General features: G+C 44.7%; 31 protein-coding genes (1 of these 31 running past the window's edge). 5 read left to right on the top strand and 26 right to left on the bottom strand.

The annotated features are described in order from the left end of the window. On the top strand, positions 1-60 hold the final stretch of the coding sequence (locus tag HGH92_RS29640) for a hypothetical protein (RefSeq protein WP_168874475.1). It extends 90 nt beyond the left edge of the window; only the last 60 of its 150 coding nucleotides appear in the window; its start codon lies beyond the left edge, outside the window; its stop codon occupies positions 58-60. A gap of 429 nt (positions 61-489) precedes the next feature. On the opposite strand, the gene HGH92_RS29635 is transcribed toward HGH92_RS29640, so the two are convergent. Further along, the gene (locus tag HGH92_RS29635; protein WP_168874474.1) at positions 490-1,338 is read right to left on the bottom strand and encodes an RteC domain-containing protein; all 849 of its coding nucleotides are present in this window, start codon (positions 1,336-1,338) and stop codon (positions 490-492) included. A 543-nt stretch (positions 1,339-1,881) separates the two neighbouring features. On the opposite strand from HGH92_RS29635, the gene HGH92_RS29630 reads away from it, so the two are divergent. Both HGH92_RS29630 and HGH92_RS29625 read left to right on the top strand, forming a co-directional pair. Then, positions 1,882-5,667, top strand: coding sequence for a hypothetical protein (locus HGH92_RS29630; protein ID WP_168874473.1), 3,786 nt, complete (start codon positions 1,882-1,884; stop codon positions 5,665-5,667). Between the two features lie 1,787 nt (positions 5,668-7,454). Further along, positions 7,455-7,874, top strand: coding sequence for a helix-turn-helix domain-containing protein (locus tag HGH92_RS29625; protein WP_168874472.1), 420 nt, complete (start codon positions 7,455-7,457; stop codon positions 7,872-7,874). Between the two features lie 197 nt (positions 7,875-8,071). Here HGH92_RS29625 and HGH92_RS29620 read toward each other — a convergent pair whose 3' ends face one another. Beyond that, positions 8,072-9,223, bottom strand: coding sequence for a cytochrome P450 (locus HGH92_RS29620; RefSeq protein ID WP_168874471.1), 1,152 nt, complete (start codon positions 9,221-9,223; stop codon positions 8,072-8,074). 203 nt (positions 9,224-9,426) lie between these two features. Here HGH92_RS29620 and HGH92_RS29615 point away from each other — a divergent pair, with 203 nt between their 5' ends. Continuing rightward, positions 9,427-11,187 (top strand): hybrid sensor histidine kinase/response regulator, encoded by a 1,761-nt coding sequence (locus tag HGH92_RS29615; protein WP_168874470.1) that lies wholly within the window; start codon positions 9,427-9,429, stop codon positions 11,185-11,187. Between the two features lie 525 nt (positions 11,188-11,712). Here HGH92_RS29615 and HGH92_RS29610 read toward each other — a convergent pair. The 18 genes from HGH92_RS29610 to HGH92_RS29525 are packed head-to-tail and all read right to left on the bottom strand — an operon-like array spanning position 11,713 to position 47,228. Then, positions 11,713-12,267, bottom strand: coding sequence for a GNAT family N-acetyltransferase (locus HGH92_RS29610; RefSeq protein ID WP_168874469.1), 555 nt, complete (start codon positions 12,265-12,267; stop codon positions 11,713-11,715). Further along, entirely contained in the window at positions 12,257-13,990 is a 1,734-nt protein-coding gene (locus HGH92_RS29605; RefSeq protein ID WP_168874468.1) for a lanthionine synthetase LanC family protein, read from the bottom strand. The genes HGH92_RS29610 and HGH92_RS29605 overlap by 11 nt, the downstream gene beginning before the upstream one ends. Before the next feature lie 17 nt (positions 13,991-14,007). Beyond that, positions 14,008-14,907, bottom strand: a complete 900-nt coding sequence (locus HGH92_RS29600; protein ID WP_168874467.1) for a DUF6734 family protein — start codon at positions 14,905-14,907, stop codon at positions 14,008-14,010. Next, positions 14,904-19,334, bottom strand: coding sequence for a non-ribosomal peptide synthetase (locus HGH92_RS29595; protein WP_168874466.1), 4,431 nt, complete (start codon positions 19,332-19,334; stop codon positions 14,904-14,906). The genes HGH92_RS29600 and HGH92_RS29595 overlap by 4 nt, the downstream gene beginning before the upstream one ends. Beyond that, entirely contained in the window at positions 19,334-20,983 is a 1,650-nt protein-coding gene (locus tag HGH92_RS29590) for a cyclic peptide export ABC transporter (RefSeq protein ID WP_168874465.1), read from the bottom strand. Before HGH92_RS29590 ends, HGH92_RS29595 begins: the two co-directional genes overlap by 1 nt. 11 nt (positions 20,984-20,994) lie before the next feature. Continuing rightward, the gene (locus HGH92_RS29585; RefSeq protein WP_168874464.1) at positions 20,995-22,320 is read right to left on the bottom strand and encodes a KamA family radical SAM protein; all 1,326 of its coding nucleotides are present in this window, start codon (positions 22,318-22,320) and stop codon (positions 20,995-20,997) included. A gap of 22 nt (positions 22,321-22,342) precedes the next feature. Then, a complete protein-coding gene (locus tag HGH92_RS29580; RefSeq protein ID WP_168874463.1) occupies positions 22,343-22,768 on the bottom strand; it encodes a hypothetical protein in 426 nt (141 codons plus the stop codon). A gap of 20 nt (positions 22,769-22,788) precedes the next feature. Then, on the bottom strand, positions 22,789-24,003 hold the full coding sequence (ccrA, locus tag HGH92_RS29575; protein ID WP_168874462.1) for a crotonyl-CoA carboxylase/reductase: 1,215 nt from the start codon (positions 24,001-24,003) through the stop codon (positions 22,789-22,791). Positions 24,004-24,024: 21 nt separating this feature from the next. Beyond that, a complete protein-coding gene (locus HGH92_RS29570) occupies positions 24,025-25,365 on the bottom strand; it encodes an aspartate aminotransferase family protein (RefSeq protein WP_168874461.1) in 1,341 nt (446 codons plus the stop codon). Then, on the bottom strand, positions 25,346-26,623 hold the full coding sequence (locus tag HGH92_RS29565; protein WP_168874460.1) for an aldehyde dehydrogenase family protein: 1,278 nt from the start codon (positions 26,621-26,623) through the stop codon (positions 25,346-25,348). Before HGH92_RS29565 ends, HGH92_RS29570 begins: the two co-directional genes overlap by 20 nt. Positions 26,624-26,635: 12 nt before the next feature. Next, positions 26,636-28,228 carry an MBL fold metallo-hydrolase gene (locus HGH92_RS29560; protein WP_168874459.1) on the bottom strand — a complete coding sequence of 531 codons (1,593 nt, stop codon included), beginning with the start codon at positions 28,226-28,228 and terminating at the stop codon, positions 26,636-26,638. 2 nt (positions 28,229-28,230) lie between these two features. Next, on the bottom strand, positions 28,231-34,779 hold the full coding sequence (locus tag HGH92_RS29555; protein WP_168874458.1) for an amino acid adenylation domain-containing protein: 6,549 nt from the start codon (positions 34,777-34,779) through the stop codon (positions 28,231-28,233). A gap of 26 nt (positions 34,780-34,805) precedes the next feature. After that, complete coding sequence (locus HGH92_RS29550; protein ID WP_168874457.1) at positions 34,806-36,173, bottom strand: aspartate aminotransferase family protein; 1,368 nt, start codon at positions 36,171-36,173, stop codon at positions 34,806-34,808. 48 nt (positions 36,174-36,221) lie between these two features. Beyond that, positions 36,222-39,467: a condensation domain-containing protein gene (locus HGH92_RS29545; protein WP_168874456.1), complete on the bottom strand. Its 3,246-nt coding sequence runs from the start codon at positions 39,465-39,467 to the stop codon at positions 36,222-36,224. 7 nt (positions 39,468-39,474) lie between these two features. Continuing rightward, complete coding sequence (locus HGH92_RS29540; protein WP_168874455.1) at positions 39,475-41,337, bottom strand: asparagine synthetase B family protein; 1,863 nt, start codon at positions 41,335-41,337, stop codon at positions 39,475-39,477. Positions 41,338-41,350: 13 nt separating this feature from the next. Further along, entirely contained in the window at positions 41,351-42,322 is a 972-nt protein-coding gene (locus HGH92_RS29535) for a TauD/TfdA family dioxygenase (protein ID WP_168874454.1), read from the bottom strand. A 13-nt stretch (positions 42,323-42,335) separates the two neighbouring features. Next, entirely contained in the window at positions 42,336-43,292 is a 957-nt protein-coding gene (locus tag HGH92_RS29530; RefSeq protein ID WP_168874453.1) for a TauD/TfdA family dioxygenase, read from the bottom strand. A 3-nt stretch (positions 43,293-43,295) separates the two neighbouring features. Then, positions 43,296-47,228 carry a non-ribosomal peptide synthetase gene (locus HGH92_RS29525; RefSeq protein ID WP_168874452.1) on the bottom strand — a complete coding sequence of 1,311 codons (3,933 nt, stop codon included), beginning with the start codon at positions 47,226-47,228 and terminating at the stop codon, positions 43,296-43,298. A gap of 413 nt (positions 47,229-47,641) precedes the next feature. On the opposite strand from HGH92_RS29525, the gene HGH92_RS29520 reads away from it, so the two are divergent. Continuing rightward, positions 47,642-50,050, top strand: a complete 2,409-nt coding sequence (locus tag HGH92_RS29520; RefSeq protein WP_168874451.1) for a TonB-dependent receptor domain-containing protein — start codon at positions 47,642-47,644, stop codon at positions 50,048-50,050. A 364-nt stretch (positions 50,051-50,414) separates the two neighbouring features. Here HGH92_RS29520 and HGH92_RS33965 read toward each other — a convergent pair whose 3' ends face one another. The 6 genes from HGH92_RS33965 to HGH92_RS29495 all read right to left on the bottom strand — a co-directional run bounded on the left by HGH92_RS33965 (position 50,415) and on the right by HGH92_RS29495 (position 57,034). Further along, on the bottom strand, positions 50,415-51,761 hold the full coding sequence (locus tag HGH92_RS33965; RefSeq protein ID WP_317166460.1) for a type IV secretory system conjugative DNA transfer family protein: 1,347 nt from the start codon (positions 51,759-51,761) through the stop codon (positions 50,415-50,417). A 25-nt stretch (positions 51,762-51,786) separates the two neighbouring features. Beyond that, positions 51,787-52,431 (bottom strand): YWFCY domain-containing protein, encoded by a 645-nt coding sequence (locus HGH92_RS33960; RefSeq protein ID WP_247655088.1) that lies wholly within the window; start codon positions 52,429-52,431, stop codon positions 51,787-51,789. Between the two features lie 39 nt (positions 52,432-52,470). Beyond that, positions 52,471-53,706, bottom strand: coding sequence for a relaxase/mobilization nuclease domain-containing protein (locus HGH92_RS29510; protein ID WP_168874450.1), 1,236 nt, complete (start codon positions 53,704-53,706; stop codon positions 52,471-52,473). After that, positions 53,700-54,095 (bottom strand): plasmid mobilization relaxosome protein MobC, encoded by a 396-nt coding sequence (locus HGH92_RS29505; RefSeq protein ID WP_168874449.1) that lies wholly within the window; start codon positions 54,093-54,095, stop codon positions 53,700-53,702. The genes HGH92_RS29510 and HGH92_RS29505 overlap by 7 nt, the downstream gene beginning before the upstream one ends. A gap of 278 nt (positions 54,096-54,373) precedes the next feature. Beyond that, positions 54,374-55,960, bottom strand: a complete 1,587-nt coding sequence (locus HGH92_RS29500; RefSeq protein ID WP_168874448.1) for a hypothetical protein — start codon at positions 55,958-55,960, stop codon at positions 54,374-54,376. 300 nt (positions 55,961-56,260) lie between these two features. Further along, positions 56,261-57,034: a DNA cytosine methyltransferase gene (locus HGH92_RS29495; RefSeq protein WP_168874447.1), complete on the bottom strand. Its 774-nt coding sequence runs from the start codon at positions 57,032-57,034 to the stop codon at positions 56,261-56,263. Between the last annotated feature and the right edge of the window lie 637 nt (positions 57,035-57,671).

Genomic DNA, 57,671 nt, shown 5'->3' with positions numbered 1-57,671 from the left:
TATAAACTGAAAAAGAGCAACCCGGAAGGCGGGAAGCCGAAGTCCCGGGTAGGTATCTAACCGTTGCTTCAGCCGGGAGAGGACAGCCCCCTTTTCCGCTCCCCCCGCACTTTCCAGGATGCTTTTTAGATCTGCTACCACTTCTTCTAACCCATGATAGTCCGGCCTTTCAGGTTGTTCCCCTCTATTGTATATTTGGGGTAGCAGCTTTTGTGTCCGCATCAGGGAGATAACAGCCCCGCGGAAGTATAGAAAAATAAGGATGGTATAATATGTGGCCAAGACAAAAACTATTGTCAAAATGTATTGTGACCAGGTAATATCGCTGAACATATTTGGCGTCTTTGTTGGATACTGATTGAATACGTCAATTACGATAGCAAAGGTGTGGGCATTGGAATCTGATTTTACTATAGGTGGTAGTAGGTACTAAAAAAAATGTTGAATTTTCCGTTGTTTATGGTGGTGGGGCTGTTTATGCTGTCGAAATTATTTCCGTTGCTGTGGGAATTCGTCCTGCAGGTCCCAGCGACGTTCCACACTTTTTATCATTGACTTTAATACGGGTGTCCGGTCCTTAGTACGGATACGCATGGCTTGGAAGTAACTCCAATAATTGCCAGGTTTAATTCCTAAGCAAAAACCGAGATACTCCATGGCTGTCTGGATGTTTCCCGTAATCAGGCCATCCTCCACCATCCCTAACACCACCTCATAAAAGCTCGCCTTGCTAGACCTCCAGAATACTTTTGGCAATTTATCGAATTCGGAAGGGGTAATTGCCTTTTCACCCTTTTCCAGTGAGATAACCAGGTTGGCTATATAAGCAGTCAGGTTCTGATAGGCATGAAATTTTGCCAGGCGATAGCTAAATGGATTCGAAAAATGACCATCTCCTTCATCATATTCATTAAACAATGGAATTCGCTCACCGGTATTGCCAAACATCGCTGGATCAAAAACGGTCTTTCCTGTTTGAAAATAGACGTGGAGGAAATTATGTCGGTCAAAATAATAGTTAATTTGGCTAAGTTCCTTTTTATAGAAACTAATCGCCGATTCGGTGTTATTAATGGGGAAATTTGACTCTATTTCAAACAGTCGTTGGTAATACAGTAGCTCCAGCAGGAAAAGTGGTTTATACGTTTTGTGGAATAGGATTCGCTCCTCGGTATCGTTAAATTTATAGTTGGATATGAACTCCTTAAGGATGTTTAAATGATTCTTCGATATGGCAACGGCCGCCTCAGCCTTTTGAATGGCGCTGGCCATTGAGCGTGTATTTTCCTCGAGCTCGGATTGCAACTTTGCATACTGGCTTTTGCAGAATTGTTCCATTGGATTAACGGTTTGGGTTTAATGAATAAACTGCAATTTAGAATACTTTATACCACGTATCAGTGCCGTTGATAAAAACCGTTATGAACTGGCAAAATTCTATTCAAGAGTGCTCAAATGACATAAGTTGCATAATAAAAAATTCGAACTTACCATTTGGGGGACGTTTATCTGTGTTCAGGTAGCGCGGTTGGTCTATTGTTAAGACAGCTCCATAGACTTAACGTTATCAATATAAAGTTGATGGTGAAAGTTTCTCCTGATTGTTGGGTCGAAAGAACGATATTTCCCATTCATCTGGAGAGAAAGTACCTGATTCCCTCTTTGGGTATGATAGTTTTTAAGCCAGATTGGTAAATGACATCTTGAAATGCCGAAATGCCAAACAAAATAGGTGAAACAACTCTGCCTCGCTCAGGCTTTTGGCGATTTTTGCTAAATTACTTATATTTCGATATTAAACTTTCTTTTAACTTAAATTTCAAGAGATTGATATCCATAAAAACTCTACTCCCTATATTCGTCGCTGTTTTACTGATTCTTATGGCATGGTTGCCTAAAGCCCGTTTGGAGAAATTTAAAAATAGAACTTCAGCTTTTTTCCTAAGACTATTGGGGAAATTCACCCTTATGTTGGTACGCAGTTTTATTAAGACATATCAATGGATTCAGAAGAAGGGAAATAAAGAACCAGACTTTATAACGCCCTTAACAGCGGTAATCAACGAAGAGAACTTTGAACTTTATAACAAAGCGCTACAGGATGGGCTAACTCATTCTGCAGTTCGAAACATAGCCCTGACCGGCCCATATGGTTCTGGGAAAAGCAGCATTATTAATACCTTTTTCTATAAAAATCCTCATTATTATCCAATATTCATCTCCCTTGCTACCTTCAAAGATAGCAAAAAGAATGAAGATGAAAGCCAGTACAATACAGTTGAAGAGGAGGAAAACATAAGACCGAAATCGGAGAAGCAAATTCAAACTGCTGCCGACGAGCAGGAGAAAATTAGTAAAAAAATAGAATTCAGTATTCTCCAACAGCTGCTTTATCATGTTCATTCAGGAGAAATGCCATTCTCTCGTTTCAAGCGCATCCACCCAATTTCTATTACTGAGAATGTTGCATTTTTGATATCGGGACCTCTTCTTGCGTTATCTTTTTTGTACTCAAAGTACAAAAATTGGAAAATTTTAGCTGACGCTGCGGAGTTAAAATGGCCGAATATGTTGTCACTAGATTTTGTTTCCATAATGATCTTGCTTTTCGGCTTTATTGCAGTTATTTATTACGTAATCAGAGTATTTAGGATTGGGCTGATAAAACTGAATCTTCAAGGTGCAGAGGTCGAGCTATCGAAAGAAAATAAGCTGTCTATCCTTAATGAGCACATGGATGAAATACTTTATTTCTTTGCCTCTACAAGGTTTGATATTCTTGTAGTCGAAGATCTTGACCGATTTCGTGACCCAGAAATCTTTGTAAAGTTGCGTGAGATAAATACTTTGCTCAATAATTCAAAGCAAATAACTCGAAAAATAACTTTCCTATATGCCCTTCGGGACGATTTATTTGCAGATGAGAGCCGAACTAAATTTTTTGACCTTATCCTGCCTGTAATTCCGGTAACTAATGCATCCAACTCAGCATCAAAACTGATTACAACATTTGCGGAACTGAACCTTAAAAAACCCATCTCTGAATCATTCCTCAGTGACCTGTCTTTATTTCTTACTGATGGAAGACTGATTACCAATATCGTTAACGAGTTTAAAATATATCGAAAGCAATTAAATATCACAGATTTAGACAACGCAAAGTTACTTAGTCTGATTGTTTATAAAAACATTCATCCAGCTGATTTTACCCTATTGCAGGAAAACAAAGGGATGCTGTATGATTTATTTCAGCTTAAAGATTCAATAAAAAAAGAACTTATTGAGGACTTGGAATCCGAAGCTAATGAATTGAAGGCGAATATCGGGTTAATTGAAAGAAATTTCTATTCATCGATGAAAGAACTTCGCCTTGTATATTTAGCCATTCTTTATAAGAATATCTATGAACGTGATGCTTATTTTTCAGGACAGCTCTATGTTAACAATGATTACCGTAATCTGGATGATTTGACCAAGGATAGTTTATTTTCTTTTATTAAATCGAGTCACACTATAACTTTTCACCGGACAAATGGAGGGACTACGAATATCAGGGATGAGTTCAGTAAGGTTGAAAAGCTTGTAGATGACAAAAGATCTTACGATGAACGAGAAGTAGACTTAGTAAAGCTCTTCGACTTTGATAAGAACCAGGCAAAAGATCGATTAAGCGAAGTAGGAAGAGAGATATCTCGTATCAGAGGATACACATTCTACGAATTACTCAAATTGAAATCACTCGATAGGATAACGACAGAAATCAATAAAGATACACGTCTTACATTTTTAGTTAGAAATGGCTATATTAATGAAGATTACAGCTATTATCTTTCCTACTTTAAGCCTGGCCAATTGGGTAAATCCGATGTAGAGTACATTCTTGCGGTAAAGAATGAAAGAGCATTAGAATGGCAGCATAAGTTGGAAAAAACTGCAATCGTAGCCGATAGAGTAACAGAAGCGGAGTGCTCTTCTTGGACAGTGATGAATTTCGAACTGGTATCGTACTTGTTGTCGAGCGGCAACAATTCCGAAAAACTTAAATTAATTTCTAATCAACTGGCAAAATTGGAAAGCGAACATTTTTCTTTCATTCAACAGTATAAACAAAATAAACCAGAAACCTTTGGACTGCTAATCGCAGGCATAATTAAGAGAACGAATAAATTCTGGCGCACTGTATCTCATGACAATTTATTGTCTCAAACTGAGGTTACGGAGTATCTGGTTAGCCTTATCAAGTTTGGTGAAATAGAAGATATAAAGAACCAGGATATTGATCGTGTGCTCTCGAATACTATTGCTCATGAAAAGGACATCTTTCTGCTTGGAGATGGGTGTATTATAGATCGTCTATCTATTTTATTGGACGATTTACGCATCAAAATAGCATTACCACCCGTAACTAGATTACATTCGAAAAATCTCAGAGATATAGTATTAAAGAAGCACCACTTCGAACTAAACCAAGCGATGATTGAATTTATGATTGCGTCTTCAAATGTGACCGACAACTTAATAGGATTTAACAAAGGACAGTTTACAAATATTTTGGAAACTCCCGAATTGGCAGATTTGGCTAGTTATATTCGACAAAATTTGGGCATCTATGTTGATGACGTGTATTTGAAATACGAAAACCATGAGCGAGAAAGCGTTGAAGGAACAATCGAAATTCTTAATAGTAGCGATGTTTTGCAAGAATCGAAAGAGAAAGTTATTGCAAGCACTAGATTCGAATTAACATCTTTAGATGATGTTGCGCACGATCTCTGGAACGCTTTAATTGACTATGACCGTATAAAACCAAGCTGGCGTAATGTATCGTCTTATGAAAGAAATTTTCAGATTTCATCTGTGCTTATTTCCTGGCTTGAGAAGGATAGAGTTAACTGGATGCTCGGGGAGGAGAAGGTTCGGGAAACGTCTACATATCACAATGAAGCCGAAAATTCAGGTCTGAATTTTCAGGATGTAATTATAAAGTTATTAGAAACACCAGGTCTAGCACAAAGCGTTAAACTACGGCTTTCAAAGGCAATTTTGTTCGAGATTGACACATTGGACTTTACCAATATAGGCATGGAGCCTGCAGGAGAGATACTTCCACAGGTTAAGTATTCCAAAAGAGTTGCACTTTCTCTAAAACGAAGCCTTTTTGAACTGTTTGTAAAATACATTCAAAATCACTGGGAGCAGTTGGTCTCGGACGTTGATCATCTTGATTTAGATGGTGACGATTTAATTGGGATATTAAAATCTGACCTTACCAATGAACAGCGGGAATTCTTTTACACCAAGTTAAACCCATCATTGCTTAGCTCGCTATTTAATGAGAGGATACCCTTTCCCGGTAGTGTCTTTTACCTCCCAAATATGAAAATGGATGATACACAAATAGCGAGCTTGAATGGAACCTTAACGGAAGATGACACAGTTGATATTATCATTGGTAATATACAGACAATTTCAGAAGATACTATCGCTGTGCTTCTGCAAAGATTAGGAAGCCCATTTGTGAAGATCGCTCGTAGAGTAGGCAAAGAAGTTACTAAGAGTAAAAATATAGAGAAGTTAGTAGAGGCGTTATCCAATAACAAAAAGATAGTTGCTAGTTTCGATCCAAAGAGTGTAATTATTGAGATTCAATATTTTAAAAATCAGTAAACATCCAATGCAAATTTTACGTATTACATTATGACAAAGCTATTTCTAGGACAAACTTTTTCTTGAATTTTAAGGGCTATGAAGAAATTCCTTGGAAAAAGCTCTCTGGCGATGGGTGCGTGATGGTTGTCGCCGATGTAATTGTTAACGGATTAGCTAAACATAAGCGGCATCAAGTGAGTAAATCGCTTCCAGTGGCTCAAAGCGTCGCCTCTAGGGAAGGATAGTTTGCTTTGGGATATACTTTCAAATTTTTGCCGTCCATTTCGATGAGGTTTGTCATGCAAATGAGCTATCTATTCTCCATTGGGAAGTCAAAAAAAGACAGTGAGGTCCTCCAAGCTTTCGCGCCGACTTTTGATGACGTATGCGTATTTGGGACACCATTTAACATTCAGTGCGTCAAGAGTAGCTATGGCAGAATGCTCGGCTATAGCTTCAAGCATCTTTAATGTCCGTAATAGACTCCTTTTTGTCTTTCTAGACTACATAGCGGCAGCAGTTCCATCTCTATTGTATGACACAAGCCTGAGTGGCAGACTGTGGGAAGGTCGACTTGCTGGTCTCCATAAAGTAATTAAGCTTATCTGTAGACGTTAAATGTTTAAGATGAAATTTATATTTCTATTAGGTGTCAAAATATTTCCTACTATCTTTCGCCTCTCCAGTTTTCCTTTTCTATTTTGAAATGTAAATTCGTCCCTTTTTGCCTTTATTAACATATTTGTTAAACAGTTCTGTGTATATCTCAACTCTTATGCTTGTAATTTTGTCTCTTTCAGCATTGCTTAAGATACGCCCCGGGGATGGGGTTAAAGGAAAGCTGTCATCACGCATTTTTCTATAATAAGTTGGTCTGCTCCAATTACATTCTTTACAGACGCGCTCTCTAAATTTTGCTCGGATGCCCGCTATTTCTGTATATACTAGTTTCAGGACATTTTCAGTAGCCATTGTCTAAAATTTTGAGTAATACAATGAATTTTTAAGGGATTGTGTAATGTAATGCAGAGCGAGCCCATAAAAAAAGCGCAGGACTCAACTTGTCACCAGCGGCCCCTAGGAAGGCATGAAAGCGAACAAGAAGAGCCTGCGCATAACGCAAGCCCTCTCTCTCGTTCCACGCTTCAGTTGAATTTCCTAGGTTCGCTGATTGGAATAAGAAAGCAGCTTAATATTATTGCGAATTTCTTGGCGGCAAAAGTAAGCAAAAAATCACTTTACCGAAATAGTTCTATTTAAAATCCATATATAATTACATATAGTAATAATTTTGCACACAATCGTTACATTGATTTCTGAGTGTATCTGCCAACGTTAGGACTATTTAGCTGCCGGATCCATTCACGAAGTTCATTCGGATAGTATTGATATAGATCCTTGTATAAGTTATCCATTACGGATATCACAGCTTCCCCTGCCTTCACTGTCTCGATATCCTTGATGAATTTCTTTGTTTTGTTGAAGTCCTTTGGCTTTTCTTTACATCTTCTATAGAAAGTTGGGAGTGAATAGGAACAAATCTGGCAAAACTGCGCTCGAAAAGCCTGTGGGAGCTCACCAAGTCTATCATTTATAAATAGCAGCACTGAAATATTTTTTTTAGCCATATCAACCACATTTTCAGTTTTTGAGGAATTATTGCAGAATAAATACCAATGCAAAAAAAATCATTATGATCGAAGTATTCTACTCAATTGGAGTGTAATTTACACGGAATTCTACGTAAATTACACCTAACGCACCTTCACCAATTATTTATATATTTGTAAACAGAAATATTTAACATGCATACTGTAAAAAAACCACATATAGGCAATAACGTTAGAAGACTTATGAATGCCCTAGACATAAAGCAAGACACTTTAGCCACAGGTCTGGAAATAAGTCAACAACAGGTTTCTCGTTTGCTACAGAAGGACACTATTGACGATAAACTGTTAGACCAGATTGCTGAAATTATGGACGTTTCTGCTGATGCAATTAAAAACTATTCAGAAGAGGCAATGGTACAGTTTATTTCAAACGATTTTACAATCACCACTCATGACTCATCAAATCAGGCTACTTACCAATTTCAGCCTACTTTCAACTATGCGGATAAATTACTCGCATATATGGAACGGGAATTGAAACTGAAAGATGAATTAATTGAATCTCTTCGCAAAGAGATTGAAGAGTTGAGACACAAAAGTCCTAAAAAATAGTCACACATTTTCCTAGGCTTACCGCCAAAAGCAAACTGTGTTAAAGGTATTCAGTTGAATCCTTTGACACAGTTTTATGGAGATACCAACTAGCAGAATAATATGGTATATTGACAATACAATGAAAAAGTATATTCTTTTTCGACTGTCTTAGAGTTACACATAGATAGCACATTGAATTTTGGCGATTTATGTTTTTACTGTAAGCGTTTATTATAACGTATCGGTAGTTGTGTGAAAGTACTTGCCAAAACACTATTTTTCAATGTCGGAGATCCGACTACCTTAACATCCTTTAAATTCTGTAAAATTATTTCAAGCGAAATCCTAGCTTCTGTACGCACCAAATGTGCTCCAGAACAAAAATGGATACCATGGCCTAAAGCCAAATGTTGTGATGCAGTTTTTCTTGCCAAATTGAAAGTATGAGGCGAATCAAACACAAGTTCATCCCGATTGGCTGTTGCAATCCAGGCGGTCACAATTTCCCCCTTTTTTAACGTCTGGTCGCCAATCATCGTTTCTTCCTTAACGATGCGATACATCGTAGGAACTGGGGGTCTGAACCGAAGTAGTTCCTCAATGAAGGCAGGGATTAAGTTAGAATTTTGATAAAGTTGGTCTTGAAGTTCTGGTTTTTCAGATAACGTGAATATAGCTAACTCGAGTAGGCCACCAAGCGTACCTGAGCCTCCGAGATATAGATTTATACAAAACAGGACTATTTCCATTTCATTTAAGTACTCGCCTGCTATTTCTGTTTGTTGCCATTGTGAAATCAAGTTATTCTGTTTCTCTCTTTTCTTTCGCACTTCTTTCAGAAGAAATTCCATAATTTCGGTTTGGCATTGGTAGTACGAAGCTAATGTATCTGGAGTCGGCACGGCAGAAACAGCATCGACCCACTTGGCAACCTGCGAAAAATCGGAACTTGTGATTCCCAATACCTGGGAGATAATATTGACAGGTAAATTGGCCGAAAAGCCACTTACAAAGTCTGTTTCGTGATCATCAATATTGTTCAGTAAATCGGATGCGGCGATGTGTATTGATGGTTCCATTGCTTTAACCAAACTGGGTGTAAAAGTTTTCGTCATAAATGCCCTCAATCTGGTATGTTGAGGAGGATCTGCCTGATTTAAATTTTCAGCCAACGGGTTATTTTCTACACGAGGAGTATATTGGTTGCCGAAGATTGTATGATCGGTGAGTACTCGTTTAACGTTCGAATAGTCGTATACCTGCCAAGATCCACGATGGCCAAAATATGTGGTAAAATTCGGATCAAAATGTACCCCCTGCTTTAATTTTGAGGTCGTCCATGTTTCGGGATATAAAAGTGACAGCATATAAAATTAAATTTATTTATTTGATATATAATATATGAAATAGGGTGCTAGGGAAAATTGCGAAACTCGCAAATTAACATTCTGTTAACATTTCCAAGTCGCATATAATCGTAAATTATATTTATATATCTGATAGTTAAGGTCCTAATTTTCTTAGAACTGGAGTCAGTTTATTTGCTAGCCCACCAAAACATTGTCCAAATATGCGTCTCAAGACAATTACCCAAAAAATTATCGATTTTGGAGTTGAAGGTCAACCAATTTCGTTTAGGAAGACCATAATCCGTACCATCAATGTAATGGCACTAATCAATATCGGTGTAGGTTTGGTAGCTAATTTTGTGATTTATGTTGCAACAGATATCAGAGGGGTGTTAATTCCTTCTCTGGGTGAAGATCTCCTATTCGTTGTTGTGTTGTGTTTGAATAAACGACGGGCATACGATCCCGCAGCTTTTTTAATGTACGTGACGCATTGCCTTTCTGTTCTTTATTTTGGCGCCAAGTTTGGCGAAAATTCCCATGCAGGAATTTTAACCCTTTACCTTTTGGTTGCAGCGTATCTTGTGTTTAAAACGAATGCATATCGCATTGTGGCAATGGTAATGTCAGTAATCACAATTGTGCTACTGGAATTGAATTACCAGCATAAGTACATTCCTGAATGGCCAATAACAACCTCCCAGGTGAATTTAGTACGTTGGACAATCTACGCTTCTGTTACCACGCTGGGCGTAACCTTAATGTTCTTTTTTATACAACGGAGCGTACAACAGGCCAGGCTGACTGAAATGGAGATTGCCTCTAAAACGGAAAAGTATCTGAAAGCGGAAAAAGCTACCTCAATGCTTTTGAATGAGGTAACTCATGAAATCAGCAATCCAGCTCACATAATTACTCAAACAGTAAGTAACTATATTCAAAGGGTCGACAACATTGAAGGTATTACCCGCATGGATATCCTATTAGACGACCTATGGCGGTTGACTACTGCAGGCTCGGTGATTGCAGATCAATGCTCAACTATCCTTACATGGGCGAGATATGAGAAAGAAGGAGAAAGAGCAATTAACAATGAGACCATGGATGTTCATTCCTGGGCTACAGACCTGATTAGGCTTTATGGGCATAAGGCCTTACAAAAGAACGCAACCCTGATTCTTAATATTAATGAAAACACTCCACAATATATAATAACTGACAGAATTAAAGTTAACCACATCGTAACGAATTTAATTGTTAATGCAATTAAATTTTCGTTTGAAAAAACGGATATCTATGTGAATGTCCGTAACTCGGATTCAAGACTAATTATTAGCGTTAAAGACAATGGTCCTGGAATACCAGAAGATAAGCAGAATAAAATATTCGAAGCGTTCTTTACGAGCGGCGAATCTTCCGTTGGCATAATGAGTACAGGGGTTGGCCTGGCGCTTGCCAAAAAACTAGTCCAACAACTAAATGGTACAATTACGTTACATAGTAAAGAAGGAAAGGGGGCCAAGTTTACAGTCTCTATTCCCCTGACAATTCCAACTGATGAAGAAATAAAATCTTTTATCAATTTTTCAAATTTCAGATTCAACGGTCAAAAAATACTCGTGATCGAAGATTCGGATTTTCTTAGGGATATAACCATGAGATCGGTAACCAGATTTGGCTGTCAGCCAGTGGGCGCCGCCTCACCAGAGGAGGCTGTTATTGTCGCAGTTAAAGAGCTTCCCGACGTAATTATATTAGATTTTAATCTAAAGAATAACTTTAATACATTGGATCTAATCAATGAATTCAAGACTAACAGCATTCTCAACAAAACTCCAATAATTATTATATCCTCAGCTGAGTTTGAGCAGATACAACGGTGTTTTGAGGCCGGCGTAGATGCATTTTTGCCTAAACCATTCAAGGATTCTCAGTTAAAACGAAAGCTTGCAACTTTCATTCCCCTTGTTCAGGTAGATTAGCTAAGTTACGTTGCCAACAGAGGACCATACTATGATAGATGTGGACTTCAAAGCTGACAGTGAGGCAGCCGTCCGGCTGGCATATGAACTGATAAAATCTACCGGCGCCACCTGCAGGCCCTATTCTTTGTCTGCGATTACAAGGACGCCACTTCCTTTCATAGCCTCAACAAACAGTTACCAATCATGCCTCGGGCACACGATGCTAGGAAACGGCTGCCATCTCGAAAATGGGTAAGCTTCCCCGTTGGGCATGGGTACGGATAAACGCGCTGGGGCGATTTTGACAAGTTAGAAAGAGTGGTCGAAAATACTGGTTTCGATCTGTTGCTGTCAAAGTATAAACAAGCCAACGGTATACAACTGGTCTGCCGGAGCAGTGGCTGCGGTATTTAAGAGAAAGACGGTTGTATCAATAACACAACAGCCGCGGCTTCATTTGCTATTAGCGGATGAAGCCATGGCTGTTACCATTTATAGAACGCCCGGCAAGCTGCCGGGTTCTGTCAGTTTTCCTTGGCCCGGTTATTCCCCTGTCCTGGCAAACTCCGACGCCAAAATGCCATAAATATATGCATCGTGCCATCCATCTTCCAACGGCAGCACCTTCCGCTTAACACCTTCACGTGTCATACCCACCTTCTCCATCACACGGTATGAGCCCGTGTTATGGATACTGCAGCCACATTCTATTCTATGCAATTTCAATGTCCCAAATCCGAAAGCAAGCATACTGCTTACAGCCTCTGTAGCGTAGCCTTTTCCCCAGTATTCCGGTAAAAGCTTATACCAGATTTCTGCTTTTCTATATTTGGCGTCACCCAGATCCAGTGAAATAACTCCCACAAAACCACCCTCCGCCTTTTCTATGACCGCCACGGTATACTCCTCCCGGTGAGCGGCTGCCGGTTGTTCCGACCACTCTGCCACCAGTTTCTCCGTTGCGGATTCACTCTCCGGATAACCACTTGGATTGTATTTTACCGTTTCAGGCATCATATACAACCGATGTAAATCTTCCCAGTCATTTTTTGAAAAATCGCGGATTAACAGTCTGGAAGATTGAATGCTAAGCTTCATTACTAAGTTGAATTGATTTGGGAATAAGGGTATTTTTATCCGAAAATAAGGATTCTTCGCGTTGCAACAATACAAATACTCCTTCTGTCAGATAAAATTTAATCGCTTGAAACACCATTTCATTAATATATTGCTCCAAAAAAGGCTCCTGCGCCCTCAAATACTTACAGATAAGTGCCCTGGCGGGTGCCGGCTGTGAAGCTACGAACTGGCAAATGCCGGCACTGATGTCGTTCCCCGTTCCGCAGTCTCCCAGATAATCGAAAACTATTTTTGATAAATTAAGAGGCTTCACATCGAGGCTTCCCATACTGTCAATCCGGCAGGCAAAAGAGCCGACTCCATAGGTAGCCAAAAAATTCTCCATATCCGGGTTAGCGTCGGCCGCTGGAAGGGTGGTTATGATCACTTCAGATGAAACGGTAATGGGCAGGCTCATAACCGTTTCCCGGTCTTTCCGTACAACTTCGGAGATCGCCAGCACCTCTGCCATTTCAGATTCGGCACTGCCTCCCTTTAATACCGCTGCAGATTTCATCAATGCAAGGTCCACGCGAAGTTTTTCTTCTGTCTCCAAAACATCAAAATTATGCACGTTCAGTATACTACCTGGTTTAAATACCTTTTCCCTGATCCGTTCTTTTTCCTCCTCTGTACAGTTTTTATAGGAATTCCGGAACAGACCGCCCAGTATTATGTGCTGAAATTCATCCTCATCCGGAAAAGGTAAACGAGCGCCAGGTACGTTAACGCTGTATACTTTCATTGGAAGAAAAAAATCCGGCTGGACAGCCCCCGCTGGCGACAAACGTCTCAGCAACAAATACCCCAAGCCACACAGTCCCGTTTCCATCGTAAAATCATCCTGCTCCATTTTTCCGCCGAACTGTTCCAACAACTCTGCTATGATGTTATCTAGGGAATAAAGGTATGCCGGGTCTGACGATAATTCATATGCCTTCAGACATATCATACCTGCCGGCGGGCCTTTTATACCGGCTTCCTCCATTTCTTTGTACAAGGCCGCAGCCAACGATCTACCGTCTGCAAGATCAGCCAAATTGGTTCTTACAAATGCAGAAAGGTGTTCAATAGAAAAAGAATCTGCTATACTGATGAATGTCGTTGCAACAGCATTTCTTGCCGAAATCCATTCCCGGCATTCACCGGTATGTTGCTGATCCCTCCATGTTGGCCAGGCCCCTCTGACATCCATTTTCTGCATAATGCTTCCTATACACTCACGGATAGCATCGTACAACCAATTCTCCCCTGTATAATGATAAAGTTCCAATAGCACCAACAGTACTCCTGAAGTACCTTTATTGATGCCGCACCCATTCTGGAGCGCGAAACATATTCCATGCGACTCTGCAAACTCCCACACTACTTTTGTCGCTTCATCTAACCAACGACGGTCGTCAAGGCGCCGGTATAATTGCAGGTAGAGGTAAACGTTTCCCATCTTTCCGTATCCCAGTGAATAGTTAAGCGTTTTATGTTGCCCGAACTCCTCCCCTGTCCTTCGGGCTTCCTCTAAAATATAATACAATACCGTCGGGGATTGGGCAACATCATACAACTGCAATAAAAAGATAAGGCTACCTGCGCTCCCTTTGACAAGGCTATTCCCCAGAGGCCCGCTACCAAAAGGTTTCACATTCGCGGTACTCAGCCTCTCAAAGATATTTTGACAATACGCTATAGTTTCATGTTTATTCATGGCTCGATTGAATTACATTATAATTCCAGAACAGATAATAAGTCATTAATTCTGCTGAACGACTCCGGATACCCGGTGCTAAGTTCATGCTCCACCATTTTATACACCATTCGCAGCTTTTTATAATCACCCAGGGCGTGGGCATACCCCTGATGACAATCCATCTCGTGCAAATAACCAATGGATGGCGGATTATCATTATGATCCGGGAACAAATAGTCAATATCCACCCCCGCCTCCCTGGACAACGAGTAAAACAAAACCTGCTCGAACACTACATTCACAAAAGCACTGTTGAATTGATCCATATGTCCACTGATAAAGTCATGGTTCCTATTGATGAATTCAAACACTTCTTCAGTGTATTGACGAAAAAAGGCAATATTGCTTCCTCCTAAAATACCGGCGTTCACGCAGGGAACGAAGGGCAACTCTTCAATTTTCTTCAGGTAACCAGGCACATAGGGAAATCTCTTGCATATATCACGAAAGGTGGTAGAATAGTGCGGAGTACTGGCCTGCTTATTTTGGGCCACCAATGCTGCCTCACTAACAACAGAGCCAAAGGGGCGATTAATAAAGATATCATTATCAACATGCAGAAAAGGGCTTTCCTGCATCCGGTACGCATAAATCTTTCCTAATGCCCACAACCCGGGCTCATAATCATCCAAATGGTCCAATTCAACACTTACCTTGTTGTAAGCCAACCGCAGTTTTTCAATAAGCAACTCATATCCAATGCTGTCAGTAACCAGCTCTACTTCGTCATAAAATTTTCGGAGGTGATGATAACTCAATGCTATACTGTAGTAATTGAACCGGCGATGCGGCCACCCACCGTTCAGCCGGGCATCCGTCAGTAAATCCCCTGACCGCAGGAAAGGTTTTGTCCAGAAGCTCTGTATTATTTTCATAACGTTCGTTTGTTATCAGGTACAAAATTTATTTTTCTTCTCGGTCGCTTTGACAATATAAACCGGTGCAACCTCTTCCCAAGCTGATCAATGCTGGTATCAGGGTGTTGGTGGAGAAGGTCAAGTAAAACAGGAAACTTACTCAAAAGGGTCCAGATGGTCTCGTTTTCAAATAACTGGCTGTTAAAATCGGCATTAACCGTCAGCGTATTATCAGTCTCCACGTAATTAAGACTCAGTGCGAACTTAGCAACCTTAACAGGTAGCGGTATAAATTCAGACACTGCTCCGTTCAGCCAGTCTGATGCTATCGTCATATCTGACGAAAGTTCGTGAGACACTACTATATCCGTCACCTGTGGCCTCAATCTAAACGTATTACTGTCCGCGTACCTGATCATCAGGTCCTGTTGTTCGCGCAGCCAGGTGATAAAAGATGTTTCGCGATTGAGATTAAAAGGAATCTCTAACATCTCAATGAAAATACCCACTTCATGCTCGAGCCCCAGTCCACTGCGTCCCCATCCGGGCCCTCCCAGAGAAAACATTGTCTCTCCACTGGTGCTGCTGCATACTATTGCCGATAAGGCTAATACCATTACATAGGGCGTCACTCCCGCCTCCGTTATCAGCTGCCGGTATTTTCCAAAATGATCTGCATCCAGCTTTAAGCTTATTTGCGCCAGCGGGGCTAATGAAGATATTACCGGTTTATCATATTTTAGAATCAGGCCAGGCAACACCGGGCTTTCTGAAATGGGCAGTAAAGCCCGCCAGCTAACATAATCCCTAAACGTGATGGTTGCCTTGTCCGGATAAGACACTGCGCCCTCCATCAGCTGGTTGTATACATCCCCCAGCTCCCTGACGAACAGATTAACCGAATACCCGTCAATGATGATATGATGAAAACATGCAATCACCACATATTCCTCTTCAGCGGCCCTTACAATGGAAACCCTCCAGGGTGGAGACGACTGCAAGTCCAGAGCAGTCTCCGTGGTTGCCTGTACAATTGCCGCCGACTTTTCGGGTTCCGCCACCGCGTCAAAATAATTAAATGACAGGTTATCATTATCAGCAGGCTGAAAATATTGCACCGGCTTATCACCGTCAATGCCAAACTGCGTCCTGAGTGCTATATGTCTTCGTTTCATGATTTTCAGCGCCTCGACAAAACGGGGAATATCCATCTTCCCTTTTACTTTCACCAGGGCTGACATATGATAGGCAAAACTGCCATCTCCTTTTTGGGCCCTTAACCAGATACCCATTTGCATATAGGTAAGCGGATAATATGGCAGCAATGGAGCAACCGGAATCGTTTGCGGCAACGCCACATTGCCGGCAAGCACCTCATCTGTAATCGCCGCAAGGGAACGACACCGGAAAATCGCTGCAAAACTACATGTAAGGCCATATTCCTTCCTGATAGCGGAAACCAGCTGGATAGCACGCAATGAATTTCCTCCCAGCCTGAAAAAGTCGCTGTTTTCTCCGACAGCTTCGGTTTGAAAAAACGCTTTCCACAATCTGATCATTTTCCCATAGCGAGATGATTCTCCTAAATGGGATGAAATATCGGATGTCTTCAGGTCAGGCACAGCACCTTTCAGGGCTTTCCTGTCGATTTTCCCGTTCGGTGTCAGAGGGAAAGCCTGCAGGCAAACGAAACGTTCCGGAACCATATACCCCGGCAGCCTCTCCACCAGGAACCTGATTATATCGTTTGTACCGATGGGACCGGAGAAATCCTGTTTTATAGTGTAGCAGGCCACTAGCTTGACATCGCCGTTATCACCGCTTTCCGGCACTACCACGGCCATCGAAACAAACGGCAGCCGGTTAAGCCAGTATTCTATCTCACCGGTCTCAATGCGAAAACCGCGGATCTTTATCTGCCCGTCTCTGCGTCCGATAATACCGAGTTCGCCATCTGGTGACCATTTCCCTAAATCTCCCGTCGCATACATCAGCTTTGAAGGAACGAACGGATCAGGTACAAACCGATCTACCGTGAGTTCGGGCCGGCTCCTGTACCCTATCGCCAGTCCTTCTCCAGCTATGAATATCTCACCAGTAAATCCCGGCGGTAACAATTGCCGGTTTTCGTTTAAGACATATACCTGCGTGTTGGCAAACGGCCTTCCTATATTGCTGATAATATTCTCATCGTCAATATGACGCAGTGTCGACCAGATAGTTGTTTCTGTCGGACCATACATATTCCACAGACTGCGACATTTTGCCAATAGCTCTTTTCCAAGCGAATGCTCCAGCTTTTCCCCCCCGCACAACAACATCAAGCGGGAATCGCCCTTCCAGCCAGCTTCCAGGATCATTTTCCACATCGTGGGCGTAGCCTGCATAATATCAGGTTTCACAGCTTCCATCAGGGACACTATCAGCTCAGGATCCTTTACTGTATCGGAATCTGCCATAAAAACACAGCCTCCGCATAGCAATGGCCAAAAAAGTTCAAGAATAGAAATATCAAAGGAATAGGTGGTAATAGAGAGCAACATAGAGCCTCCAGACAAACCGGGACACAAAAGCATGCTACGCATAAAATTTACCAACGCTCTGTGCGATATTTCTACGCCCTTAGGCAGCCCGGTAGAACCAGAGGTGTATATTACATAAGCAAGCATTGCCTGATCAACAGTGATATTGGGAGCCCCTCCGTCGTCCGCCTGTTCTGTCAGCTGCTGTATGGAAACCACCGGCATGTGAAAATAACCGGCAACTCGTCCGCCTATATCGTCAGTAATCAGCATTTCAGCACCGCTGTCTCCAAGAATATAGGTATTACGGTCCTCCGGCACTGACGGATCAAGAGGCAGGTATGCGCAACCAGCTTTCCATATTGCCATTATGGTCACAGTGAAGTAGATGGACCTGTTCAAAGACACTGCCACCAGGCTGCCTGGCTTAAGCTGGTATTGGCTTCTCAGCAGATTGGCGACAGCATTGCTTAAACGGTCCACCTCATTGTATTTCAGGCTCAGATTGGTCGACAGGAGAGCTAGAGCCTCTGGCGTGGCATCCACCTGTTTCTGAAACAGATCCGGCAATACCGCATTTCCCAAACCTACTACCTGCCCGCTCCCCCAGTTGTACAACAACCGGTTTTTCACATGCAGGTCCATTATGTCTACTGATTTTACAACAGGATCTTCTGAAAAAATGATATTTTCAAGGCATTTTTCCAGATATCCGGCGATCGTATCATTGTTTCCGAACAATTCAATATTAGAAGCAACATCAAACACCAACTGCTCCCCGTCTACTTTATGCACAAACAACGACAATGCAGCTCTGGCCGACGTCTGTATCAATGGAGATACAGAAGTCTCAAAGTCACCGAAGCTGTAACCAAACGCATGTTTTTCATAGGAAACCAGCACATCAAACAAATATGGTTCATTCAACCCACCGGCCATGTTCGTGAGCATCTTGCTCACCGGATATTTTGCATGTCTAAAATCCTGCCGGAGCCCATCTTTAATCGCCAACACCAGGTCACATATAGTCTGTTCACCAGTGATCTTCATCAACAACGGTGTCACTTTCATGAATAAAGCAGTGGTATTCCTGGATTTGCTCCCGGAACGGTTAAGAACCGGTACGCCGATCACCATCTCATTTCGGTCGGTAATTTTGAACAAAGTGATGTATACTGCAGCCAGTACAATATGAAGTGGCGACACATCATATTTTTTACAAAGGACGGAAAGACCGGAGCCACAACGCTGTGACAGTGTGACCCTGTTCACTGCAGTATCCAAACTCCCACGGACCTGGAACAACGGTTCATCCTCAACATAATCCGAAAACTTTTTGCGCCAGTAGGTGGCATCCGTCTCATACAAATCACTCCCTATGTACGCCTGATCTTCCCGGACATACGAATCCAGGCTGCTACCCTTGTACACAACTGCATTGGTCCCAGCCAGTATGTTTTTGTAGCATACTGTCAGTTGCTTAAATAAAAGACCGGTAGCCCATCCGTCCGCCACAATATGATGACATTTAAAGTAACATTTATATTTATCCTCTGCCAAGCGGAACAATACGAACTTACACAACAGCCGGTCAGTCATCAGATCGAAAGGCTGCGAAAAGTCGTCCTTGATAAAGGTATCCACCTGCTCCGGACTATCAGCATAGTTGTAATAACTAAAAGGTAAAGAGAATTCCTCTGCCAGTTCCATCATGGGGATATCATTCTGTATCACCAACCCACAACGCATGCTTTCATTGGAAGAAATCAGCAGGTGACATGCATCCCGGAAGGCCACAACGTCAATTACGCCGGGCATGTCAATTACACCACCTATGTTATAGACGGGTAAATGCTGGAACATACACTGCTCATAAAAAATATCCTGCTGGGAGGACGTGAGTGGAAAAATTTTGTTTGACATCAGAAGTTATTTTTGAAGGGTATCCCTGCGGTGTTATCAGCAGTACTGGTTTCTATCATTCCATAATTCAGTTTCACGACATGATCTGCCACTGAAAAATAGTGATCATCGTGCGTCACTACAATCTGCGTGATACCGCGTTCTTTCAGCAATGGCAGCAGCGTTGTATAAAAAAAATGCCTGAAAGCCGGATCCTGTTCTGCAGCCCATTCATCTAGTACCAATATCTGCCGCTTCTCCATTAGGGCAAATATGAGCGCCAGGCGCTTTTGTTGTCCTTTGGAAAGACCCGTGTTAATCTTATTATTCTCATAGTCAACCCGAAGCGTTTTATTTATCTTCATTACATGGAGCCATTCCTGAAACGTCGTATCATGAAAATCAAAATCTTCCAGATGCACATGGAACAAATGCGGATCGATGAATACCGTAGAAAACAAGTGCCTGTATGCCATCAGGTCTTCCCTTTCCAATTTCCTCCCATTCACCTTCACGGCCCCCTCATCAGGCATAAATAAGCCGGTAAGCAAATTGATCAGTGTACTCTTCCCGCTTCCGTTGCCGCCGGTTACAAATACGATATCACCCCTGGATATCCGGAGATTAAGCGGTCCCAGCGAAAACCCGCTATCATTACCGCCTGAATAGTGGAATTTTACATTTTCGATTTCCAGTGTTTCGAAGGCTTCCTGTTTATACCGTTGTTGTACGGATAATTCTTCGGGAACAAAGCGTTCTGCGACCGATGCGTCAAAATAATTCAGCCTGCGCTGTGCAACTTTGGCATTGGTAAAATAGGGTATCATCGTTACAACGGAATTAACAGGACCAACCATCATCAGGGCTGTTGAAACAAATACAGCTACTGTTTTTTGATCAAATTCAAACACAACTGGATACCAAAAAATCACCAGTCCGATGACAATATACCAGCTATACCTTCCGATGAGTTCATTGGCCAGATAGCGCAATCCGTTTTTTGATGAAATATCGCGTACGCCTGCCCTGTTGTTGTATAATACATTATATAAATTTTCATTTCTGTTTACATTCATCTTTATCTCTCTGAACCCATACAACAGATCTTTAAGGACCATAAAATATCGCTCGTTCATCTCTCTTGCCATTTCGGTATGCCTGGTGGTGTTTTTGTTTTGCAGAAAGTAAAACAAAAGCAATACGAACATCACCACCAGTATTACAACAGCCCCTCTGGAGGAAAGCAGAAAAAAATAGCCGATGCAGCAGGCGATTGAAATGCCGGCATTCAGTGTATTGGTAAACACGGTTGGAATGAATCCCATCAAACGGGTATCTTCAATGGCGGCATATACCCGCTCAGTACCCGTTTCAAGATATTGTAGATACCCCGCCTTTCTGAACTTATTGAGAATTTCCATTTCATATTCGAAAAGCAGGTTATTCGTAAGTCGGATCACAATGCGTTGCGCCGCTGTACTGATCAGTACAGACAACAGGATCAGTAACATAAAAAGACCCCAGTGGTAGCTATCTTTCTGTGCGCCTGCACCTCTTACAGCATGATCAATGAATACCAACAACCCAACACTCACTGCTCCGTTAGCCATCGCCAGAGAAATGATATAGAAGACAACTTTAACTTTATTTTTTCCGGATAATCTGAACATGGTAATGTTTTTTAACGTTCCACAGCGTACCGGGAGGAGACGCACATCTCATTATATTCCTTCGACCAAAACCACTCATCACGGCCAGGTAAAGGCCGAAGGTCATCTATCCAGATGGCCTCCTCATCATATGCTGCCAGGAAAGGCCTGTTTACCCAATCCGGGTTCCTTCCCTGAAGGAAACTCAGCACGATGGCATTTTGGTCTTCCAGTTCAAGGAAACCATTGACTAATATTTTGCCAGGTCCCGCAGACATGGATGGACCTCGTACCGTCCTCGCAATTCCGCTCACGCGTTGAACGGCCTTTTGATATATGCTCCATGCCGAGGTCAATGGTATGCCAAAATGGTGTTGGGCCCCCGTATCTCTGGCAACAAACATGTAATAAGGAACACAACCTTCATTCACTTGTTTCTTCCATAAGTCTGCCCATATCTTTGGCTCATCGTTAATTGTCCGCATCAAAGGGGCTTGTGTACGGATTACCGCTCCTGTAGACCTTATTCGTTGTATAGCGGTACGCACAACCGCCGTCTTCATTTCTGCCGGGTGGTTAAAATGCGCCATGAAGGAAAGGTGTTTACCGGCACGCTGAATATCATCAAACAAACGAATCAGGTCATCTGCGTCGGGGTCACTAACATATCTGTATGGCCAAAAACTAAGAGACTTGGTACCAATCCTGATGGTGGTGATATGCTCAAGTCCTTCTCCCAGCAAAGGTTCAATATAGGCCCGTAGAATATGGGACCGCATCACCATGGGATCGCCGCCGGTAATTAAAACGTCTGTAACCTGCTTATTATGTTTCAGATACTGTAAGACATCTTGTGTGCCATGGGCAGAGAACTTCATATCTTTGGCCCCTACGAATTGAGGCCACCGGAAGCAAAAGGAACAATAAGCATGACAGCTTTGTCCCTGAGCAGGGAACAACAGAACGGTCTGGTCATACTTATGCTGGGTGCCGTCCAGACAGGCGTCTCCAAAATATGGTACATTCATATCCATCTGGCCGGCCGGATGGGGATTTAGCTGCAACCGGATATCTCTTACCGTATACCGGAGATATGCCTCCAGCCCTGTTCCGATGGCGTGCCTCAGCTGTTGGTAGTGGTAAGGCCGCAGCATTTCCTCCTGCGGGAATACCAACCTGAAGACAGGATCATCAGGAACATTATCCCAGTTAATCAACTCTTCGATTATGTAGTTGTTGACTTTAAAAGGGAATATATTTCCTACCAGTTCTATCCCTCCTACCTGCGCTTTACTGAGATACCTGTTTACTTCCGGTATTTTCCGGAAATTATTAATACTATAAGCCTGGTACTGCATAACAAACAAACAAATAAGATGATTAAATAAAAGCGCCTGCCTGAAGTTTCAGCCGGTAGATTTGCTCTGCCATACTTTCAATACTTCCGCAGAATTCCGGCAGGCCGGGGTTACATTCGATACGCAACATGTACTCCAGGATGGTTTCTATCACCTCCCTTCTCAGGTCATTAAGATAATACCATAGCCATGATCCGGAATAACGTGGATCACCATGTTGTTGTTCCTGAATACGCAGCTGGAGATTATCAAGGGATGCTAGCAGGAAATTAAACCTGCATAACAGAGCCTCCGGAGCGTCGCCAACGGACCTTAATCCTATAAGAGTACCATTTTCACTGACACACAACGAGAACCTGATATCCAAAATGCTTAACCAGGAATCATTCCGCTGAATGATGCTATCTTTCTTCCGCATCAGCTGTTCTATGAATATTTTATTCAGCATGTTCTGCAATTAATTTAACGCTAAGAATTCACCTGTACCTGTATAGCAAGATTCCCCAGGTGATCACCTCCTTTCAACATTTCTTCGTGTGCAGCCGGCAAATCACTCCATTTGTATATCCGGGATACTGCCGGAGTCAGCTTTCCGTCCATAATCAAATGCTGTAACTTCACTATTTCACTTAATGAACAGAAATGCGACCCTTGTAGCCGTTTCTGCCGCATCCATAAATAGGAAGCATCTATATTTAGCATAAATCCGGACGATGCTCCGCAGGTAACCACCATACCGCCTTTTTCCACCACGTAGGCGCTTACAGGGAAGGTTTGCTCTCCTATAAAGTCCACAACAATGTCGGGGTTTACCCCTTCTCCCAGTATCTCCCAGATAGCTTTGCCGAACGCACGCACTTCTTTCAGATAATACTTGTATTCAGGAGTGTTTATTTCAGGTAGCCTGCCCCAACATTTGAACATACGCCTGTTGATATACCCTTTGGCGCCGAGGCTCATGCACCACTTGCCACGACTATCGTCAGATACCACGGCGATACAGTTTCCTCCCGAAAGGCTGGTCAGTTGAATGACAGCAGAACCTGTTCCGCCGGCGCCGCCGTATACAAGCACATTTTTTCCCGGCCCTGCTGTATTAGGGCTGAATCCATATAACATCTGCCAGGCGGTGGCAGTGGTAAGCAAATAGGAACCTGCCACTTCCCAACTCAGGTGCGGGGGCTTATGAAGCAACTGTGTCGGTAATACTTTGGCAAACTGTGCAAAAGAGCCGTACGTCGTCTCATACCCCCATATCCGTTGGTTCTTGCACAACATGGGATTCCCTCCGTTACAATGATTGCATCTCGAACAGTACTGTCCACAGTGGGCGATCACCTCGTCTCCAACTTTAAACTGAAAGTTGGGATTGGCCAGCAATGCATCTCCTATTTTCCAGATGATTCCTGCGGCATCGCTGCCGGCAATATGAGTGTGCTGCCCGTGGAATAACGAGGGCGAAGCCGGCTTGCCCAATGCCGCCCAGATACCGTTAAAATTGACACCCGCAGTCATCACCATTATCAGTATTTCCTCCGGCCCGATTTCAGGCGTAGGCACTACTTCTTGTTTAAATGCCGTACACGGGTTCCCGTGTCCGTCAGCATGAATTACAAAAGCATGCATATAGGCAGGCACATGCCCCAGGGGAGGTACTTCCCCTACATCAAACAGATTTTTCATATGACAATAGGCTTTGTGAAGTTATGAGCAATATTTGTCTGCTATTTCAAGCGCCCTGGAGATTATTCCCAACGCGGTATCTATCTGTTCCCGGGTGATACAAAGCGGCGGGGAGATAAACAAATAATTCCACCTGACGATGGTAAACAGCCCTTCGTCCAGCAATGCCGCTGCCACACGATTCATCGCTTCCATTTCCTTGGGAGAAGAATGAGGCGTAGCCATGGGAGCTCTGGACTGCCTGTTTTTCACCAGTTCTATACAACCTAAAAGCCCGTTGAGCCGGATATCGCCAATGCTCGGATGCTTATCTGCAAGGCTGTCCAGTTCAACACGCATATATTCGCCCATTGCAGCAGCAGCAGCAACTAACTGGTCCTTTTTATAGATATCCAGCACAGCCAATGCTGCCGCGCATCCCAAAGGATGTGCAGAACAGGTAATTCCGCCAGGGCTGGGGGCATAATCAAATGTCGCTGCGATACTGTCACTCACTGCCACTCCTCCTAAGGGAACATACCCAGCCGTCAGCCCTTTAGCCATGGTGAGAATATCCGGGCAGATTCCGTGATGGCCAACAGCAAACATTTTACCGGTGCGTCCGAATCCGCTAAGAACTTCATCTGCGATCAACAGCACATTGTACCGGTTGCACAATTGCCGGACTTGCTTCAGAAAAAAAGGCGGGTATTTAATACAACCGGAAGAACCGGATTCACCTTCGACCAGAATGGCCGCAAACGTGGCCGGATCATTCTCCAACAGGGCGCTCTCCATCGCCGCTATACAGAAATCTGCGCATTCCTGCTCCGTTGTGCTGCCCCAAGGACATCGATAGAAATAGGGATTCTCCACCTGCACATTCAAATCCAGCAACTGGCCGCTGATAATATTTCTTCTGGGATCTCCGCTTACAGACAGAGACAACAGGGTAGCTCCGTGATACGACCTCCGGAAAGTCATGATCCTACTTCGCCCTGTATACTTCCTGGCAATCTGGATAGCGACATCATTGGCATCAGATCCCCCGAGTGTAAACAGGGTTTTATTGAGATCGCCAGGCAGAATGGAGGCCAGCCGATATCCCAGTTCACCACGGATATCAGTTGCGCATGACGGGCTGATATAACTAAAGGACCTCATCTGCCGCTCTATTGCCGCCAGTACCCGCTCGTCGGAATGTCCTATATTTACATTCAGGTATTGCGAAGAAAAATCGAGATACTTTTTACCATTTGTATCTGTCAAAAAAACACCCTTCGAAGACTTGATATGCAATGGCCGCACTGCCTGCTGGGCAGCCCATGGAAAAAACGTATAGTCAGCATTCTGCTTTACAATATCATTTATGTGCGCTATCATAATCAATATTTAAGAGTTCATTTAATAATATCCTGCGTCCCTCCCGTTGCAAAAATTTATCGTTCTTCCACTCCCACACGAAACCGGAGTTTTTAAATCCTCCGTCTACCATCCTGTTGGCAGCGCTGGACGGGCTGCTAATAGTAGCATTAACAAACAGGTTACGATGTGTTGAATAAAAATAATCGTACGTTTTTCTGGAACAAGTCCCATAAATACTGGCGTTAAGACCGTAATCCGACTGGTCTGCCATTGTTATCAATGCATCTTCTTCAACGAACGGAATAACCGGAAAAATCGGTCCGAAGCTCTCCTGCTGAACCGCATCCATCTGATTGTGGCAATTGACCAACAAGGCAGGTACAAGGGCCAGGTTGCCCCCGGCTCCCACTTCTACTGTATTCCCCCCGACAATGAGCTTCGCACCCTGCTCGGTGGCGTTCTGTATCTGGTGCCGCAGTCGCCGGAGAACCGCTGGAGAGAGAATGGGGCTCAGATCTGTAGCAGTTTCCTCTGGCGCCCCGATCACTATGCCTGACAGTTCCTTCACCAGAAGCGCTACAAACTCATCATGAACATCCTGATGTACATAAAACCGCTCCAGCGCAGAGCAGGAATGTCCTCCGTTCACCAGCCCCCCCCTGACCGCGTCCCTTGCAGCCAGCGCAACGTCCGCATCCCTAAACACCACCTGCGGGTCTTTGCCTGGCCCTTCAAAAAACAACTCCTTCCGATAACGCCGGAAATTGTTGCGGTATGACCATATCCATTTATCATCGCCATACACTATTACCGTTCTGATGTCTTCTGAACGAATACACCTGCCCAGGAAATCTTCTGCAGAAAGGTTCTGTGAGATCATCTCTACACCAGGCATACACTCTTTTACAATCTTTTGGTAATATGGCATCGCATGTTGCAACTTCCTGGGCAGTTTCAATACCACCTCCCTACCAGACATGAAAGCAGAAGCCACCGTTTTTACAATTAATATATTAATCCCGTTGGAGGGCAATACAATGGCTATTTTATTTCCGTCCGCTTCCACAGGATCAGCCTGGAACAATAAGGACTCCACCGCTGCCGATTCCCAGTATTTAAGCATATTTAAAGGGATCGTAATCTCCCTGTCCCGGATATTGCGATAGGTATATCCTGTATCTCTCATGTATGCAGCCACCAGTCCCCGTTGCAACGCCTGATCTTCTAGCATTTCCTGCATCCTGAGCAGTGCATTTCTGCGTTTATAAAAATCCATATCAAACATTTATTACTTGTACACAATCTCTTTTTCTCCGAAAAGCCGCTCCGAATTAATGTTTCTCGACAGACATTCCTGGATAAGCCTGTTGGATTCTATTATCGGATATGATTCAGCCGTATGGTTAAGGGACATAATATACTTTAGCCACGGCTCCATGCCCATAGCGTAGATATAGACCTCCTTCGGATGAAACCTGTTTACCAGGTCAATCGCTCGTTCATAATTACTGCCGGTAAGCCTTCTGGAAAAATCTCTATCTCTGGAAAGAGGCTCTGGCAACAACGGTCCATACAGCCAGGAAAGCGGAGCCCCATCACATTCCATACCCAGGAAAATAATGTCTATGTCTCCTAAGAATGCATAGGCATGCTCAAACAGTTTGGGTTCAACATTGCAGCAGTCCGCCGCAAAGAGGAACGTATTGGCTCCTGTCTCCACATGATAGCACAGCTTGGTCCTGATATCCAGATCGCAGTGTTCTCCGATAAAAGGCACGCCTGTAATACGACAGTTATTGATGGTAATCGTTTCGAATTCATCCAGCTCTATTACATTCTCAAAGCCGATCTCTCTGAACATCAGGCTAAGGCTGGGGTCCTGCAATTGTCTGCTTCCATTGCGGGGCACCACAATATACCTGGCCTTATGCCTTAGTTGCAGCATCGTTTCAAACAGGATATGGTCCTGATGGTTATGTGTGATAAACACAATATCTATCTGGTCAGGCAGGTCTGTATAGGTGAAGCGTTTTACATCTGCATCATACCCGTAGCTTATAACCGGATCTGTGAGTATGCTCACCTCCCGGGTTTCCGTCAGAATACAGGCATGCCCAAAATATCTTGTTCTGACGCCGCTTCCGGTATACTTCCTGTATGGCACTGTTGGTTCTTCCGTAAACAGGCTACGGAACAGTATATCCTCTTCCGGGGTCAGCTCAAATTGCTCACGGATAGCTTCATACCGCTCCGGTATCCGCTGCATCTTAAAAAGTTGGTCTATCCGCTTGTCTTTAAATGCCAGCGGCAGATGCAACACTCCCTCACCTTCAATTCTTGGTGTACTAAGCACAAAAGGCCTCTCATCTTTATCTATCAGATACAATGCTATTGATTGACATTCCTCCTTATAGTATTTGCTTTTGTAAAGCACTTGTTCATAAAAGCGAAAAGAAGGATTATTATTGAGGTCAACGGTCAGCTCCACATATCCTTTCAGTATATCAGGTACTTTTTTATACAATGACTCCAATGAATATCCGCACGGATGATCTTTCAAAATAGCGAACAGGTGTTGTACCGCCCCGGCAAAATCGAGCAGATCCTTACGTTCGCTAAGGATAAAGTCACGAAGCCCGCTAATTTCTGCCACTCTGTTTTCGCTGTAATCCATGAACGGCCCACCAAGCATTGCCGGGTTGCGGGCTGCTTCTTCGTGCAGTTCGGGCGCGTCGATATAGGACTCCATTATTTTAAGGTGCCTTTTCTGCAAGTTCATCGCGGCGGTTGCCGGTGATATTAAATGGGCCCAGGCATACCATTTATCAAACAATGGTTCAATAACAACATTCGGCTTGAGATATACTAAATTATCCTTCATTGCTAAACATTTTTGGTGCTGATGAGATTTAATTCGTCGGATATGATTGCGGCGACAACGGCAATGTTTGGAGGCACCATCATGGAATGGTGATTGCCGGGGACCTGATGAGTGCGTACGAGTGCGGTAGTGTACTTTTCCCATCCGAGCGTGGCATCGGCGGCGGCAATATCAGGCATGCCTGGAAGGCTCTCTGAGGCGCGGAAAACTGTGATATCGACAGGAAGGGTTCCCTGGACATGATAGCGGATCTGCTCATTGGTCTTCAACACATTTACCATCCCTTTTATCTGCTGCATGGAACTGTTTTCCGGCAACACTTTTTCTTTTTCCAACGCGGATTTAAACAGCTGGAATTGTTGTTCCTCAGTTTTGCTATCCAGATCGGCATGTGTGAGCCGGATTTCGCGTTGATACATCTGCGAAAGGGACGCTGCGATATTTACTAACCAGACGGTCTGCGAAAATTCCTGTGTTGACACCGGGACTTCTTCTGCGCCGGGCGCCGTCATATCCAGGATAGCGAGGTACCCGACCTCTTCACCACAGGTAATAAGCTGGCGGGCCATCTCAAAAGCAACCTTTCCACCGAACGAGTGCCCTCCCAGCCGGTATGGACCGGCAGGCCGTATTTTTCTGATCTCACGGATATAATTTGCTGCGATTTCCTCTACAGAAGTTGGCGGTAGCTGCTGCCCATCGAGACCTTTCGCCTGCAATCCGTAAAATGGTTGTTCATTCCCGAGCAATCGGGACAAATGGTAGAAATACAACACGTTTCCTCCGATACCGGGGACAAAAAACAGGGGCGGTTCAGATCCTTCTGTCTGAATAGCCACAATGGACTCCCATTGCTCCGACCCGCGCTGCTCCTCCCGCAAAATGGCTGCAATGCCTTTAATAGTGGGGGCCCTGAATAGGTCTGCCAATGGTATCAGCCTGCCAAATTTTTTATATACCAGATTCATCATCTTCGTTGCGAGTAGAGAATGCCCCCCCGCATCAAAAAAGTCCGTATGAATATTGACTGAAGGAATACTTAACAGACTCTCCCATATACCGGCGAGCACTAATTCATAGTAATCCCGCGGAGCGCCTTCTCCATTAACATCCGTTTCCGGCAAAGGCACAGGTAACTGCGTCTTGTCTACCTTACCATTGGGAAGTAGCGGTAAATGCTCAATCAGTATGATCGATCGGGGAATCATGTATCCCGGCAGGAGGTCTTTCAAAAACAATGTTAACTCACTGGCGCTGCTGCTATGGCCTTTGTTGGGTACCACATAGGCACAGAGATACTCCTCGTTGTTATCACCAACCAACGCCTGAACGGAGATCTGTCTCACGCCGGGGTGCTTTAGCAAGGCAGAGGCAATCTCTCCAGGCGAGACCCGTGCCCCTCTTACTTTCACCTGGTCATCGCACCTGCCGAGGTAATGCATAACACCGTCAGGGTCCAGTTTCACCATGTCTCCTGTTTTAAAAGCAGGTCCGTTACAGAACGGTAGCTGCACAAATCTTTCCGCTGTCAACTGTGGATTCTTATAGTAGCCATCTGCCACATTAACGCCTCCCACATACAATTCACCAGGAATGCCAACCGGGACCCGCACCCTTTTCTGGTCCAATACAAATAGCTGCGTGTTATAGACCGGCCTTCCAATTGGTACACTGTCTTCTTCTGTTTCCGTACATTCATGGTAGGTAACATCTGCCGACACTTCCGAAGAACCATACAGATTTAAAAGCAACCTGCCGGGCATTGCACGCCTGAACAAAGAAACAATGTCCTTGCTCAGTGCTTCTCCGCTGCTCATCCAAAAATTCAGGTCTGGTAACCTTTGGTTGAGATCAGGGAATGTCTCTATCAACATTTTTATTACGGAGGGAATTAATACAATACGGGTTACCCTATTTGTCGCTAACGTGCTGACCATCAGATAAGGGTCTTTAACCTCGCTGTCTGACAGAATCAAAACTGGACGGCCTGCAAGCAATGGTGCATAAAGCTCCGAAATAGATTCTCCGAAGCTGACAGGCGCCTTTTGACATCCCACCTCATGTAATTGATAGGGATATTGTTTCCATTGCCAATAAAACCGGTTAATAGCGCCTCGCTGGGTACCCATCACTCCCTTGGGGTTTCCGGTAGAGCCGGATGTATAAATCAGGTAAAACAATGCCGGAGTATTCTCTGGAAACCGGGCATGTGCCGTCTGACTGCAGGAATGGTCGGGATCAAAACTAACAGCTATTACCTCGCATCCATAGCCGGATAGCATGGAAACAAACTGCTCCTCCGCTACCAGTACACGAATACCAGAATCACCGATCATAAAAGCGATCCTCTCCCGCGGATAGCTCATATCCAATGGAAGGAACGCTGCACCAGCTTTCAATACAGCCAACTGGGCAACCACCATTGCGACCGATCTCGCGGCGCCCAACCCCACAAAATCACCTGGCTGAATACCTATATCTATCAGCTGACAAGCCAGGTTATCCACCCTTTTGCTCAATTCGCTGTAAGTGATCCGCTCATTCCCGTAAATCAGCGCAATGCTGTCTGCATGCTCTCCTGCAACCTTATCAAACAGCGAGGGTATGGACCCCACCTCCGGCAGCACAACATCCGTCTCATTAACGTGTTGGAGGCATAGGCGGTCACGTTCTGTCAGGCACTCCAGTTCACCAATCCTGGCTCGGGGATTGCGCAGCAAAGCTTTCATCACCGCAATAAAATAGTCAACAAAACGTTGGATGGTTTCCCGCTTAAATAGGCTAACACTGTATTCCAAATACCCTTCCATGGTATCGGAATGCTCGAAAATACCAAGTTCCATATCAAACTTGGATTTAGGGTCCGGCACGTCAATACGACTTACCGACAGACTATCCACCTTACCAGGGTCGATAAGATTGTGCTGATAACTGAACATAATCTGGAACAGCGGATTGTAACTCTCACTCCTTTGGACCTTCAATCCCTCAATAATTTTTTCAAAGGGTATGTCTGCATTCTCCATAGCAGTTACAGACTGTCGGCTCAAGTCGGCCAGTATATCCTCAAAGGTCATATCCTCCGAGAGCTTCATTCTGAAGATCAGGGTATTGACAAAAAAACCAATGACATTCTCGAGTGATTTGTAATTCCTGTTAGCATAGGGTGTTCCCACTACAAGATCTTCCTGCTGCGACAATTTATTCAGGACGATAAAGAAATTAGCCAACAGGATATTAAATGGCGTTGTAGCACTATTCACCGCCATTTGTCGGATATCAGCTGTTTCTTGCTGCGACAGTTTAAACCGTACAACATCTCCCTTATAGTCACTCACGGGCGGCCGAACGAAGTCGGTAGGAATGTCAGTCAGGGGAGGAGCATCTTTCAGCAGCGTATGCCAGTACTCCACCTGTTGCATTGTTCTTTCCGGAGTCAGATACTCCCGCTGCCAGACCGTATAATCCACATACCCTACCGGTATCTCTGGCAGGCTCGAAGGCACTTTCCTAATACGATCACTATATATCTGCAACAGTTCGCGAATAAAGATAGACATCGACCAGAGGTCGACAATAATATGATGCGCCGCGATGACCAGCATATAATTCAGTTCGTTTGTTTCTACCACAGACACTCTCAAAAGCGGGCCGTTTTTCAAATCGAACCGTTCATAAAACTGGTTTCGCAGAAAATCATCAATGTATTTGTTTCGCTCAACATCAGTGGCGTGCTTAACAGACTGAAACGAAACCGTCACTGGCTGTGATTCCCGGATGATCTGGCATTCTTTTTTGTCAATGCTTCTGAACACGGTCCGCAGCTGTTCATGGCGGTCAACGAGGATAGATAGAGCATCGTTCAACACCGACATATCCAGTGGGCCCTCTATCAAAAAGGCGTCAAGGAGATTATGAACCGGAATATCAGAAGAGAGCTGTTCGAAATACCACATGCGCTGCTGACCAAAAGAAAGCGGAATCAACTGGTCACGCGAAATCTTCCTGATCTCCATTCTCTCTCCCGTATTTCCGGACGGCAACAAACTCAAAAACTGTGTGTATTCCCGGATTGTCTGATGCAGAAAAACTGACCTGATAGTCACCTGCAGGTTAAACCTAGTGGAAATTCTGTCTATCAGCTTGCCTGCCAGCAGGGAATGTCCTCCTGCCTCGAAGAAATTAGCAGTAACAGATCTTACAGGCTGCGGCAACACTTCATTCCAGATTTCCAGCAACGCTGCTTCCAGGGCACTTTCAGCTTCTGTATGCGGTATATTACGGTTAAATTGTTCAGGCTCCGGTAGCCTGCGACGATCAATCTTCCCGTTCTGCGTCACCGGGAATGCGTCGAGGACAATAAACACACCCGGGATCATATAATCGGGCAACACAGTGGCCAGCATCGCTTTTACATCATCAGCTGTCTGTCCGTCCTGAAGTATTACATACGCCGCCAGATACAATCTCGCCTGTTCGTCCTCCCATTCCTTTACCACAGCGGCTTCCACACCAGGCAAGTTACCAAGGCAGACCTCTATTTCATGTAACTCCACCCGGAAACCACTTATTTTAACCTGGAAGTCTTTTCTTCCCAGAAATTCCAGTTCACCATTCGGCAGCCTTCTTCCCAGATCTCCGGTCCTGTAGCACTTTCCGGCAAGCAGGAACGGGTCCCGAATAAACGCATGGGCTGTTTTTTCCGGATCGTTATAGTACCCGGGGCCAACTCCTTCCCCAGCAATCAGGATTTCACCTTTAACACCGATGGGCAAGAGTTTCAGATTGTCATCCACTACATATAACCTGAAATTCGCAATCGGATTTTTCATTACCGTAACGATGCCTGTGACTGGCGGCGCAGTCATAATAATATGCCCCATATCATCAGATACTTCCGTAGCGCCATAGGTATTTACCAATGGAATTTGGGGAAATAACCTGAACCACTCATTCACCAGCGGCAACCGTAGCGTTTCCGCATTAAGAATGAGAATTTTGAGGTCTTCCAGCAGCTGCAGTCCCTTAAAGTCGTTTCGGATAGTCTGCAGCATCTCCGTTAAATAAGTCGGCACCAACTCAAGAATGCTGATTTTCTCTTTTACCAGAAACTCAATGAAAGCTGCCGGGTGATACACCACTTCCTCCGGGCAGATATAGGTAGTAGCGCCACTGATAAGGCCCGCAAATGCCTGCCAGACTGAGATATCAAAACCCTGGGAAGCATTCTGCGCTACCCTGTCCCCCGGCACGATACCCATTTCCGCCACTTTAGCCTGCAGGTGATTCATCATGCCCCAGTGGTCAATCATGACACCCTTCGGCGTACCGGTAGAACCAGATGTGTAGATGATATAAGATAGGTCTGTTTTAAGTGGCTGTCTGCCGTAAAAACAGACCTCTTCATTATCCGGACAGGCATGGAGGTCAAGTATCTTTATATCAGGCCCGCCTGCGGCTACGCCCCTGTCGTATAATTCCATTTCCGTGAGCATCACGGCAGGACCAGACTGTTGCAACAGTAAGGCTATACGATCGTCCGGATAAGCAGGGTCAATCGGGACATAAACATACCCAGCCTTCCAAATACCAATTACAGCAGCCATCCAGTATGGACTACGCCGGGTAAACATTACGATATTCCGGGATAAAGAAGACCCTGTCTGACTTTGCAGCCAAACCGCATATCTTTCCGCCAACCGGTTCAACCCGGAATAAGTATGCGTTGTTCCATTACAAACTACGGCAGGCGCATCTGGGCAGCGGCTTACTATCTCCTCAAACTTTTCGACAAAAAGCATTTCTGTGCGGAACGCACAAACCGGATCATTAAACTCCAGCAACAGTCTGGACCTCTCCTGATGACTAACTATTTCATAGGCCGTCGCCTCCTTGTAAGGATCTTCAACAATCTGACTCAGCAGAAAAATGTAGTTGTGCAAAACTGCAGATAACATGTCTCCATCAGCACCGGCACCGAATGAAAGCCGAACTGCCGGATCTGTATCATGCAAGCGGATATCAAACAATAAACTGCCCTTATCTGCAACCTGCGGGGTATCGGCCGTAATATTGCTGACATTGAGCATAATATCAACAACCGCATCTTCTGCAGGCGAGCCCCATGGAATGTACCCCGAGGCGTTCAGCACCTCCTCCTTCACCACGCCAAAAAGGCTCTTGAAGCTTTTTCCGGGAGCCACAAGAACTGCAAAAATACAAGTGCCTTCTGTCGTCATAAGTGGTTCATCAAAGCCTCCCGGACTCATTGGACTGCTTTTCCAACGTATATTATTTTCACCTGTATATCTGTTAACCAGAATAGCAAGGGCCGTCGCATAAAAAGAGTAAACAAGCAAAGGAGAACTATCACAAAGCTCATCTATCCGCCGTGTCATAGCGGCCGGGAACTTCAATACCACATCCTTCTGCACATCCGTATTAACCGGTACTCCCTTCAACAATGCAGCTAACTTTGCACCATCAGGACCCGAAATCTTTTTTTTCCAATATTCCTCCGAAATTTTGAGAGAGAGACTGATATTATCCATAAATTAAGACGTGTAAATTTTTGAGATTAAAGTCCGGGGGCTACCAGCACTCTTTCCATTTCCTCTTGTACGCTCTCAGCGAGTACAGCCACCAATTCTTCCATATGGGCATGAGAAGATATTAAAGGAGGACAGATCATAATATGATCACCGGTGTTGTTTCCTGCCGAGCCACGACCAGGATAAAGGATTACTCCCTTTTGTATGCAGCGCTGCCCTATTTTTTTGCTGAGTAGTAATTCCGGCGGAAACGGTTGCTTTGTGGTTTTATCTTTCACCAGTTCTATGCCTTGCAACAGCCCTTCTCCCCTTACATCTCCGACAATGTCAAAAGGCAGAAGTTCTTTTTTGAGCAACGTACTGAGGTATCTGCCTGCTTCCGCAGCATTTTCCACCACTCTTTCTTTTTCCATATAGTCAATGACATAACTACCAATGGCAGCGCCTAATGGACTGCAGGCAAAAGTATGCCCGCCCAGAAAAGGTACTTTTTGTTCTTCAAAAGGCCTCGCCACCTTGCGGTTCGCAATGATGGCAGAGAGAGGATAATAACCGGCGCTGATCCCTTTTCCGGCAGCGATGATATCTGGCGCAGTATTCCATTTATCCATACCGAAATTGGCCCCCAGACGACCAAAACCGGTCAGTACTTCATCAGCTATCAGCAGAATGCCGTAGCGGTCACAGAGTGCTCTCACCTCCTTGATGTACCGGCTATCCGGAGGTGGCACAGCGCCCAATGCAGCAGCCACTACGGGTTCCAGTACGAAAGCCGCGATGGTGGCTGGATCGTTTTCCAATATTGTATCTTCCAGTTCCTTGATCAGCATTGATATATACTCATCGTCCGTCATTCCTTCCGGCTTCCTGTACTTATAAGCCGGAGAAAGATGAGGGAAGTTATTCATCCATCTGGCATAAGTATCCCTTCTCAACCTCATTCCGCCCACATCCAGCATGAAAACGGAGTTACCGTGGTAGCTGCTCCACCTGGCCAATACTTTGTACCTGTCAGGCTCACCGTTTAGTACATGATACTGGTAGGCCAGCTTTACAGCATTCTCTACAGCCTCTGTACCACTGGAAACCGTCCATGCTCTTACAAAATCATGCCCTGCGAATGCAACTAACTTCGACAGATATGATTCTAACACCTCCGTGCTGACAGCGTGAGTGGGCAAAACTGCTGCCTTTCTGACCTGTGCATGCATGACGTCGGCTATTGCTCCCGTATCATGTCCCAGATTGGTGACGCCGGCAGATCCACTGGAAGCATCCATATACTTTTTTCCGTGTTCATCGTACAGAAAAACACCTTTTCCATAAGTGATCCTGGGATAACTATAGTCCATATCAGGACATACGATCATAGAATGAATGAGTGAGGAAATCATAATTAGATTTTTTATCAGAATTAATAAACCAAAACGGAGCGTATACCATCAGAACTTTTCAGTAGCCGTCATTTCTCCCTTCCGGGAAGACAGTCCCAAATAGCGCTCAATAGCTATCTGACCGATTGGCATCTGCTCGTCTTCTGTCAGCATTCGCAACAGCAACAAATATTTCTGCATTTTCAGGTTAACATTATCGCGAGAATAGAGATCGGTATTGTATTCAAATTTTAACTGCAAAGAACCTTCCTCCATTTCTTCTACAAATACAGTAATATCAAATCTCGCTATTGTAGTTTCAGTTTCCAACTTCCGGATGTTCTTTACAGAAGTAACAGCCAGGTTGTTGACCTGCGGGATGTTCAACATCACGAATAACAACTGAAACACAGCATTAAAGGCAGGGTCACGTTTAACATTCAGTTCCGTCACAATATTATCAAACGGCACCTGCTGGTGTTTATCAGCTTCCAACAGCGCATTCTTTACCTGTAGGAGCAGCGACTGGAACGATTGACGGCGGATGTCTCTTATCCTCACAGGGACCGTGTTCAGGAAAAAACCCACCATAGGCTCCAACTCCTTACGCCCCCTGCCGGCATTAGGAATGCCCACCACCATATCATCTTCACCGGATTCCAGGTGAACCAGTACAAAAAAGCAGGTTAGCAACAACATATACATGGAGACATTAGACTTTCCGCTCATTTGCTGCAACAATGCCTGCAGCTCCCGGGGCAATACCATCAGCACTTCACCTCCATTGTATGTTTTAACAGCAGGCCTCACAAACTCCTCTCTGAGGGTTACAAACGGGTTACTGCCGGAGAGCTGTTTCTTCCAATAGGCCATTTTTTGTCTGTAAGCTTCAGTGGTTATAAAGTCGTTTAACCATTCTGAATAGTCGATATATTGTAACTCCATAAGAGGCAACGAAGCAGGGCGTTTTAATACAAGGGACTCGTATATGGTAATGAAATCATGCATCACTATTCCCATAGACCAGCCATCCGCTATCAGATGACTGGCCACCAACGAAAGGATATGCTCGACAGGCCCCTTTCTGATAAGTACAACACGAATCAGCGGTAACTGGTCTAGTGTAAACTGATAGTGGGCTTCCGACTTTAATATTGCTTCTACGGATGCCTCGTCAGCAGGCGTAATGACGGGAATGTGCACTTCCGGTCCATCTTCTGGGACTACATACTGAACAGGCTCTCCGGCCACAACCGAAAACGCCGTATGTAATATCTCATGACGTCTGACAAGCAAAATCATAGCTTCCTGCAGCAGATCGAACCGTACTTCACCTTCAAAGGCATAAGCCGCATGAAGATTATAGCTAATGGCTTCATCTTCTATCTGCCTCATCAGCCATATGTTTCTTTGGACAGGGGCAAGACGATGGTGTTGCAGCCGCGGGGAAACCGGTATTTTAACGTAGTCTGTTTTCGCAGTGTTATCTACCAGACTAGCCATCCCGGCAATGGTGCTGTTAAGGAAGATATCGTTCAGCTGCAGCAAGACACTCATCTGCTTGTATACCCGCGCAGTGAGTTGTATAGCAGAAATGGAAGATCCCCCTATTTCAAAAAACGATTGCTGCCGGCCTACTTTACTAATATGAAGTATTTCCTTCCATATGGTAGCCAATGCCAGTTCAGTATCATTAAAGGCTTCTTCTGCGCCCTCATTCGCGGTCTTATGCCGTTCATATTGCTCCTGCAGGGCTTTACGGTCAATTTTTCCGTTCAGATTATGCGGCATTTCTTTGAAGTGAATAAACAACCGGGGAACAAACTCCTGCGCCAAAACAGATTGTAGTTTCGACATCATCACACTCCCCGGCATCACCGTACCACTGTAATAACAAACAAGTTCCGGTTGCAGTTCCGGACCCTCCAGCTTCACAACGCATTCGTACACCTCTTCCAGCTTAAGGATCTCAGATTCTATATAGCTAAGATCTACACGGATCCCGTTCAGCTTCACTTCACTATCCAACCGTCCCAGCACCTCCAAATTGCGGCCAGCCAAATAGCGGCCATAGTCTCCGGTTTTGTACACAATATCTCTTTCCTCACTGACCAGTGGATTCTGCACGAATCGCTCTTCCATTAATGCAGGGTTATTGAGATAACCTTTGGTAAGAAAAGGGGTCTTAATATATATTTCACCGATCTCTCCTATCTTACAGAGGCTGTTCCCGGAGACGACCGCCAAAAATGTGTCCGATATCGGCCTTCCAACGTGAACGATACCTGTACTATCAATCGTTTCGGCAGACAAATCTATCAGGTGGCAGGATTTCAGAACAGTACTCTCGGTAGCACCGTACATATTTGCAATCTTCGCGCCGGCACTGATTTCCTTTTTGATATTTAATACATCTATGTTATACAGCATTTCCCCGGCTAACACTACCAGCTCAACCCCGGATAGGTATGATTCCGCCGGATATGCCCGGCATATGTTCAGCAAATTCCTCATTATCGAAGGCACACACTGAATAACATTCACCCGGTTGCTTTTTATCCACTCCAGTAACAACGCAGCATTTATTTTAGTGGCTGGATCCGGAATACATAATAGTGCGCCGGCACATAGTGAAACAAGTATATCCTTGAGTGATGCGTCAAACGTTATGGCTGCGATTTGAGCGATAATAGACTCCGGCCCCAGATCGAAATGGCTTATCTCCCATTTTACGAAATGAGCGATGCTTTTATGCATGCCGATCACACAGTTACCGGCGCCTGTAGACCCGCTTGTATAAAAACCATAACAAGCCTCCCCACCATCTATATGCACCTCCTGACCCTGGTGCCCCGGCAATACACCTTCTGCCAGCGTAGCGGCCTGCTCGCCAGCCTTTTTTACCCATAGCTTGTTTTCTTTTGTCACCGTAATTAGCATTCGGGCAGAGACGCCAAACTTTTGCAGCAACTGGTCAACGGCTTTGACATCTTCTTCATGTGTTATCAACAAGCCGTCAAAATTAGACGACAGAATCGCCTCCATCCTTGAATCTGTAAAAGACAGGGAAACAGGAACATAAATAGTACCTGCCTTAAAAGCAGCCAGCATTGATGCTATACACCTTATAGAAGAAGGCATTACCACCAGCATGCTCGTAAATGGATTATCTATCTCCTGTTTGACCAGTGAAACAAGCCTGTTACTAAGCTGCTCTAATTCATTATAGGTGATCTCAAGAGATTCTTCTTTTATAGCCACCTTGTCCGGATGACGCATTACCCTCTCGCGGAATAACTCGGGAATAAATTTCATATATAAATCAATTTATTTTGAACTCTTCAAGAAAGATGTTACAGGATAGTATTAACAAAAGCAGATTGTCTTCATAAGCAGATCCTACATCCACCTCATTACTCAACAACCTCTTTTTGAGCTGCTCTACCAGAGCGGGGTTAAAAATCCCCCGCTGTTTTATATAGTCATACGAAAGCAGGTCATTGAACCATTCTGTGTTTCCAAGAGCCATTGCAGATCTTCCTTTCGTGACTTCAAACTTCTTCCTGTCAACGATTGCTGCCGGCACCACCTTGCGAGCCACCTTCCTGAGAAACGTTTTTTCTCCCAGATAACTGTTCTTTACTTCTGGCGGTAGCCCCCGGACAAATTCAGCCAGCCTGATATCAAGAAACGGCAAACGGGTTTCAAGGCCTTCCGAATAATTCACACGATCGCAATGGCTTGTCAGCAGATGCCCACCCAATCTTATTTTAATGTCTACATATGATCGTTGGTTAAACACATGCCTGTTTCGGATATTATCCGTATTGAGCAATACGTTATCAAGGCAGTTAGGTATTGCATCCGTATCGGTATTTGAATGCTGGTAAAATGCTTTACGCAGGTCTGCAAACTCAGACAACGGCCTTTCATAGATAAAGTGAGGATCACCCCAGATTTTATTATGCAATTGTTCTTCCAATAGTCTTTCAAGGTATGTTTTCCCGTCTGACATGCTTCTATTTCCAGCACTGTCCAGCACGTAACCAATATGCCCTCCAAATAGTTCATCTGCTCCGTCTCCTGATATTACCGCCTCAATACCGTGTGACCTGGTAAATCTGGCAAGCTGTTTCCGGAAAATCGCTGTAATATCCTTTTGAGGTCTTTCGATATCACAAATAACTTCTTTTAGCTGGTGGTATAAGTTATTTAGGTCGAGCGTAAAATCGAGCTGGTGATGATGCGCACCTAAATAATCCCGCAGCAGATGCTGATAGTACAAATCATTGCCGCCCGCCGTTTCCGCGATGGAGAATGTTTGTATCCCGCTTTCCATGCTCTCTTTCGATAGGCAGGCCAGCAGGGAAGAATCGAGGCCTCCGCTAAGATATACCCCCTGTTGACCGGCATCAGACATCCGGGATTTTACTGCGTCCCGTAATATGGCTAAAGCGTGCTCCTCCAGTTCCGAAGTATTTCTTCTGTCATAACTGCCCGTTACCTCCGGATACTCCATATCCCAATAAGCCCGAAACGACACATCTCCCTCTTTATACACTGCCATCTGCCCCGCGGGCACCTCGTATATATCCAGAAACATAGTCTCAGGCGGAATGATACCCGGAAAATGGAGAAGGTGGTCCAATCCTTTCCTGTTTAATGCCCTTCTGTATCCCGGAAACTTTAAAATCCCCTTTATTTCAGAGCAGGCAACCAGATGTATTCCTGTTTTATAAATAAACATGGGAAGAATGCCAAACTGGTCCCTCACCAGCTTCACTTCCCCTGCCGGCTTATCGTAAATTACAATTGAGAAGGCGCCATTAATGTGCCTAAAAAAGGAAGTTGCATCCTGTTGATACAACCGCAGGATAAGAGCTGCTGTACCCATATTAGCTTCCTGCCTGTTTTCCTTCACCATCCCAAGCAACTCCGGTTTGTTATATATTCTTCCGGTAAAGGCAACAGCAAGTTCACCGCTTCTGCAGTATGCCCAGTTGTCCGGAGAATCTTTATTCTCTCCCTTCCTCCGTCCCACACCTGCCACCAACTCATGAAACACTTCGACAGACCGGTTAGTATTACCGCGGTGGGCAATACTATCAAGCATGTCAGACACCACATCTGTATCTGCCGCGGTGACAATACCATCGGTCTTAAATAAAACAGCCATACCAGCCATAACATCGATTTAGTTAAAACATTGAAACAAGGATTTTCCGCTCACCGCAATAGGGTTGCCTCCCGTGGCAGGTGAGTACGTTATCCAACAACAGCAGGTCGCCCGCCTGCCAGCTATTATTCACCGCTATTCGCTGCCCGGTATCCATAACATTCTGAATCCACTCCTCCCTGATCTCACTGCCGTCTCCAAAAGTCACATACAGGGGCAGCCTCTCAGTACCGCCATACATTAACAAAAGCATCTCGTATATTTCCCGGCCCAGATGCAGAGGATGGAACTGGTCCATCTGATTAAACCATACCTCCTCTCCGGTCTGCGGATGCCTGATAATACCAGGATGAGAATGGGTGATCCGAAGGCTACCATCTGGATACCAATGGTATTCCATACCTGCCTCCCGGCAATAACTCTCCGCGGTCGCCCTGTCGGAGCACTGAAATGCTTTTTGCCATGACTGCCCGCCCTGCAAGCCATCCGACAAAATCCGCACATACCTCAATCCTTTTGCTCTCAAAGCATCGAGCAGAACAGGATCAACCTCCTTCAGAAAGCGTCGGGAATCCGCAATAGTGGTAGCACCTCCGCTTTCTGCAGCCATAAGACAACAGAACATAATGCGGGAAGGCCATTGAGCAGAATATGACAACTCATTGTGCAGATGGATTATCTGATTAGCGTCGTATTCCGTAGAAGTGTATACATTTTCGCCAAGGTTTGTTCTTGGTGTGGTACCATCCATATAAGCCATAGGCTTTTCTCCTATCCCGGAAACAATGGCATTAAAATCGGCACGCTCCCGTATCTCAATATTTTTAAGTAGTAGTGCTCCTTTGTCAAGGAGCATTGCATCGATTTCCTCTCTGTTACGGACATACCATTTCACAAATTTGTATACCGTGAGGGTCTCATCAAACTTTATCGTTATGGGAAAAGCATTCCCGCATACTGATCTAAGATCAGTAAGACCGTTCATATCCATCATGTAAACAGTTATTTTATGACATAGAGACGAGCACTTTCCGGTTCCCTTCGTAGGCCGACCTGCCGTGAAGCGTCAACAGATTATCGATCAGTAAAATTTCACCCTGATTCCACTGTATCGGCACCTCAATTTTCTCAAACAAAGCATGGAGATCCTTCAGAAACTTCCCAGGGATAGCTCCTCCATCCCCATATGTGACATGCATAGGCAGCGCATTTTCATCGTTGCCGTGCAATAGCAACATTCCTTCAAACACCTCCGGTTCATAAAGGAAAGACAGCAGAAATTGATCAATATGATTAAACCAGACATAGTCTCCAGAAACCGGATGTTTTCTCAATGCCTCATTGGTATATACTAATAATAAGCCTCCATTATTTGTCCAACTGAATGACATATTATTGCTTTTACAATATGCCGCTACCACTTCCCGATCTTCAGTCTGAAAACACTCCTGCCATGAAGGGCCTACCCCACTTCCTCCATGCAGGTTCCTCCTGTAAGTAATCCCTTTCTCCACGAAACACCTCACTAGTTCCTTATCCAGTAACGAAGTAAGTTTCCGGTTATCGGCAATCAGTGTAGCGCCGCCACTGTCGGCGGGTTGTATACAACCGAAAATCAGCTTTTCCGGAAAATGGTAGGAATGGGAGAACTCAGTATGCAGATGTATTTTCCTTTTAGGATCGTACTCAGAAGCATTCAATATCCCGGGATTAAACTGGGTTCGGGTAGAATTACTTTCCAAAAAAGACCGTGGGACGATCATACCTTCAACCGCTTCCTTAAAGGTTTCAAGAGAATTCATAGTAACACCGCGGAATAATATTGCACCGGCGTCAAACAATAACTCATCCAACAGCCCCTTATGCGCATTCACCCATATATTAAATCCAGCTGTACTTAATGGCTGTCCAAAACTGATAACGGCAGGGAAACCATTTTCGATATAACAAGTAATTTCACTCATACTTTATTGTGATATTTTTTTTAGGTTATGCATTCCTTTCAAAAACTCCTGTTCCTCCAGTTCATCATCAATATGACGCAAGGCGCCGGGGGTATTAGCTTTAAAGCTTACGCTATTAATAAGCTGATGGAAAACATTTATTAGTTCGTCAGTGATCAATACGGCATCCTCTCCGGAAAAGACATCACATCCATATTCCAGCCAGGCTTCCATTGAGCCATTCATTTCCTGAAAGGTAAACATCAGGTCAGCCTTCGCCGTCATAGTCAACGGAAGCGGCAGCACTTCAGCCGTCAAACCATGAAAATCTCCGACATTAAAACCTTGAGCGGGAATATTTTGATAAGTGACAACCACCTTTGATAAATCCGATACCGATACACCGGCCAATCGCAGATCGTTTACCAGCATCTCGAAGGGGTACTCTCTGTGAGTCAGCGAGGCCAGTACCTCCTCTCTGACATGGGAGAATAATTCATCTACGCCGCCGCTTCCTGGTATGTTTATCCGCAATATCATCGTATTGATAAAAACTCCCATCTGCCTGTACAAGTCAGCATGTACTCTCCCTGCCTCAGGGCTTGCAATGATGATGTCGGGGGACGCAGACCGCTTAAAAATAAGTACGCTTACTCCGGCAAGAAAAAACATGTAACGTGACAGCCCCCAACGTTCGCAGGCAGCATCGATTCCCTGAAGCAGCTCATCAGAAATGCAGAAACCGATTCTTTTACTGGATCCTGTTCTGCTGCCGTTGCCTTTCTCCACCTGAAGAATATTGAGGGGTAGCAGCGGCCGTCTGAATTTTCCCGTCCAGTATTCCCTCATCTCATTAAAGTAGCCCTGCTGCAGAAGGTCATTTCTCCATACAGCGAAATCCTTATACTGTATTTCCAACGCCGGCAGATTTGCAGCTTTTCCTGCAACATATGAATTATAGCAGAAAATCACCATATCAATCAACAGGTACATAGACCATCCGTCGGTTGCTATATGATGCAGCGTAAGGCAAAGCACAAAAGCGTCATCCGTTGTTCTCATTACCTTTACCCTTATCGGGAAGTCTTCTTCCAGATTAAAAACGGTATCATATTCCAGCTGCACACGTGCAAGCAAATCAGCATCATCCATACCCATACCAGTGGGATTCAAATAGTCCAGGGACCATTCTTCCTTCAACTCATGAATCTTTTGTACTGGTATGCCTTCTAATAAATTATAGGTAGTTCGAAGGATTTCATAATATCCGATGGTCTCCCAGAAAGCCCTATTCAGTGCATCAATATTGAGTGCGCCTTTCAGCTTCAGACAATTAACGATATTATTTGACGGCATTCCTTTCTTCATGTTACTTGCCAACCAGATTCTGAGCTGCGAGGGCGAAAGCGCATAGGTATCCCTGCGGGAAACCGGTCTTATTGCATTGCCATGTTTCCCCGTCTCTACCTTCCTTGCAAGTTCTCGTATACTTCCTCCTTTGTAAATCTCCCCGAATGCCACTGTAGCGCCGAAGTCTTTATAAATGGCGTTGATCAAAACCATTACGCTAAGGGAGTTCCCTCCTTGTTCCAGAAAATTTAATTCCGGGTCCGGCCTAACCGGTCCCAATATGGTGCGGAAAATTTCGAACATCCGTTTTTCCGTATCAGACATCAACACGGTTTCATGGCACTGATATTCTACTTCCGGAATATAGGATTGTAACTTCCTGTAGTCGATTTTTCCTTGTATGGTTAAGGGAACTTCGCCGACCCTTATAATTTCATCAGGAATCATAAAGTCAGGCAGAAATGTCTGCAGATGGCGGAGTACAACAGCTGGCTCTGTACCAGTTTTAGACACGAAAAACAATACCAGCCGGTCTGCTCCTGCAGCGCAGTACAAGTGACAACAAGCTTGTCCTACTCCGTCGAGCTGTAAAGCGCATCCGCTTATTTCACCGGTCTCTATTCTAAAACCACGCCGCTTTACCTGATCGTCACTTCTCCCGAGAAAATCCAGCGTTCCGTCAGGGAGCCATTGAAATACATCTCCTGTATGGAAAAAGAAGCTACTGCCTCCAATATCTCTTGAGACGAATTTGGCAGCCGTCAGCTCCGGCTGGTTAAGATACTGCCGAGCAACACTGATTCCCCTCACATATAACTCTCCTGGCACGCCAATAGGAACAGGCCTGTTGTTAACATCCAACAAAGCAAGCTGAACATTCTTTAGAGGAGTACCAACCGGAATCCTGCTCTTAACACTATCATTGGGCTTTAGTTCATGCATAGTGATACATACCGAGCATTCGGTAGGACCATATGCATTAAAAAAACGTGTTACACGACAAAGTTCATGTGCGAATTTAGAATCCGCTGCCTCGCCCCCTGAAATAACACAACGCATGAAAGCCAGATCCTGTGCATTCAATAAAGACAGATACGCCGGAGTAAAAAGCGCTACCGAAACATGGTGCCTTTCCAGAAATGATAACAACAACTTCGGATTCAATATCATCGACCGGTCCGGAACTGCCAGAGCGGCGCCGCTTTGCAATGCTGCAGAGAACTCAAGGATGGAAGCGTCAAACGATACAGAAGAAAACTGCAGCACAACGTCTCCCGGGCACATCTCCAACTGGTGGCTAAGCTCCTGTCCGAGATTGGAAAGACCACCTCTGGTTAACAAAACACCCTTGGGATGACCGGTAGATCCGGAAGTGTAAATAATATAAGCATCATCGTCCAGGCGTCGCGCAGACACTTCGATTGATCCATCCGTCAGCATCGCTTCCTCCAATTTCACATCCCGTACCACCGCAAATTCCCCAGGCAATACTTCGGGTTGTGATGCACATAAAACCAATGCCGGTTTACAATCCCGCAGTATAAATGCAATTCTCTGATCAGGGGATTTTGCATCTACAGGAACATACACCGCCCGTAGTTTTAGCAGTGCCACAAACAAGGTGACTACCAATGCACTATTAGGCAGCAAAATAGCAACCCGCGAGCCCTCAGAAATGCCATAGCAAGATTGAAGGAAGGCCGCCAGGTTTTCTGCCCGCTGGTTCAGCATCCTGTATGAAACAGAGCCCTCATCTCCTACTAAGGCCGGGCGCTCTCCCTGCTCAGTTGCTGCAATAGCTTCAAATCTTTCGAGCCAGTCAAACGTAATCTCACTCTTATTCTCATAAAGATATCGGGAAATTAGAGACTTGTCCGTGGTCCCCATCAAATCTACCTCGCTGACCGGCGCATCCGACTGGGCGTACAGCAGGTCAGTTATAAAATCAAGTCCACATCGGATCCTCTCCAGATAAACTGCAGACATACGCTGATCAGCGAAACCGCCGCTAAAAATCAACTTAGCGCTACCGGGACTCTGCGGGTCCGTGACTATACGCAGCTGGATTTTTTCTCTACTCGGCTGTTCTTCAGGTACATCCAACAATATGTTAAACGGAATTGATTCAACATCGAAATCAGGACGATCGCATTTCGGTAACACCGAAGCAAGTGCTGTCCCTGCATAATGCATCCCTTCCTCCACATCTTCCAGAAGCCTCTTCAGCAGCACTGAAATCTGAATATCTTCTGCATCATCATAAATGTGAAAAAACCTCTCCGGCGCCGCATCTTTCACATTATCGGACCTTACAAATCCACCTACTATTAATGATTTATTTGCAAATGACTGCCGAAGCACCAACAGATAAACCATTAAGAAAACAGTATACATCCCCATCCGGTCGTCCTGGCATAACGACATTATTTTCCGGATATCTGTTTCGCATTCAGCCACACAAGGCGCGCTATTCTCCGATAGCCCAAACGCGCCGCCAGCGAAGATCAAATAGGGATCCTTTTCAATACAGGCAATAATTTCATTCAGCTTAACAATGAGGGATTCTTCAGATATCCTCTTATAGATTTCTGCATCTGTCAATACCATATATAAATGCTTTTACAAACAAACCAACCAGGCACACAATGTCCATGCCCGTACGATTGTGTACAGTTAACAAAAAGCGTTCTTTTCCATGTGTTGGAACAAATCAGATGGACAAGAAAAGGAAAGAAAACGGGTACAGAAACAGCGTCGCTATTTCCTGTGAACTAACAAAACAATTATAAAAAGGGTCTAAGAATTTAAAAATTAAGGGAACACTTACAGAGCTGGCAAACTTACTTCTTCTTCGGTTACTTTTTGATCACCTTTCAAAGATATACTAAAACAATCGAAGAAAAAAAATAAACAACGATTTTTGTTGCGGTTTTTTCAACCTAGATAAAAACAATTATTAAACAGAATTATTCTTTACTTTTAATCTGTTTCTGTAACCCGCAAAAATTATATTTCACGATATGAAAACATCTTTAGTATCAAGTTTAATATTCCTTATCCCATATATATCCTTCTCACAGACCCTTGAAAACAAGATCAGTGGAAAAGTATCAGACCCTTCACAGCAGCCCATTCCAGGCGCCAGCATCATACTGACCAATATCCAGGAGCACAGTCTCAATAATGGTATCAGCGACACAACAGGCAACTTCACTTTCCAACATCTGAAAGACGGAAGGTATCTGCTGCAAGCTACCTTCTTTGGATATGGGACATACATATCTGACACCATTCAACTCTATAGAAACATCCATCAAAAAATAAACATTGTGCTTATTCCCAAAGCACAACAACTTAATGAAGTAAGTGTAACATCGGATCCCAGCGTTATTGAAATAAAGCCAGACCGTATCACCTTTAATGTCAGCAAAAGCCCGACCGCTACGGGTATGAACATCATTGAGCTGCTTCAGCGCACACCAGGCGTTTCTGTAGGAAAGGACGATGCGGTGTCCATCAACGGGAAAGGAAAAGCAAAAATCTATATTAACAACAAATTGATCAATCTCTCAGAGCAGGAACTTACCACACTGTTAAGAGGGATGAACAGCGACAATATTGAATCCATAGACGTCATCAAAAACCCTAGCGCTAAATACGACGCGGCTGGTGGGGCAGGTATCATTAACATCACCTTAAAAAGAGGAAAAAAAGAAGGATGGAATGCTGCGCTAACCACAGGTGTCAACATTGGGCAAACACCCAAAAGCAATCAATCTGCAGCCGTCAGCTTCGCAAAAAACAAGCTTCAGTTTTCAGGCAGCTACAATATAAACAGCGGAAAGTATTTCGATCGTCAAAAGTTCGACAGATACCAGGCGAACCAATCCTTCCAACAGCAAGCCGATGGCACAGACAAAAAAACATATCAGAATATCCAGGCATCGCTGAATTATCAGATAACCCCCAAAACCAACCTAGGAACTGCATTCCAGGGAAACCTGGGTAACGGGCGGTATAACCTCCTCAGTGAAACGGATATCGGATCAGGCGGTCACAATACACCAGACAGCTTACTGCTGTCAGCAAGCGACCAGACATACAACCGGAAAAATTTTCTTTACAACCTAAATATCACCCAGAGAATTTCAGATGGTCATAACATTTCAGGAGACATTAGCTATGGGAAGTATAACGCGAGCAGCAACAGTCAACTTACAAACAAATACGTCACCAATAACAACCAGCCATTAGCCTCGTATTTCTTCAAAAGCGATGCCCCGATGACGGTTGATATTTACAGCGCTAAAATTGATTATAGCGGCAATATGAAAAACGGAAAACTGGAGGGCGGGGCACAATGGAACATGGTAAAAAGTAACAGCGCATTTCACACTACCAATCAAATGGCCGGTCAGAAAACAGATTCCTCGTCAACGAATGTGAAATACAACGAGTCTATATACGCCGGTTACATCAATTATAATTTCAACATCGGCAAAAAGGTAAATGTTATTGCAGGCATACGCGGAGAACTTACCAACACGGAACTGGACTACGCCAGCACAGCACACCGGGAAAACAACGCCAATACCTACAACTATTTTCAATTATTTCCCAATTTCACATTCACCTACAATGTTACAGATGAGAATATTTTAACGCTGGCCTATAACCGCCGCATTGACCGACCGGCCTATCATAACATGAACCCTTTCGAAGAAAAAGTTGATGAACTCATTTCTGAAAGAGGCAATCCCTTTCTTAAGCCACAATATGTCAACAATATTGAACTGGGCTATATTCTTAACCAACATCTGAGCGTAGGACTGGGATATACTACAACCAGTAATCTGATCATTGAATTTATGGATACGGTACAACGAAACAAAGCATTCCTCACGCACATCAATCTACCCAAACAACAGGCTGTCAACCTCAATATTAACGGTTCATTTGACATCCTCCCCTTCTGGACTTTAACCTGTAACATCTCAGGCGGCTATATCAGCTACCACGCAAGCTTCCGCGAAAACAACCAGGTACGGCAATATGGAGCCTTCTTTCAGACCAATCTCCAGCAATCATTCCGTATAAGCGAAACTATCAGGGCGGAAATTAATGGGTGGTATGCTTCACCCAAAATTGATGGTACGTGGAAGAACTTATCTGCAGGCGCCTTTGATATCGGCATACAAAAGGACATTCTCAAGAAAAAAGGGAACATTAAAGTCGCGCTGGTGGATGTGGCCAATACACAGAAATGGAGAGCCAACAATCTGAATGAGATACTGACATTCAACATTGATAGTAAGAAAGAGTCCCGTCAGCTCAGGCTGTATTTTACCTACCGGATCGGCGGGAAACCGGTGGAAACCAAATCCAGAAATGCCGGAACACAAGGAGCTACAAACAGACTAAAGTTGTAGGAAAATAAGCGCGGGCGTCAAAGACCAGCTTTGCACCTGAGCAAACGCACCCTCGCCATCTCCAAAGGCTGTTTTGCAAAAACAAGACGGCGCTTTTCTGTGCTTCAAACCACCCAAAAAAGCCAGAAAGGGGAACCGTTGGATTTCGGGACGTTCCTGGATAGTAAAGGAGATCTTTAGGGAACTGTACATTTTCCAGTCGTATATCAGCGCTATCCGTTTAAAAAGTGAGGCATTTGTCGCATCCACGGAAAAGTGACTGCAAGCTTTGGCTTCTCTTCCCTAACGGTTGACGAACCTAGATAAATTATCAGGCAAACATCCTGTCATTTACCGATCGAATAGTTCTAAAATTGACAGGATTCTATTCCCGTGCAATCAGCAGATGTGTCAGCTCCGGCGTATTGTAAATATGCTCCATCACATCCTCGATGAGCTGGACAACATCTCCCTTAATGGCTGCGTAATTGGCATCGATCTCCGCCTGCGTTATGTCCCGAACCTTGGGGACCGGTATGTAGCTCTTTTCTTCAGCTGCAATAGCTGCATGATCATTTTGAATCTCGCAATGAAAATTCTTAAGTACTATCTTCATGTCGGGATTATCAGCGACGCTTCCCACGAATTCTCCTGAGCTCAGGGAGGAGATGGTCGAAGCGGGGATCGCCGCTTCCAGCTGCGTCGATTTGCTGACTGATGTCTCGGAACTGTTGATGGAATAGCTCTCACGTTGCTGCATGATGCGGCCAAACCTTTCAGATAGGGCTTTCGCAGTATCACCACCTACCTGCCCAGATATAATATTGCCGACGATTCCGAAGATTACATCGGCAATCTCCTTACCATAATCCTTCTTGAGCTGGCTGATGTCCTGTACTGCCAGAAAAGTGCTGACCAGATTGGATCTCGCAGATGCTATGGTAGCTTCGACACCCGATTGGCCGCCGATATAAATAGTGGGCAGCTCATCGATAACCAGGCTGGATTTGAGCTTTCCTTTCTGATTGACCAGCTTAAGCATCCTGGTAACAAACAGTGAAAGCACCGGCCCGTATACCTGGAGCTTCTGCGGGTTGTTGCCCATGCAGAGTATCTTCGGGTCGTCAGGATTATTAATATCCAACGCGAACTCATTGCCGGAGATCACATAGTACAACTGTGGGCTTGAAAGCCTTGCCAGCGTTATCTTTGCACTGGCTATCTGACCCTCCAGCTGCTCCATGGCGCCGTTGATATAGGCGAGAACGAAAGGATTGATCAGTACCTCGATCTCAGGCTCGGTACGTAGCACAGGGAAAAGCTGGTCATAGGGCATCTGCATCAGCTCGATGCAATGCGGCAGCGTGCAGTACCTGCCAGACTTATACTTCTTTAAAAACCAGATTATGCCCGTGAGAAAATTTATGGGTGATTCCACAAAAAAATCGCCCGCCTTACGGATCCATTCCCTGTTGAGCCCCAGCATGATCGTCCGGGAGCTCTCCGTGGCATCCGTGATATCGGTCATGCTTGCAGGATCCAGCGGATTGCAGCGGTGCGAGCGCGAGAGATCGTCGAAGTTTATGGTATAGAACTTCGGTACTTTCTTATAGGCGTGTTTGTTTTTAAGGAATGTATTGTAGGCGATCAGCGATAGGTCCGGGAACTTGAAATCGTACACGAACATCGAGAAACCCTTCTGGATATGTTGCGTGATGACGTGGCGCACCACGAAGTAGCTCTTTCCTTATTTCTCTCTATTTTCTTCGCCCGGATCCGGGGGTCCCGCACAGAAGGGACCCCCGGAAGGGGTTGATCAGATTAATATAACTGTTGTGAACTTTTCCCTTGAAATTGTATTTCGCCGGCAGGTTGATACTGTATTCATTTTCCAGTAGCCGCTCTTCCTGCGGGAAGGTTTCCTGTAGCTTATTGAAGATGTCTCCTTGCAGTTTGTCTTTCAGGAGCCGTGTCAGCAAGGTCCCGCCATGAAGGATGAGCAGGAATCCCAGGCTGGTTATGATCATATATAAACCGGCCAGCACCTGGACAGAAGCATCCAGTTTAAGCAATATATGGCTAAGACCAAATACGACAAGGCCGATGATCAGTGGCCGCAGGGCGGCGGGTACCGTCAGCTTTTCATTCTTTTTCCCCATGATGCCCACCAGCGATACAACCAGCAGGCCCAATGAGAAAAACTTAGAAATAAAGAAATTTCGGAATAATCCGGTACCGGCAATACCTGCCAGGACCTGCTCCGTTATCTTATACGTAAACCCCCAGATGATAAATGCCTGATAGCAGTAATAATAGAAATGCAGGCCCAGGATAACAATGCTGGATTTTCGGACCAGGTCCGTGATCTTTCTGAGCGCCTCGGCGTTCTCTCCTGTATTCATAAGCCCCTCTTTAGTTGTGATCATTGTTTCCACAGGCTACTATAAGCCTAGGATTTTCCTTTTTCTTCGTAAAGTGCCGGTGCTGCTTTCCGTATGCTCGTCGCTGGTAAGGTCATCCCAAAGCGAAAAGAATACAGCGGCTGCTTGGGCCGGAAACTGAGTGGGGGCTTGCTCTTTGGTAAATTTTGGTGGCTGGTTGTCCGCTGTATTTTGATCAGTACCGCCAAAGCTTTCCAGCTTTTCCATCACCTTCGCAGCGCTGAAATCCTTTCCGAGGTCGGACGCTTTGAAAATACACCGGGTGGCGTTGTCGATGAGGGACATGCCGTAGACTTTTCCTTCGGTGTTCCTGTATAACAATAGCCGAATGCCTTTTTCCCTGAGCTGTTGCTGCAGTGATTCCATGGTAGTGGCGGTAATCAACGCTTTTGACACCAGGTGCTTTATCCGTTCGCCGTATGGCTTTCGCTCCATTTTATAGCCCGGATATAGCTTTTCCAGGTTAACCAGGGTTGGGCTGGTAAAGATGCTGCTGGCCTTTATCGGGACGCCGGCAATACTACCATGATCATCCAGAAGGCGGTACTGTATTCCTCCGTTACGGTACATCAGGCTATTCTCTTTTCCCCGGTCGGCATACACATTGAACTGGGAGAGCAGCGCATTGAACTCCTGGAATGACGAGAACTTATAGGTGGCCACCACCTCGCGGACCACCCTGGAAATCGCTGCTTTGGTCGGCTGCTTCCCATAACTGACCTGGTTGATATCTATAGGCTGTAGGGATGTATACGGCTCTTTCTTCTGGTCTTCGGCCTTCACCAGGCCGAAGCTTTCCTCGATATGTTTGCGGGCCCGTTCCGATTGGATCCTACCGATGTTATGGGTTTCGATACGCTCTCCGTAACGGTTGATATTGGTGGTGACGATATGGACATGCGGATGCCCGGCATCCATGTGTTGATATAACAGGAACGGCTGCTCTCCCCAACCAATAAGCTGCAGATACTCATCAGCAATACTCCGCAGCCTATCAGCATCGAGCATATCTGCCGGCGAAAAGTTGAGCGAGATATGTACGGCATTGGTCTTTGTCCGTTCGTTGAGCCGGGTAAGATCCGTAAAGCGTTGTAGCTTCTGCTTGAAGGAAATTGTGGCTGTGTCCTGCAGGTACCCGCCGGAGTGTAGCAGTACGGCATCACCCAATCCCACTTTATGCTCATTATAGTACAGCGCCTTCCGAATGCTTTTGCCACAGACGATCTTAGCTACCATCGTTCCGAAAGTTTAGCCATCAGGGTAAACAACCGGCTTATCCGCTCATCCGCCTGCTGAAATAAACGGACGATCTCAAGTGCATGGCCGAGGCGATCTGCCGGCAGTCTTTCCGAATTCACACGGCGGGTTGCCTGATTAATATTGACACCAATGGCCAGGACTTCCTTTCTTATCAGCGCCAGCTCTTCCAGCATTAACCGGTTACCCTGGTCCACATTCCCAACGATAATCTTACGATTATCAATAATTTTCCGGAGCAGCTCACTCATAGAACGGCAATGGCTTTGCTGTAATAAACCGGAAAGCTCCCGGTATTTTTCCTCGCTTATCCGGATGGGAATAACATGCGGAAGCTGCAGACCTTTTCTCTTTTTCACCCTTTCCATATACCCAGATACTGTTTGATGAGCAGGGTGACAAAATGGCCGACTCCGAAGGCCATTTCCCCCTCCGCCCGGGAACGAAGCGGAGGGCAAGATGGAATGTATACATTCCTACATCTTGCCGGGTCACCCAGACCTAATGAAATTTGTGCCGAAAGCGCTTTCCTGAGCCGGATCGCCGGTTCCAGCAGCTGCTTTTCTGGCAGCGCATTAAAGTTTCGGGACTAGTTGGAGAGGCTGGAATGCAAATTAATGATGACAGAAAATGGCAAGATAATTTGTCAGAGGCGTAGGTTGCTACTGGTGTCAGGCTTCTTTTTCATCGCACCCGCGGACAAATGATCACGCTCTTTTTTACTATGCTCTACCAAATAGGACGGTGGCTGCCAGTCCGGATCGAAATGGATATTGACCGGAATAAGTCTTCCATCAACGGAGAATATCTTCAGTGTTTTGTTCTGTGGATCCGCTTCGATAAGTAAAGGGCGGCCGTTTTTATGTTGAGTCTTTACCCGTTCTCCTGATATAAGATCTGTAATGATGCCTCTTTCCAGATCGGGCATAAGCGGGAGGGAAAATACCAATGCGCCCACCTCGTCCTTAGTAACACCCGTAAAATACACGTGCGGATCGTCTGGTGGTCTATTGTTGTCGAGTTTCACCCAAAGATCGGAAGCTCCTTTGCTTTTATCTACTAGATGGGCCATTATTGGCCTGCCTGCGAGGAGGTTTATGCCTAGCCTGATTTCCATTCCTGGTGGCAAATCCATCTCATGCTTCGGAAGGGAAGCTGAAAAATCCCAAGCCCGCTCACAAATAAAATTTTCAAAAAAGGTTGAATCGGCCCAATATCTTAAAGATAACAGGTCATAGATCTTTTGACCATCGGGATCATCTTTAATGGAGTTCATCTGTTTGAAAATGGCTTCTGCTTTCGGCTTAAAGTCAGGAACATCATCTTCCCTGAAAATAAAAAGTTCGTGATCGTTTTTCCAATTAACAGCAGCCATTTCCGTTTCCAACGCAGCGGTATCTATGCCATTAATGACTTTATGATCAATTGCCGGGTGTCTTGTCAGCGAGATGCTCTGCCGCCCGACTTCGTAGGCGTTCCCGGAATTGAATATAAATAATTGGACAGAGCCCTGGCAGTCCTGCTGAAAAAAGTCCGCGTGTAGTGAGAAAGAATCGGAGTTGGATTCCAGATGGTCGGAAAGCGCATTATATAGATCATATCTGGAAACCATGTCCATGCCCGTATCCACGACTTTCTCGTATAGGGCATCCAGCTGACCAGTCAAAAGATGATAGGCAAGATTTGCATGCACCTCGTTGGAAAAGTCCCGCTCCCGCTGAAACCTGGCATTGTAGCTGCTGACCCAGTCGGAGCCTAGTTGCTCTTTTGGCCAGTGTTTAAACATCATCATCCTGGCAAAACCAATTTGATCGTTCTCGTTACTTCGCAGCAGCAGGTTGATCTTTTCAATACATTGCTGGGCCATTCCTTGGTTATCGGCGCCGGTAACTGTGCCTCCTTTGAAGTAAAGTTCCCAGTGGACTTGGGACATCTGCCAATCTAATTCAATGGTGTTAATCGCGTCATATTGCTCATTTTCTATTTTAGGCGGTGTAATACAGCTGGCCTGATTACGATCAAAAAGGTACGCACCGACCTGGTGGTTCATTTTAAAGTTGAGCCGGTAACTGACCGTCAATTCTTTCTGATAATTGAAATTGATCCGGTGATCGATGCTGAATTCCGGAAGGCCTGATCTTATCCTTGCAATCAATGCTGCTTCCAGGTCCTTGCCCTGAAATCCATGGTCAGCAAGATATTTCAATAAATCGTGGATATCCTTTTCTTCCATTGGCAAGACATTTACCCGTATAAAATAATGGGAGCGGAAATTGTAGTACCAGAGCGCACTAAGGAGTGATCTAAAGACGTGGCCTCTGTTGCCTGTTCTTGTTGGGCTTTATTGCAATCTCCTTCTTCGGCTTGACGTATTGACCGTCTTTCGGGCCGGCGGTAAGGATTAGTGTCATCAGTTTGTGGCCTGTTCCATTATATCAGCGCGATCAATTCCTAAAGCTTTCAGGTCCCTTAAAAGGAAACGTTTCGGTGCAGGCTTATGCTGAAGTCTTGAATGATGAATGTTGTATCCCAGCTATTTTTTCTTTATGGTTTCATTTATTGCAGAAAACAGGTAATAGGCAATCTGAGGGACAATCGCGTTGCCTATGGCCTTTAAGCTTTGGGTATGCCAGGCTTTCGCCTGAATGGTTTCAATGTCCAGTCCATCGGGAATCCCTTCACCCAGGTCACAAACTCTATTTTCGGGTAACGTCCATCTGTCGAACATTCCCGGATCACCTCTTTGAAATAGGAACGGTGCTCCGGTGAGGTCCGGTATCGATTGCTGAGAGCGCCGTGTACGTCGCTGGCCAGTGGCCGCTGCAACAATCCAGACGTGCCGTTCCATCGTTGGTACACCACAGCTTGCAGCATCAATACAAAGCGTCTGGACTTCGTAGCCCATGGCTTCCAGTCGCTGGCAGAGCAGATCGTGTTCCTGGGCAAATTTTCCAGTAATAAAGCCAAAAACGTTTTCAAGCACCGCCCATGCCGGCCGGATTGCATCCACAACGTCCAGCAGGACCTCCTTGAGCGGTTCAGATCCAATTCTACTTCCTGCCACTGAATACTTCTGGCAGGGCCAACCTCCCGAGAGGATATCGACTTTGCCTCTCCACTTCTTCCAGTCATGATCTGCGATATTGCCGATAGCAACAGCGTGAGGCCAGTAATAGTGAAGCACCTTCCTGCAGAAGTCATCTACTTCACAATGAAACGCTGTCTCCCAGCCGCACCAGTTGGCAGCCAGATCAAAGCCGCCAATGCCCGAGAATAAAGACCCGTGGCGGATTAATTTACTTTCCATGCTATTGCCATCAATGACGAACAATTGCAGGAGTAATGGTTTGTGCGAATGATACAAATATCTCCCTCCAAAGACATCCGAAGTGTATATTTGCTATTAGGTAGTAAAAAATTACTGATAGGTATTCAGAAAATGACTTTAGAAAAAAGTTCGCTTCATTCCAAAGTTTCAGAAATATAGTGCTAATTTCAATGGACATCTACATCACCAAACTATTATTGCCATGATTAGTCAATACTGGGCTGGAGGTTTAATTATGTTGATTTGTTTCCTGGCTTTTATTTTTGCGAGTCGGAAACAATTCTATGCAAGAAGATCATCGCCTGATTCTTATAGGGCATATATCGGAAGCGGAATGAGCGGTTGCTTGTGGATTATCATTAAAATAATTTCTATTCTCCTATTTCTTTACGGTTTAGCTATAGTTCTATAGGCAATAGACGCTGTTGGTAATCCTTAGGTCACTTATGGCAACCACCTATTAGATCATAAATCAATATAAAGAGACAGTGTAAGTACCCCATTTAGGTGACAGTGATTATTTGGATTTTTTTCATATCCTGAAGTTGCGTAGTCCACTCATGTGGCGTGAGATTATTCAAAGATTCATGTGGTCTTCGCTGGTTGTACTCATCTA

It is taken from the genome of Chitinophaga varians, assembly GCF_012641275.1.
In the GTDB taxonomy this organism is placed as follows: Bacteria; Bacteroidota; Bacteroidia; order Chitinophagales; family Chitinophagaceae; genus Chitinophaga; species Chitinophaga varians_A.
The sequence above is the reverse complement of the archived record's forward strand: the minus strand, read 5'-3'. Positions and strand labels throughout refer to the sequence as shown.

Coding starts and splice junctions, on each gene's coding strand:
- HGH92_RS29635 (WP_168874474.1), bottom strand. CDS start 1,338: ATGGAACAATTCTGCAAAAGCCAGTATGCAAAGTTGCAATCCGAGCTC.
- HGH92_RS29630 (WP_168874473.1), top strand. CDS start 1,882: ATGGCATGGTTGCCTAAAGCCCGTTTGGAGAAATTTAAAAATAGAACT.
- HGH92_RS29625 (WP_168874472.1), top strand. CDS start 7,455: ATGCATACTGTAAAAAAACCACATATAGGCAATAACGTTAGAAGACTT.
- HGH92_RS29620 (WP_168874471.1), bottom strand. CDS start 9,223: ATGCTGTCACTTTTATATCCCGAAACATGGACGACCTCAAAATTAAAG.
- HGH92_RS29615 (WP_168874470.1), top strand. CDS start 9,427: ATGCGTCTCAAGACAATTACCCAAAAAATTATCGATTTTGGAGTTGAA.
- HGH92_RS29610 (WP_168874469.1), bottom strand. CDS start 12,267: ATGAAGCTTAGCATTCAATCTTCCAGACTGTTAATCCGCGATTTTTCA.
- HGH92_RS29605 (WP_168874468.1), bottom strand. CDS start 13,990: ATGAATAAACATGAAACTATAGCGTATTGTCAAAATATCTTTGAGAGG.
- HGH92_RS29600 (WP_168874467.1), bottom strand. CDS start 14,907: ATGAAAATAATACAGAGCTTCTGGACAAAACCTTTCCTGCGGTCAGGG.
- HGH92_RS29595 (WP_168874466.1), bottom strand. CDS start 19,334: ATGTCAAACAAAATTTTTCCACTCACGTCCTCCCAGCAGGATATTTTT.
- HGH92_RS29590 (WP_168874465.1), bottom strand. CDS start 20,983: ATGTTCAGATTATCCGGAAAAAATAAAGTTAAAGTTGTCTTCTATATC.
- HGH92_RS29585 (WP_168874464.1), bottom strand. CDS start 22,320: ATGCAGTACCAGGCTTATAGTATTAATAATTTCCGGAAAATACCGGAA.
- HGH92_RS29580 (WP_168874463.1), bottom strand. CDS start 22,768: ATGCTGAATAAAATATTCATAGAACAGCTGATGCGGAAGAAAGATAGC.
- ccrA (WP_168874462.1), bottom strand. CDS start 24,003: ATGAAAAATCTGTTTGATGTAGGGGAAGTACCTCCCCTGGGGCATGTG.
- HGH92_RS29570 (WP_168874461.1), bottom strand. CDS start 25,365: ATGATAGCGCACATAAATGATATTGTAAAGCAGAATGCTGACTATACG.
- HGH92_RS29565 (WP_168874460.1), bottom strand. CDS start 26,623: ATGGATTTTTATAAACGCAGAAATGCACTGCTCAGGATGCAGGAAATG.
- HGH92_RS29560 (WP_168874459.1), bottom strand. CDS start 28,228: ATGAAGGATAATTTAGTATATCTCAAGCCGAATGTTGTTATTGAACCA.
- HGH92_RS29555 (WP_168874458.1), bottom strand. CDS start 34,779: ATGGATAATATCAGTCTCTCTCTCAAAATTTCGGAGGAATATTGGAAA.
- HGH92_RS29550 (WP_168874457.1), bottom strand. CDS start 36,173: ATGATTTCCTCACTCATTCATTCTATGATCGTATGTCCTGATATGGAC.
- HGH92_RS29545 (WP_168874456.1), bottom strand. CDS start 39,467: ATGAAATTTATTCCCGAGTTATTCCGCGAGAGGGTAATGCGTCATCCG.
- HGH92_RS29540 (WP_168874455.1), bottom strand. CDS start 41,337: ATGGCTGGTATGGCTGTTTTATTTAAGACCGATGGTATTGTCACCGCG.
- HGH92_RS29535 (WP_168874454.1), bottom strand. CDS start 42,322: ATGATGGATATGAACGGTCTTACTGATCTTAGATCAGTATGCGGGAAT.
- HGH92_RS29530 (WP_168874453.1), bottom strand. CDS start 43,292: ATGAGTGAAATTACTTGTTATATCGAAAATGGTTTCCCTGCCGTTATC.
- HGH92_RS29525 (WP_168874452.1), bottom strand. CDS start 47,228: ATGGTATTGACAGATGCAGAAATCTATAAGAGGATATCTGAAGAATCC.
- HGH92_RS29520 (WP_168874451.1), top strand. CDS start 47,642: ATGAAAACATCTTTAGTATCAAGTTTAATATTCCTTATCCCATATATA.
- HGH92_RS33960 (WP_247655088.1), bottom strand. CDS start 52,431: ATGAATACAGGAGAGAACGCCGAGGCGCTCAGAAAGATCACGGACCTG.
- HGH92_RS29510 (WP_168874450.1), bottom strand. CDS start 53,706: ATGGTAGCTAAGATCGTCTGTGGCAAAAGCATTCGGAAGGCGCTGTAC.
- HGH92_RS29505 (WP_168874449.1), bottom strand. CDS start 54,095: ATGGAAAGGGTGAAAAAGAGAAAAGGTCTGCAGCTTCCGCATGTTATT.
- HGH92_RS29500 (WP_168874448.1), bottom strand. CDS start 55,960: ATGGAAGAAAAGGATATCCACGATTTATTGAAATATCTTGCTGACCAT.
- HGH92_RS29495 (WP_168874447.1), bottom strand. CDS start 57,034: ATGGAAAGTAAATTAATCCGCCACGGGTCTTTATTCTCGGGCATTGGC.